The organism is Pseudomonas sp. I2, assembly GCF_040984075.1.
Taxonomy (GTDB): domain Bacteria; phylum Pseudomonadota; class Gammaproteobacteria; order Pseudomonadales; family Pseudomonadaceae; genus Aquipseudomonas; species Aquipseudomonas guariconensis_B.
Map to the genome: position 1 here is coordinate 1 of NZ_JBCGFQ010000043.1, position 47,983 is coordinate 47,983.

General features: G+C 66.0%; 41 protein-coding genes and 2 pseudogenes. 26 read left to right on the plus strand and 17 right to left on the minus strand.

The genetic code is table 11. The annotated features are described in order from the left end of the window. Nucleotides 1-8 precede the first annotated feature (8 nt). A complete protein-coding gene (locus WCE05_RS19905) occupies nt 9-614 on the plus strand; it encodes a DUF2589 domain-containing protein (RefSeq protein WP_225790051.1) in 606 nt (201 codons plus the stop codon). A 104-nt stretch (nt 615-718) separates the two neighbouring features. After that, nucleotides 719-1,252: a DUF2589 domain-containing protein gene (locus WCE05_RS19910; RefSeq protein ID WP_225790131.1), complete on the plus strand. Its 534-nt coding sequence runs from the start codon at nt 719-721 to the stop codon at nt 1,250-1,252. Here the strand turns inward: WCE05_RS19910 and WCE05_RS19915 are convergent. The 3 genes from WCE05_RS19915 to WCE05_RS19925 are packed head-to-tail and all read right to left on the minus strand — an operon-like array spanning nt 1,249 to nt 7,364. After that, nucleotides 1,249-4,923, minus strand: coding sequence for a translocation/assembly module TamB domain-containing protein (locus WCE05_RS19915; protein WP_368816426.1), 3,675 nt, complete (start codon nt 4,921-4,923; stop codon nt 1,249-1,251). The two genes, WCE05_RS19910 and WCE05_RS19915, sit on opposite strands and share 4 nt — an antisense overlap. Continuing rightward, nucleotides 4,920-6,662 carry an autotransporter assembly complex family protein gene (locus WCE05_RS19920; protein WP_225790049.1) on the minus strand — a complete coding sequence of 581 codons (1,743 nt, stop codon included), beginning with the start codon at nt 6,660-6,662 and terminating at the stop codon, nt 4,920-4,922. Before WCE05_RS19920 ends, WCE05_RS19915 begins: the two co-directional genes overlap by 4 nt. A gap of 51 nt (nt 6,663-6,713) precedes the next feature. Continuing rightward, complete coding sequence (locus WCE05_RS19925) at nt 6,714-7,364, minus strand: N-acetyltransferase (protein WP_225790048.1); 651 nt, start codon at nt 7,362-7,364, stop codon at nt 6,714-6,716. Between the two features lie 162 nt (nt 7,365-7,526). On the opposite strand from WCE05_RS19925, the gene xthA reads away from it, so the two are divergent. From xthA to WCE05_RS19940, 3 genes are all read left to right on the plus strand, one after another. After that, on the plus strand, nt 7,527-8,339 hold the full coding sequence (gene xthA, locus WCE05_RS19930; protein ID WP_225790047.1) for an exodeoxyribonuclease III: 813 nt from the start codon (nt 7,527-7,529) through the stop codon (nt 8,337-8,339). Nucleotides 8,340-8,446: 107 nt separating this feature from the next. Further along, nucleotides 8,447-9,652, plus strand: a complete 1,206-nt coding sequence (locus WCE05_RS19935; RefSeq protein ID WP_368816427.1) for an MFS transporter — start codon at nt 8,447-8,449, stop codon at nt 9,650-9,652. A gap of 79 nt (nt 9,653-9,731) precedes the next feature. After that, nucleotides 9,732-10,277, plus strand: a complete 546-nt coding sequence (locus WCE05_RS19940) for a cupin domain-containing protein (RefSeq protein ID WP_225790045.1) — start codon at nt 9,732-9,734, stop codon at nt 10,275-10,277. 12 nt (nt 10,278-10,289) lie between these two features. On the opposite strand, the gene WCE05_RS19945 is transcribed toward WCE05_RS19940, so the two are convergent. Both WCE05_RS19945 and WCE05_RS19950 read right to left on the minus strand, forming a co-directional pair. Next, entirely contained in the window at nt 10,290-10,886 is a 597-nt protein-coding gene (locus WCE05_RS19945) for a 2-hydroxychromene-2-carboxylate isomerase (protein WP_368816428.1), read from the minus strand. Between the two features lie 30 nt (nt 10,887-10,916). Beyond that, entirely contained in the window at nt 10,917-11,648 is a 732-nt protein-coding gene (locus tag WCE05_RS19950) for an SDR family oxidoreductase (RefSeq protein ID WP_368816429.1), read from the minus strand. Between the two features lie 90 nt (nt 11,649-11,738). On the opposite strand from WCE05_RS19950, the gene WCE05_RS19955 reads away from it, so the two are divergent. Both WCE05_RS19955 and WCE05_RS19960 read left to right on the plus strand, forming a co-directional pair. After that, nucleotides 11,739-12,302, plus strand: coding sequence for a TetR/AcrR family transcriptional regulator (locus tag WCE05_RS19955; protein WP_225790130.1), 564 nt, complete (start codon nt 11,739-11,741; stop codon nt 12,300-12,302). Then, nucleotides 12,289-12,882: a DUF4157 domain-containing protein gene (locus WCE05_RS19960; RefSeq protein WP_225790042.1), complete on the plus strand. Its 594-nt coding sequence runs from the start codon at nt 12,289-12,291 to the stop codon at nt 12,880-12,882. Before WCE05_RS19955 ends, WCE05_RS19960 begins: the two co-directional genes overlap by 14 nt. 35 nt (nt 12,883-12,917) lie before the next feature. On the opposite strand, the gene WCE05_RS19965 is transcribed toward WCE05_RS19960, so the two are convergent. Next, the gene (locus tag WCE05_RS19965) at nt 12,918-13,925 is read right to left on the minus strand and encodes a bile acid:sodium symporter family protein (protein ID WP_225790041.1); all 1,008 of its coding nucleotides are present in this window, start codon (nt 13,923-13,925) and stop codon (nt 12,918-12,920) included. A 135-nt stretch (nt 13,926-14,060) separates the two neighbouring features. Between WCE05_RS19965 and WCE05_RS19970 the strand changes: the two genes are divergently transcribed. The 3 genes from WCE05_RS19970 to WCE05_RS19980 all read left to right on the plus strand — a co-directional run bounded on the left by WCE05_RS19970 (nt 14,061) and on the right by WCE05_RS19980 (nt 15,821). Further along, a complete protein-coding gene (locus WCE05_RS19970; protein WP_368816430.1) occupies nt 14,061-14,684 on the plus strand; it encodes a glutathione S-transferase family protein in 624 nt (207 codons plus the stop codon). Nucleotides 14,685-14,977: 293 nt separating this feature from the next. After that, on the plus strand, nt 14,978-15,310 hold the full coding sequence (locus tag WCE05_RS19975) for a hypothetical protein (protein WP_225790039.1): 333 nt from the start codon (nt 14,978-14,980) through the stop codon (nt 15,308-15,310). 88 nt (nt 15,311-15,398) lie between these two features. Next, nucleotides 15,399-15,821: a group II truncated hemoglobin gene (locus WCE05_RS19980; RefSeq protein WP_368816431.1), complete on the plus strand. Its 423-nt coding sequence runs from the start codon at nt 15,399-15,401 to the stop codon at nt 15,819-15,821. On the opposite strand, the gene WCE05_RS19985 is transcribed toward WCE05_RS19980, so the two are convergent. The 3 genes from WCE05_RS19985 to WCE05_RS19995 all read right to left on the minus strand — a co-directional run bounded on the left by WCE05_RS19985 (nt 15,812) and on the right by WCE05_RS19995 (nt 17,604). After that, on the minus strand, nt 15,812-16,111 hold the full coding sequence (locus WCE05_RS19985) for a hypothetical protein (RefSeq protein WP_225790037.1): 300 nt from the start codon (nt 16,109-16,111) through the stop codon (nt 15,812-15,814). The two genes, WCE05_RS19980 and WCE05_RS19985, sit on opposite strands and share 10 nt — an antisense overlap. Nucleotides 16,112-16,318: 207 nt before the next feature. Continuing rightward, nucleotides 16,319-16,507 (minus strand): hypothetical protein, encoded by a 189-nt coding sequence (locus tag WCE05_RS19990; RefSeq protein ID WP_225790036.1) that lies wholly within the window; start codon nt 16,505-16,507, stop codon nt 16,319-16,321. A 209-nt stretch (nt 16,508-16,716) separates the two neighbouring features. Beyond that, nucleotides 16,717-17,604, minus strand: coding sequence for an EamA family transporter (locus WCE05_RS19995; protein ID WP_225790035.1), 888 nt, complete (start codon nt 17,602-17,604; stop codon nt 16,717-16,719). A 263-nt stretch (nt 17,605-17,867) separates the two neighbouring features. On the opposite strand from WCE05_RS19995, the gene WCE05_RS20000 reads away from it, so the two are divergent. Beyond that, nucleotides 17,868-19,265, plus strand: coding sequence for a cytosine permease (locus WCE05_RS20000; RefSeq protein WP_225790034.1), 1,398 nt, complete (start codon nt 17,868-17,870; stop codon nt 19,263-19,265). A gap of 117 nt (nt 19,266-19,382) precedes the next feature. Then, a complete protein-coding gene (locus tag WCE05_RS20005; RefSeq protein WP_368816432.1) occupies nt 19,383-20,087 on the plus strand; it encodes a GntR family transcriptional regulator in 705 nt (234 codons plus the stop codon). A gap of 49 nt (nt 20,088-20,136) precedes the next feature. Here the strand turns inward: WCE05_RS20005 and mqo are convergent, their stop codons facing one another. Further along, complete coding sequence (gene mqo, locus WCE05_RS20010; protein ID WP_253167982.1) at nt 20,137-21,711, minus strand: malate dehydrogenase (quinone); 1,575 nt, start codon at nt 21,709-21,711, stop codon at nt 20,137-20,139. Between the two features lie 358 nt (nt 21,712-22,069). Between mqo and WCE05_RS20015 the strand changes: the two genes are divergently transcribed. From WCE05_RS20015 to WCE05_RS20045, 7 genes are all read left to right on the plus strand, one after another. Next, nucleotides 22,070-24,241 carry a TonB-dependent siderophore receptor gene (locus WCE05_RS20015; protein WP_368816433.1) on the plus strand — a complete coding sequence of 724 codons (2,172 nt, stop codon included), beginning with the start codon at nt 22,070-22,072 and terminating at the stop codon, nt 24,239-24,241. Nucleotides 24,242-24,484: 243 nt separating this feature from the next. Further along, nucleotides 24,485-27,133, plus strand: a complete 2,649-nt coding sequence (locus tag WCE05_RS20020) for an MFS transporter (protein ID WP_225790794.1) — start codon at nt 24,485-24,487, stop codon at nt 27,131-27,133. A 27-nt stretch (nt 27,134-27,160) separates the two neighbouring features. Beyond that, complete coding sequence (locus WCE05_RS20025) at nt 27,161-30,925, plus strand: nitrate reductase subunit alpha (RefSeq protein ID WP_368816434.1); 3,765 nt, start codon at nt 27,161-27,163, stop codon at nt 30,923-30,925. Continuing rightward, nucleotides 30,922-32,478: a nitrate reductase subunit beta gene (narH, locus tag WCE05_RS20030; protein ID WP_253080050.1), complete on the plus strand. Its 1,557-nt coding sequence runs from the start codon at nt 30,922-30,924 to the stop codon at nt 32,476-32,478. The genes WCE05_RS20025 and narH overlap by 4 nt, the downstream gene beginning before the upstream one ends. After that, on the plus strand, nt 32,471-33,238 hold the full coding sequence (gene narJ / locus WCE05_RS20035; RefSeq protein WP_225790791.1) for a nitrate reductase molybdenum cofactor assembly chaperone: 768 nt from the start codon (nt 32,471-32,473) through the stop codon (nt 33,236-33,238). The genes narH and narJ overlap by 8 nt, the downstream gene beginning before the upstream one ends. A gap of 14 nt (nt 33,239-33,252) precedes the next feature. After that, entirely contained in the window at nt 33,253-33,936 is a 684-nt protein-coding gene (narI, locus tag WCE05_RS20040; protein WP_368816435.1) for a respiratory nitrate reductase subunit gamma, read from the plus strand. 12 nt (nt 33,937-33,948) lie between these two features. Continuing rightward, complete coding sequence (locus WCE05_RS20045; protein WP_368816436.1) at nt 33,949-34,728, plus strand: peptidylprolyl isomerase; 780 nt, start codon at nt 33,949-33,951, stop codon at nt 34,726-34,728. Between the two features lie 57 nt (nt 34,729-34,785). Here WCE05_RS20045 and WCE05_RS20050 read toward each other — a convergent pair whose 3' ends face one another. From WCE05_RS20050 to WCE05_RS20065, 4 genes and pseudogenes are all read right to left on the minus strand, one after another. Further along, on the minus strand, nt 34,786-35,355 hold the full coding sequence (locus WCE05_RS20050) for an SPOR domain-containing protein (RefSeq protein WP_225790788.1): 570 nt from the start codon (nt 35,353-35,355) through the stop codon (nt 34,786-34,788). An 89-nt stretch (nt 35,356-35,444) separates the two neighbouring features. Next, nucleotides 35,445-35,591, minus strand: a pseudogene (locus WCE05_RS20055) (helix-turn-helix domain-containing protein); the annotation flags it as partial. 100 nt (nt 35,592-35,691) lie between these two features. Then, a complete protein-coding gene (gene dddP, locus WCE05_RS20060) occupies nt 35,692-37,035 on the minus strand; it encodes a dimethylsulfonioproprionate lyase DddP (protein WP_225790787.1) in 1,344 nt (447 codons plus the stop codon). Between the two features lie 102 nt (nt 37,036-37,137). Continuing rightward, entirely contained in the window at nt 37,138-38,367 is a 1,230-nt protein-coding gene (locus WCE05_RS20065; RefSeq protein ID WP_225790786.1) for an aromatic ring-hydroxylating dioxygenase subunit alpha, read from the minus strand. Nucleotides 38,368-38,597: 230 nt separating this feature from the next. On the opposite strand from WCE05_RS20065, the pseudogene WCE05_RS20070 reads away from it, so the two are divergent. After that, nucleotides 38,598-38,864 (plus strand): annotated as a pseudogene (locus tag WCE05_RS20070) (LysR family transcriptional regulator); the annotation flags it as partial. A gap of 342 nt (nt 38,865-39,206) precedes the next feature. Continuing rightward, on the plus strand, nt 39,207-40,100 hold the full coding sequence (locus WCE05_RS20075) for a dihydrodipicolinate synthase family protein (RefSeq protein WP_368816437.1): 894 nt from the start codon (nt 39,207-39,209) through the stop codon (nt 40,098-40,100). 144 nt (nt 40,101-40,244) lie between these two features. Here the strand turns inward: WCE05_RS20075 and WCE05_RS20080 are convergent, their stop codons facing one another. Next, nucleotides 40,245-41,195 (minus strand): LysR family transcriptional regulator, encoded by a 951-nt coding sequence (locus WCE05_RS20080; RefSeq protein WP_368816438.1) that lies wholly within the window; start codon nt 41,193-41,195, stop codon nt 40,245-40,247. Between the two features lie 146 nt (nt 41,196-41,341). Between WCE05_RS20080 and WCE05_RS20085 the strand changes: the two genes are divergently transcribed. The 4 genes from WCE05_RS20085 to WCE05_RS20100 all read left to right on the plus strand — a co-directional run bounded on the left by WCE05_RS20085 (nt 41,342) and on the right by WCE05_RS20100 (nt 45,762). Next, on the plus strand, nt 41,342-42,517 hold the full coding sequence (locus WCE05_RS20085; RefSeq protein ID WP_225790783.1) for a M20 aminoacylase family protein: 1,176 nt from the start codon (nt 41,342-41,344) through the stop codon (nt 42,515-42,517). Between the two features lie 25 nt (nt 42,518-42,542). Then, the gene (locus tag WCE05_RS20090) at nt 42,543-43,859 is read left to right on the plus strand and encodes an MFS transporter (RefSeq protein ID WP_225790782.1); all 1,317 of its coding nucleotides are present in this window, start codon (nt 42,543-42,545) and stop codon (nt 43,857-43,859) included. Nucleotides 43,860-43,956: 97 nt separating this feature from the next. Beyond that, nucleotides 43,957-45,303: an OprD family porin gene (locus tag WCE05_RS20095; RefSeq protein WP_368816439.1), complete on the plus strand. Its 1,347-nt coding sequence runs from the start codon at nt 43,957-43,959 to the stop codon at nt 45,301-45,303. Between the two features lie 129 nt (nt 45,304-45,432). After that, on the plus strand, nt 45,433-45,762 hold the full coding sequence (locus tag WCE05_RS20100) for a YegP family protein (protein ID WP_368816440.1): 330 nt from the start codon (nt 45,433-45,435) through the stop codon (nt 45,760-45,762). Nucleotides 45,763-45,823: 61 nt separating this feature from the next. Here WCE05_RS20100 and WCE05_RS20105 read toward each other — a convergent pair whose 3' ends face one another. Together WCE05_RS20105 and WCE05_RS20110 are read right to left on the minus strand one after the other, a co-directional pair. Next, nucleotides 45,824-46,996, minus strand: coding sequence for a hypothetical protein (locus WCE05_RS20105; protein ID WP_368816441.1), 1,173 nt, complete (start codon nt 46,994-46,996; stop codon nt 45,824-45,826). Nucleotides 46,997-47,021: 25 nt separating this feature from the next. After that, nucleotides 47,022-47,339 (minus strand): hypothetical protein, encoded by a 318-nt coding sequence (locus WCE05_RS20110; RefSeq protein WP_225790778.1) that lies wholly within the window; start codon nt 47,337-47,339, stop codon nt 47,022-47,024. A 301-nt stretch (nt 47,340-47,640) separates the two neighbouring features. Here WCE05_RS20110 and WCE05_RS20115 point away from each other — a divergent pair. Further along, nucleotides 47,641-47,983 (plus strand): carbon starvation CstA family protein (locus WCE05_RS20115; protein WP_368816442.1); only part of this gene is annotated, 343 nt, incomplete at its 3' end.

The following is a 47,983-nucleotide window of genomic DNA, read 5'->3' on the forward strand; positions in this document are numbered from 1 at the left end:
TGCCACCCATGGCCACGATCGACAACAACCTCATCGGCTCCGTGCTCAATGCCCTGCCGATGGACAGCATGATTGCCGCCCCGCTGCAGGCGATGATCGATGCGCAAGTGACAGCCAGCAAGTCCTACGCCGAGTTCCTCATGCAGGTCTGCGTGGAAAACGGCAAGGCCCGCGCCGTCGAATTCAACTACGAAGAAACGGTGGTCGACGAGCAGGGCCAGGCCCAGGGCACCATTGCCCGGAAAATGCAGATCCCGCTGATGGCGGCCATCACCCACCCCAACATCTGCATCGAGCAAGGCACGGTCGAGTTCGAGCTGACCATCAGCCAGATGGCCGAGAGCAGCAAGTCCACCGAGGCCAATGCCGAACTCGAGGCCTCGCTTGGCTGGGGCCCGTTCAAGCTCAACGTCAAAGGCAGTGTCAGCCACAAGTCGGCGCAGACGCGCAAGACCGACACCCGCGCACGCTATGCCTTCAACACCACGGTGCGCCGCCAGGAACCACCCGAAGCACTGCAGCGCGTCATGGACTTCCTCACCGAAGCCGCCATCAAGCCCGTACCGGTGAGCAACGCGGACAAGGCGCCGAACCTGCCGCCGGCGCAGGCGTAGCAAGCCACCCTCCACCCATCCCCTGCCCCCGCTGCCCGCGGGGGTAGCCCCTTAGCGCTTGAGGAGCCTACCGCGTGGAATCCAGCATCCCCAGCCAAGCCCCGATGACTTCGAGCGACCTGAGCGACATCACCCGCGGCCTGCAAGAAGCCGCCGCGGCCACCAACACCTTGGTCGCCCAGCAGTACATCAGGCTGTTCGACCAGTTCTTCGACTACGACCCGAACGCATTGGGCAGCCCGATGAAGGCCAAGATGGTCGAAGTGGCCATGGACGGCCAACACAGTTTGCAGATCCCGCTGATCACCCTGGTATCTCCCCGTGGCCTGGCCCTGGAGCGCATGCAGGTCGACCTGTCGGTGCGGGTCAACGGCCTCGACGCCGGTGCCGCCGTCGAATCGGGCGCCGTTGGCGGCACTCGCTTCCAGGTGACGGTCGGCGCCGGTGGCAGGCGTACCGACCAGCGCGACCCGGACGAAGTGCAGATCCGCATGCAGTTCCAGGCCTGCGAGCCTCCCGAGGCGATCAATCGCCTGATCGAGGAATACACCAACCTCATCCTGCCCCGGCGCCAACCCGCCCCAGCCGCCACGGACGAGCAGCGCAACGAGTTCATCGACGCCGCCACGGTCCGTTAGAAATCCCGCTTGTAGAAAATGTCCAGCGAGCTGGCCAGCCCGCTGGCTGCCTCCAGGTACACCCTCTTGCTCAGCTTGTAGCGCAGGGCGATGGTATTGGCCGGCTCGAACACCCCGACGCCGTAACGCAGGCTCAGCCGCTCGGTCAGGTTGCCGCTGGCCACCACGCTGGTGCTGGTCCCCGAACCCTCGGTGTCGAGTTGGAAATCATCGATACCCAGGCTCGAGGCCAGGCTGCCGGTGAGCCCGGCGCTACCGGCCAGGCCCAGGCCGAGGGCCGCCTCGGCGAGCATGTTGCTGTCTTCGCCGGAGGCGCCCAGTGGCCGGCCGAGTACCAGGTACGACAGGGCCTGCTCCTGGCTCATGGCCGGCTCGGAGAACACCTGGCTGGTGGGTTGCTCGGCGCTGCCGCTCAGGCGGATGCCGGCGATCACATCGTCGACCCGGCGGATCGCTTCGATGTCCAGGTAGGGTTGGTCGATGGGGCCGGCGAACAGCAGGCGTGCGCGGCGAATGGTCAGGCGCTGGCCATAGGCCCGGTAGCGGCCGTCGGCCAGGCGCAGCTCGCCCCGGGTATCGAGGTTGTCGCCAATGTGCACGTGGCCCAGCAGGTTGGCTGTCAGGCCGAAGCCTGTGAACGACAGCTTGTCCTGGCCGACCTCGACATCGATATCCATGGCCACCGCCATGGGCGGCTTGCCCTCTTCGGTCTGGCGACCGACGATCACCGCGTCGTCGGACACCTTGACCGTCGACGGCGGTAACTCGCGCACAGTGATCTCGCCCTTGGGCACGTGCACCTTGCCAGTCACTGCCAGCCTTTCGTCGACCAGGCGGATGGTCAGGTCCGGCGCCACTTCCAGCGCCGCATAGGGCTCGACGTTGACCGGCAACTGCTGGCCTTGCAGGCGCAGGTCCACGCCCAGGGCCTGCCCCCAGGTCAGGTTGCCGTCGAGCTGGCCACGCCCGGCCTGGCCGCTGCGCCAGTTGCCTTTCAACTGCACCTGCTCGCCGGCGATCAACGCCTGTAGCGACAGGTCCTGCAGGCTGACCGGCAGCTGCGCGCCGCTCACCTCGCCCCCGGTCAAGGCCAGGCTGCCATTGACCTGGGGCGCCAGCAAGGTACCGGACAACCGACCACTGCCATTGAGCTGGCCGACCAGGCGCTCGACCATCGGCACGAACGGCCGGGCGATCGACAAGTCCAGCCCGGTGAGACGGAAGTCGCCGGACAGCGGCTTGTCCTTGCCCAGTGGATCGAGCCGGGTCGTCAGGTTCAGCTCGCCCAGGCGCTCGCCACGAAAATCCAGGCGGGTATCGATGCGCCGCGGATCGAGCGTGCTGTCCAGGCGCAGCACCTGGTACGGGAAATCGATCCAGCGCCCGTTGTCGCGTACCCGCAGGGTGCCGCCGCTGGCGTCGACGTGGACGCTGCCCTTGGGCCCGCTGGCGGGTATGTCCAGATTGATGTCGGCGCCGAGCAGGCCCTGCCAGGCGAAATCCTTCGGCAACCACTGGGCCAGGCTGTCCAGCGGGAACTGCTTGAGGTGAAAGCGCAGGCGCGGCTGCGGCGCCAGGCGCTGGTCTTCGCCGCACAGGCTGGCTTGGCCGGCGCGCCAGCAATGGGCACCCAGGTCCAACTGGCCGTTGGCCAGGCGCTGCACCCGCGCCGGGGCCTGCAAGCGCCAGTCCTGGCCGCCGGCCTGGATTCGCCCGCTGGCCAGGCGGCCGTGCCAGTCCCCTTTGGCCAACTGGCCGTCCGCGGCCAGGTCGAGCTTGAGTTGTGGCCCATCGAGGCCCACGGTGGCCGCCTGCTGACGGATGTCGCCCTTGCCTTCGACGTCCAGGTTGCCCAGCGCCGTGTCACCCAGGCGGATGTCGCCTGCCTCGAGCGTGACCAGCCCACGCTGGGCATTGTCCAGGCGGGCGTCCAGGGCCAGGCGCTGGATGCGGTTGTCGGCCTGGCCCAGCCGCTGACCCTGCAGGGTCAGGCTGCCTTGTGGCGCCGCCAGGGTACCGGCCAGGTCCAGCCGCCCCTTGACCTGGCCGTGCAACTGCGGCCACAGCTGGCCCAGGCGCGGCAGGTCGAGATCGATGCGCCCGGCCAGACGCTGCTGCAGGCTGCCGCTGCCATTGATGCGGTTATCGCCCAGTTGCACCGCCAGACTGCCCAGGGTCCAGTGCTCACCGGCGCCCTCGGCCTCGACCTTGAGCAGTGCCGGCTGGCCACGCAGGCGCCCCTTGAGGTCGAGTTGCGCCTGCAACTGCAAGCGCTCGTTCTTCATTTCCCCCTGGCTGCGCAATGGGCCGGCCAGGGTGCCCGGCAGCTCCGCGACCCAGTAGGCCGGGTCGAGGGCCGACAACTGCAAGTCGACATCCCAGGCCAGGGTATCGGCGAAGCGCAGCGCGAGCGTGCCGGTGGCCTTGCCCTGCCCGGCATTCAGGGCCAGCTGCGGCAGGCGCACTTGGGTCAAGTCACCCTCGAAGGGGCTGGCCAGGCTGAAGGCGCCCGCCGGACCATCGAGGTCGCCGGCGAAGGTGCCCTGGTAGTTGCCGTCGCGGTACTGCACCTGGGCGTTGAAGCGCTTGAGGGTGACCTGCGGCGCCTCCTCCAGGGGGTAGAGGCGCAACCAGGGGAAGTCCAGCCAGTCGACCTTCGCATCGGCCGCCAGCCCCTGCTGCCAATCGGCACTGGCCTGCAGCTTGACCCGCTGCTGGTCGTCGGCATTGAGGTCGAGGGCATCGAGCCTGGCGCCCTTGGCATCCACCCGCCCCGCCAGGAGCAGGCCGATCGGCCCCTGCTCGGCCGGCAAGCTGGCCGAGCCGGACAGCTGGTAGCCCTCGAGCAAGTCGCCCTTGGCATCGAGGCGAAGCTGGTTCAACTGCAAGGTGTCCGGCAGCGACGCGGAGGGTTTGAAGGCATCGGCACGAATGCTCAACATCGCGGGCAAGTGCTCGGCCAGTGGCTGCAGCGCGCCGCTCAGGTGCGCGTCGAGATAACCGCTGCTGGTGGCCTCGAGGTCGAGGGTCTTCTGCAGGTCGCCCTTGGCGTTCAGCCCCAGTTGCCAGGGCTGGCCATCCACGGCAGGCAACTGCAGCGTGCCGCCCAGTTGCAGCGGCCAGTCGCCTTGCGGTTGGAGGTTACCTTGCAGGCTCAGGTGCAACTCGTCGCGCTGCAGTTGCAGGGTGTCGATGCGCAGGCCTTCGGCCGTCCAGTGCGCGGCCAGTTGCAGGTCGCCCAGCAGATCGCTGCCATCGAGGCGCAGTTGGCCGACCTTGACTTCGCCCAGCTCGATGGCCAGCGGCAGACGCAGCGCTGGCAACTGCAACGGGCCGCTGTCCGGCGCTGGCTCAGCGGGGGCGAAGCCCATGTCGACCCGCTCGGCTTGCAGCCGCTCGATGCACAGCCTGGCCCCCAACAGGCACCCCGGCGACCAGGCCATGTGCGGCGCCAGCACCTCGACCCGATTGCCAGCGTCGGCCCAGAGCAGCCGCTCGGCCTGCCAGCCACCGCCCAGGCGCCCCTGGAAGCCCGTGACCTCCAGCCCCGGCACCTGCTTCAGGGCCCAGCCGCTGCCGGCCTGGGTACCGAGCACCAGGCCAAGCGCCAGCGCGACCAGGGCCAGCAGGCCCAGCACGGTCAGCAGGAGGTATTTGAAAACACGCGTCACAGCTCAGGCCCCATGGAAAAGTGCAGACGCAAACCTCCGTCGTCGTCCAGCGCCCGGGCCAGGTCCAGGCGCAACGGCCCGACCGGAGAGACCCAGCGCACGCCGATACCGACGCCGGTCTTGAGGCTGGGCAGCTCCAGCGTATTGAACGAGTTGCCCTGGTCGATGAACGTCGCCACGCGCCATTTTTCGGTCAGCGAATACTGGTACTCGGCGCTGCCGGCCACCAGGTAGCGGCCGCCGATACGGTCGCCATCGCTGTTCTTCGGCGACAGGCTCTGGTAGTCGTAACCCCGTACGCTCTGGTCGCCGCCGGCGAAGAAGCGCAGCGATGGCGGGATGTTGTGCTTGTAGCCGTTGGTGGCACTGCCGCCGAACTGCACACGACCCAGCAGGCGGTGGCGCTGGCCGAGCGTGGTCAGGCCCTTGAGCAGGACGTTGCCATGCAGCAGGTTGGTGTCCGAGACCAGCCCTTCCTTGGCGGCCTGCAGGTCGAACTGCAGGCGGTAGCCATTGTGCGGGTCGATACGGTTGTCGCTGCGCAGGTAGGCGAAGCTCACCCCAGGCATCAGCAGGTTGCTCAAGCCCGAGTCGTCGCCCAGGCGGTATTCCTCGCGCTGGTACTTGAGCGAGATCACCCGTTGCCAGCCGCTGGGCAGCTTGCTGTGCCACTCCGGGCCGACCGTCAGCAGCTTGCTCAGGGTATCGGTGCCGGCGATCTCTTCGTTCTGGTAGCCGCCGGCGAAACGCAGCTTGTCGGTCAGGGGTGGGTCGAGGGGGATGTCGTACCACAGGCCGACGTTCTGCCGTGGCGCCGACAGTTCGGTTTCCCAGCCGTAGCTATGGCCCTGGGGGTTGACCCAGTGCCGGGTCCAGTTGGCCTTGCCGCGCGGGCCGACGTCGGTCGAGAAACCCAGGCCCAGCCCCATGGTGCGGGGCTTGCGGGTCTCAAGCAGGACATCCACCGGCACCACCTCGTCGACCGCGGCGGTCGGCGCCGCGTCGACACGCACGCCCTCGAAGTAGCCACTGGACTGCAGGTCATTGTTGAGTTCGGCGATCAGCTCCGAGTCGTAGGGCGTGCCAGGCTTGAAGGCAACCATGCGCTGCAGCAGGTCGTCGTCCAGCGGGGTGTCGCCGCCGAAGGTGACCGCGCCCAGGCGGTAGCGAGGACCGCTCTGGTAGACCAGTTCGATGTCGGCGACCCCGGCCCGTGGGTCGACGGCCAGGCGTTGCCGGCTGAAGCGGCCCTCGAAGAAGCCATAGCGCGAAGCCTGGTTCTGGATCAGCCGCTTGGCGTCCTCGTAGACACCATGGTTGAGCTGTTCGCCCGGGCGCAGGGCCTTGGCGTCGGGAATGCGGAACGCTTTCATCTCGCTGGCCGGCCCTTCGATGCGCACGGTCACGTTGCGCAGGCGCACCGGCTCACCCAGCTCGATGTGGATGATCAATTGCGCTGGGTGGTCCTTTTCGCTCGGCGGCTTGACCTCGCTGGCGATCCGCACCTGGTAGTAACCCAGGGCCTGGGCGGCTTTGCGCGCCTGCTCCTGGGCGCCGCGGCTAAAGCGCAGCAAGGCCTCTTCGTCGCGGTCCCCGAGGCTGCCGATATAGCCTTCCACATTGGCCTTCAGGGCCTTGTTGGCCGGTTTCACCCGCACCAGCAATTCGCTCTGGGCCCACACTACGCTGCTGGCGGCCCAAAGGATCAGGCCCCAGGTAAGTCTTCCTGAATACGTCATGCGGCGCATGCTACCAGAGGCGCGCCACGAGTGCGCCGCTTGTCGGCTTCGTCACGCCGTCGCCGGCCTCGACGACGACGGATTGGGGTGGAAGAACACCCGCTCGCGGATCGGCCCCACGGCGATCTCACCGATCTCCTGGTAGCCCTGGCGCTGGTAGAACGCCAGGTAGTGGGCGTTGCCGGTATCCAGGATCACGCCTTGGGTGTCAGGGTCTTCGGCGCACCAGTCGTGCACCGCCTGGAGCAACTGCTCACCATAGTGCTGCCCCTGGAACTGCGGGTGCACGCCGAGCAAGGGCAGCACATGCACCTGGTCCGTGGGCAGGCAGGCGGCCAGCGCGGCCTGGTAGTCGAGGTAGCGCCGGGTGCAGCGCAGGCCCGTACCGAGGATCATGCGCAGGCGCCAGCTCCAGCTGTCGGCCACGCCCAGGCGGCGGTACGGCGGCACGATCAGCGCCAGGCCCACCAGGCGATCGTCCAGCAACAGGCCGATGGCCGGCAGTTGCATGTAGAAATGCTGGCGCACCCACTCGCGCACCATCGCCCGTAGGCGCCGCTCGTAGCCCGGGCGCTGGGCCTCGAACACATAGGCGAAGGTGGGCTCGTGGCGATAGGCATGGAACAGCAGCGAGCGCGCCTCGCTGCTGTAGCCATCGTCGAGCATGCAGATCCGGGCCGGGGCGGCAGTGGCGTCGGGCATCGTCGGCAGTCCTCCTGGAATGGTCATGCAGTGTCTTGGAGGTGATCCTCCACGCATCGTTCAGCCCCCCAGCACGTTAGCAGTGCCAGCGCTTGGGTGCCATGCTGGTGGTGACGGCCGATGTCGGCTAGCATCCGAGGCTTTTACCAGGATTGTCTTTCCATGAAGATCGTCTCGTTCAACATCAATGGCCTGCGCGCCCGCCCTCACCAGTTGGCGGCGGTGATCGAGAAACACCAGCCGGACGTGATCGGCCTGCAGGAAACCAAGGTCAGCGACGATCAGTTCCCGCTGGCCGACATCCAGGCGCTCGGCTACCACGTGCATTTCCATGGCCAGAAGGGCCACTACGGGGTCGCCCTGCTCTCGCGCCGGGAGCCGCTTTCGCTGTTCAAGGGCTTCGCGGACGATGAAGAAGATGCCCAGCGGCGTTTCATCTGGGGCACCTTCGTCGACGCCAACGGCACGCCCATCACCGTCATGAATGGCTACTTCCCCCAGGGCGAAAGCCGCGACCACCCCACCAAGTTCCCGGCCAAGCAGCGCTTCTACCGCGACCTGCAGAGCCTGCTGGAAGGTCAGTTCCGCAGTGACCAACCGTTGCTGGTGATGGGCGACATGAACATCTCGCCCCAGGACTGCGACATCGGCATCGGCCCGGACAATGCCAAGCGCTGGCTCAGGACCGGCAAGTGCAGCTTCTTGCCCGAGGAGCGGGAGTGGATGGAGCGCCTCAAGAACTGGGGCCTGGTCGACAGTTTCCGCCACCTGCACCCGGAGGTGGACGACCGCTTCAGCTGGTTCGACTACCGCAGCCGCGGCTTCGAGGACGAGCCCAAGCGCGGCCTGCGCATCGACCTGATCATGGCCTCCCATGGCCTGGTGCCGCGACTCAAGGCAGCGGGCGTGGACTACGACCTGCGGGGCATGGAAAAGCCCTCCGACCATGCGCCTATCTGGCTGGAATTGCACTGACTCAAGCGGCAAGCTGCAAGCTACAAGCGGCAAGAGAACGTGAGCACCGCACCGCTTTACTTGCGGCTTGGCGCTTGCCGCTCCCCCCATCGCACCGGACTCCCCCCATGAATGCTGCAAAGGACACTGCACCCCCGCCCGCCACCTCGACCCTGGACATGCGGCCGTTGTTGCTGGTCAACATGGCTTGCACCATGTCGATGATGGCGTTCGTCTCGCTGATCGGCCCGATCGCCCGGCTGCTGGGCATGGCCACCTGGCAGGCCGGTGCGGCGGTGACCGTGGCCGGCGTGGTCTGGGTCGTGCTGGCACAGCCGTGGGGGCGCGCCGCCGACCGTCATGGGCGGCGACGGGTGTTGCTGCTGGGCAGCGCAGGCTTCGCCCTGGCCTACTGGGGGCTGTGCCTGTTCATCGATGGCGCGCTGCGCTGGTTGCCGGGTGCCACCCTGGCCTTTCTCGGCCTGATGCTGGCACGCGGGCTGATCGGCGCGTTCTACGCGGCCCTGCCGGTGGGCTGCAACGCACTGATCGCCGATCATGTCGAGCCGCAACGGCGTGCCGGGGCCCTGGCGTCGCTGGGCGCGGCCAACGCCGTCGGCCTGGTGATGGGGCCGGCCCTGGCGGCGCTGCTGGCACGCCATAGCCTGAGCCTGCCGTTCTATATCATGTCGCTGCTGCCGGCGACCGCCTTCCTCGTGCTGCTGTTCAAGCTCAAGCCGCAACCCCTGCCCCAGCGCCATGCACCCAGCCCGGTACGCCTGGCCGACCCGCGCCTGCGCCGCCCACTGCTGGTGGCCTTCAGCGCCATGCTCAGCGTGACGGTGGTGCAGATCACCGTGGGGTTCTTCGCTCTCGACCGCCTGCAACTGGGCTCGGCCGAGGCGGCCCAGGTCGCCGGCATCGCCCTGACCACGGTCGGCGTGGCGCTGATCCTGGCGCAGGTGCTGCTGCGTCGATTGCAGTGGCCACCGCTGAAGATGATCCGGGTTGGCGCCAGCGTGTCGGCCCTGGGCTTCGCCTGCGCCGCCCTGGCCCTCAGCGCCCCCTGGCTGTGGGCCTCGTTCTTCGTCGCCGCGGCCGGCATGGGCTTCGTCTTCCCGGCCTTCTCGGCGTTGGCGGCCAATGCCATGCAGGCCTCGGAACAGGGCGCTACCGCAGGTTCGGTCGGCGCCGCCCAGGGCATGGGCGCGGTAGTCGGGCCCCTGGCCGGTACCCTGGTCTATGCGCTCGACCCGCGCCTGCCGTTCCTGGCGGTGGCGGCCCTGTTGCTGCTGGTCGGCCTGTGGCCGATGCCCGGCGCGCAACGCCGCTGACAAGCACAGCGCGTTGCCGCCCAGAGTGTGTTTTAATGCGTCGCCCATTATTTTTGACACCTCTTACTACAAGGCGGCTATGGACACGGGGACACGACTCAAACTGGTGCGTGAACGCAACAACCTCTCCCAACGGGAACTGGCCCGCCGCAGCGGCCTGACCAACTCGACGATCTCGCAGATCGAGCAGAACCGCGTCAGCCCCTCGGTCAGTTCCCTGAAGAAACTGCTCGAAGGGATCCCCATGACCCTGGCCGAGTTCTTCGCCTTCGACGAGCCGGTGCGGGAAGAGCGCTACGTGTTCCGTGCGGGCGAGCAGCCCGACCTGGGCCGCAACGGCCTGCGCATGCTGCTGGTCGGCGCCAGCGTCGAAGGCCGGCAGATGCGCATGCTGCGCGAGCTCTATGCGCCCGGCGCCGACTCCGGCGAGCCGATCGTGCATTCCGAAGGCGAAGAATGCGGCCTGGTCACCCGGGGCACCATCGAACTGTGGGTCGATGGCCAGGTGAGCGTCCTCAACTCCGGCGATGGTTACTACATCCCCACCACGCTGCCGCACAGCTTCAAGAACATCGGCCCGGACGAAGCGGAAATCATCAGCGCCAACACCCCGGCCAACTTCTGACCGGCGCCCAGGTCAGGCGCGCGCCAGGGCCTCCTCGACGAAATCCAGGCGGTCCTGGCCGAAGAACATCCGCTCGCCGACGAAGCAGGTCGGCGCGCCGAACACACCCCGTGCCACCGCCTCCTCCGTCGCCCGCTTGAGCGCCTCCTTGACCTCGGCCTGGGCAACCAGTGCATGGAACACCGCGGGGTCGAAGCCACCCTGCTCCAGGGTTTCGTCCAGCACCGCCGCCTCGCCAAGATTGCGCCGGTGTACCCAGAGCCCGTTGAACAATACCTCGAGCAGCGCCTCGAAGCGCTCCGGTGCCCGCAACTGGATGCCGATGGCGCCGCGCATCAGGGTCAACGTGTTCACCGGAAAGCCCGGCGGCAAGCCGAATGGCACGCCGTAGCGGTCGGCGAAACGCTTGAGGTCATCGAACATGTAGCGGCCCTTGGCCGGGACCATCACCGGCGACGCATTGCCCGTGGCCTTGAACACCCCGCCCAGCAACATCGGCCGGTAGCGCAACGTAGCGCCGTGGCGGGTACAGAGGGTGGGCAGTTGGGTCCAGGCCAGGTAGCTGGCCGGGCTGCCCAAGTCAAAGAAGAATTCGACGTGCTTGCTCATGACGTGGTCCTTTTTTCTCGGCAACAGTGGCTACCAGCGCTCCATCCACGGGCGCAGGTCCAGTTCGAAGGTCCAGGCATCCCGTGGCTGGGCATGCAGGAACCAGTAGCTGTCGGCGATGTGCGCCGGATCGAGGATACCGTCCTGGTCCTTGAGTGCGTAGCACTCGGGGAAGCTGTCACGGATGAACGCCGTATCGATGGCGCCATCCACCACCACGTGGGCCACATGGATGTTCCGTGGCCCCAGCTCGCGCGCCATGCTCTGGGCCAACGCACGCAGGCCATGCTTGGCCCCAGCGAAGGCAGCGAACCCGGCGGCGCCCCGGGTACCGGCCGTGGCGCCGGTGAACAGTAGCGTGCCGCGCGCGCGGGTGACCATGCGCCGGGCCACCGCCTGGGCGGTGAGAAAGCCGGCGAAGCAAGCCATTTCCCAGATCTTGAAGTACTTGCGCGGCGTCTCGTCGAGGATGCTGCAAGGCACGTTGGCGCCGATATTGAAGACGAAGACCTCGATCGGGCCGATGTCACGCTCGATGGTCTCGACCAGCGCCGCCACTTCATCCTCCTTGCGTGCGTCGGAGCCGAAGCCATGGGCCTGGCCACCGGCGGCACGGATCTCGTCCAGCAGCGGTTGCAGCTTGTCGACCTGGCGCCGGGTGACGCAGGCGATGTAGCCCTCGCGGGCGAAGCGCTTGGCGATCGCCCCACCAGTGGCATCGCCCGCCCCGATCACCAGGGCCACTTTGGGTTGTGCGGACATCGGCGCCTCCTTTTGATAAATGATCGTTTAGTAAACGAACGCTATGTTATGATCGCGACCATCGTCAAGCCCGCGCCCAGAGGTTCCTCGATGCGCTACTCCACCGAGCACAAGCAACAGACCCGCGAGAAACTGCTGGCCAGCAGCGGCGCGCTGGCCAAGCGCGGCGGTTTCGCCACCACCGGCGTGGCCGGGCTGATGAAGGCCATCGGCCTGACCGGCGGTGCGTTCTACAACCACTTTCCGTCCAAGGACGACCTGTTCACCGAGGTGGTGCGGCGCGAGCTGTCCAACAGCCCACTGGCTCGCCTGGCCGAACAAGGCGCCAGCCGCGAGCGCCTGCAACGCTGCCTGGAGCAGTACCTGAGCCTGGCGCACCTGCACAATGCCGAGGGCGGCTGCCCGTTGCCGCCGCTGGGCGTGGAGATCGCCCGCGCCGGGCGCGAGGTCCGTGAGGAGGCCGAGCACTGGCTGGTGGCCTTGCACACGGCCTGGAGCGCGACCCTGGAGGATGGTGAACTGGCCTGGGCGTTGATCAGCCAATGCGTCGGTGCCCTGGTGGTCGCCCGCATGCTCGCCAGCGAAGCGGTGCAGGCCCGGGTACTGGAGGCCAGCCGGCAGGTCGTCGCGAGGGCACTGGATGAAACTCGCTAGCGCCTTTCTCGGCCTGGTCCTGGCGCTCCCGGCGGCGGCCGAGAACGCGTGCCCGCCAGGGCAATACCAGGTGTGCCTGATGGGCTGCTTCTGCGCCCCGATCGATCCCGGGCAGGCCGGCAAGGTACTGGAGGACGTCGAGCGCATGGCCTCCTCGAGCCTCGCCTTCGCCCTGCGCCAGGCCCGCGACGAGGCCACGGCCAGCGGTACCCAGCCGATCCCTCTGCATATCCGCGCCCAGCTCGAGCCCTGGTACGACTTCGCCGTGCTCGACGCGGTGCGCTACCGGGTCGGCGACGAACAGCAGGTCAGCGCGGCCAATGCGCTGTTGCACAATCCGGATGTGAATGCGGTGACACTGATCGATACCATCATCTTCCGCCATGCCCGGGATGCCGAGGACAACGTCGCGCTCTGGGCCCATGAACTCATGCATGTGCAGCAGTACCAGACGCTAGGGGTGGAGGGATTCGCCCAGCGCTACACCCGCGACTACCAGGCGCTCGAGGGGCCGGCCTACGCGATCGAGGCCGAGGTGGCCAAGGTGCTGCGCGAGCGTGCGGCGGGGCGGCGGCGCTGAGTTGCAAGCAGGCTGCGAGAGGGGGCGCTGGCCCGTCAGGAACAGCGCTGCGCCTCTGCCGCCCCCGCCTCCTCTCGGCTGGCGTACCGCTGCGCCAGTACCGCACAGACCATCAGCTGGATCTGGTGGAACAGCATCAGCGGCAAAATCATCGCCCCGATACCGCCGCCAACGAACAACACCTGGGCCATGGGCACACCGGTGGCCAGGCTCTTCTTCGACCCGGCGAAGAGGATGGTGATGCGATCCTCCAGGTCGAACCCAAGCAGGCGCCCGAGCAGCCGCGTGCCGAACAGCACCACGGCCAGGAGAATGCCGCACACCGCGAACAACCCGGCCAGGTGCTCTGGCGAGACGGTGTGCCACAGCCCGGTGACCACCGCTTCGCTGAACGCCGTGAAGACCACCAACAGGATCGAACCCTGGTCCACCAGCTTCAGCCAGCGTGCATTGCGCTTGACCCACGCCCCGATCCAGCGCCGGGCGACTTGCCCGGCCACGAAAGGCACCAGCAGTTGCAGGGTGATCTTGAGCACCGCATCCAGCCCCGAGCCGGTGTCGCCGCTGGCACCGAGCAGCAACATCACCAGCAAAGGCGTCAGGAAGATGCCCAGCAGGCTGGACGCCGCGGCACTGCAGATCGCCGCTGGCACGTTGCCGCGCGCCAGCGAAGTGAAGGCGATCGCCGACTGCACAGTGGCCGGCAGCGCGCACAAGTAGAGCACGCCCAGGTACAGCTCGTTGCCCACCAGCGGCACGAACAGCGGCTTGAATGCCAGGCCCAGCAGCGGGAAGAGCACGAAGGTGCAGGCGAACACCAGCAAGTGCAGACGCCAGTGGCTGGCCCCGGCGATGACCGCCTCGCGCGACAGCTTGGCGCCATGCAGGAAGAACAGCAGGCCGATGGCCAGGTTGGTCAGCCAGCCGAAGAACACCGCGCCGTCGCCCGAGCAGGGCAGCACGGTGGCGACGAGGACCACCCCGAGCAGGGCCAGGGTGAAATTGTCGAAAAGCATGCGCAGGTACTTCATGGCAGGGTCCATCTTGTCATTGTCCAAGGCCAGACGATAAGGTCTGCCGTCTCCCGCCGCTAACGCCGGAACCCCCAGCCGTATCGCCGAACGGACACCTCGAGGCCCGCCTCGCCCCATCAGCCCCTTCCAACCTGGAGCCATGACATGCTGAAAATCCTCGGCAAGGCCTCATCGATCAACGTGCGCAAGGTCCTGTGGACCTGCGACGAACTGGGCCTGCCCTACCAACGGGAGGACTGGGGCAGTGGCTTCCAGCCCACCGACGCCCCGCAGTTCCTGGCGCTCAACCCCAACGCCACGGTGCCGGTGATCGTCGATGGCGACTTCGTGCTGTGGGAGTCCAACAGCATCCTGCGCTACCTGGCCAACCAGCACGCTGGCGAACACCTCTACCCTGCCACGCCCCGTGCCCGCGCCAGCGTCGACCAGTGGCTGGACTGGCAGGCCACCGACCTCAACGACGCCTGGCGCTATGCCTTCATGGCCTTGGTACGCCAGTCCCCGGCCCATCGCGACCCGTCTCTGCTGGAAGCGTCGTGCGCGCAGTGGATGGCGAAGATGCAGTTGCTCGAGCGGCGCTTGCAGGACACCGCGGCCTATGTCGCCGGCGGCGACTTCAGCCTGGCCGACGTGGTGATCGGCCTGTCGCTGAACCGCTGGCGGCGCACCCCGCTGGCGCACCCGCCCCTGCCCGCGCTGGATGCCTACCACGCCCGCCTGTGCCAACGTGCAGGCTTTCTCCGGCACGGCGACAACGGCGTCGCCTGAGCCGTGCACGCAGGATTGTCCGACAAGATGTAGTGCGGAAAAATTTTCACTACAAAACGGTTGACGCCGTTCATCGCCCTTGGGCATGATGAAGCCGTCTCCCCGATCGGGAGCGGTGGCAAGGGTGTTCCAGACGGCCTGCGCGGTAACGCAGGCCGTCCGTGGAGAGGGAAACTGTCCAAAAGGCAGCGTGAGAAAGCCCCTGTTGCGATGCTGCTGTAGCAGCCTTGGTAGTGCGCTACACGTTGTGGCGCCGAGTGCGAAATCACTAACTGACGGGTAATGGGGGCTTTATGATGAACTTGAACAACAATCCCACGATCGACCAATTGGCCCAGCTGTTCGCCGCGCGCAAGGACAGCCTCGACGACCATCTGCTGTGGGTCAGCCAGACCGGCGAGGTACGCCTCGACCGCCTGCCGCCCAACACGGTCGAAGATGAATTCGAATCGCACATGCCCAGCATGCGCGCCCGCTTCAAGGTCTACCGCCGTGGCCAGGGCTACGTCGGCAAGAAGGCCGCCGCCGACACCGAGTTCGTCGGTCGCGTCCTGCAGACCCTGCAACAAGAATGGCCCGCCGCCCGTGAGCGGCAGGCAGTCAAGGTGATCGACCCACTGAACTGAGTCGTACCGCCATCTCTTGAGCCCGGCCCACAACGCCGGGCTTTTTCATGCCTGCTACAATGCCCGCCCCTGTTTCCCGGAGCCCCCGATGAACACTCCCGCCTACGGCACCGGCGATGCCTCCTACCAGGCCGCCGGTGGTATCGACGGCCTGCGCCGGCTGGTCGACGACTTCTATCGGCTGATGGATGAAAACCCCGAGGCTGCGAGCGTACGGCGTATGCACCCGGACGACCTGGCAAGCTCGCGGGACAAGCTGGCCTGCTTTCTCAGCGGCTGGCTCGGCGGGCCTCGCCTGTACAGCGAACGCTATGGCTCGATCGCCATCCCGTCGTTCCATGCCCAGTGGCCGATCGATCAGGCGCAGGCCGACATCTGGCTGACCTGCATGGCCCAGGCCATCGCCCTGCAACCTTGGCCTGCGGATTTCGCCGAGTATCTGTTGCGCCAGCTGCGGGTGCCGGCCCAGCGCATCGTCCAGGCCAGCCGCAACCGGCATCCTCAAGCCTGACGCCGCCGACGCTCCGGCAATGCCACGGCACCGATCGCCAGAGCCCGCGCCCGCTCCACGCCCCACACCAGCGCACGGGTCATGGTCTCGCCGGGGCGCGATGGGTAGTACTCCTCCACCAGGGCCTTGCCACCCCGGGCGTACAGGCCGAGGAACAGTTGCGTCGCCCCCAGCCGCGACAGCCGCACCTGTACATCGAGGGTGGTGCCGTCGCTCAATACCTCATCGTGGCAACGGCTATGCAGGTGGGCATCGGCCCACTCCCAATACGTCTCTTCCCTGACTCGCATGGCAACCATCCTCCCTTTCTGACAATGCCGCGCAAGAAAAGCACAGCCGTGGCCATCCGGCGAGGGCAACCCGCCGATGCCATGAGCAGGATCAAGGAATGCGAAAAAAACCCGCCGTCGGGCGGGGTAACCGTCGAGACTGCAGGTGGCCTCCCGATGGATCGGCAACGAACAACCCAGCGCCCCTGAACGGGGCGCTGGCGGGATTCACTTCTTCTGTGGCACCCGCGGCGTGAAGCGGCCTTTCTTGCTGCGCTGCAGATGTGCAGGCTGCAGTTGCTCCGATTCGTCCAGCGTCATGTTGGCAAAGCCCAGGCGAAACGCCGACTGGCCGCAGCGCACCTGGCTGTTGATGGGAAATGCATCGTTCATGTCTTCGAAAAAGGATTCGCTCATGCCCTGTCTCCCTCCAATGACGACCGCGCCGACAAGCAGCGTGCTTGTCTAGATAAACGACGGTCCGTTGAAGTGAGACTAGCCGGTCATTTGCGGACCGCCTGGGCAGCCCTCCCGTACCCGACCGGCGGCATCCCAAGCTCCAATGCCAGGACCGTGCCCGGCTCGCATAGGCGCCGCCTGCTTCTTCTTGCCGCTTGCAGCGTGTTTCAGTGCGCGCTGGCCGCCCGCAGGCGCTGGCCCAGACGCGGGCCGAAGACATTGATCAGCAGCCCCAACATCACCAACAACGCGCCCCAGCCTTGTACCGCAGTCAGGCGCTCGCCCAACAGCCAGGCCGAGGAACTCAGCCCGATCACCGGCACCAGCAGCGAGAATGGCGCCACCTTGCCCGCCGGATGGCGCGACAGCAACGTGCTCCACAGGCTGTAGCCGAGCATGGTAGCGACGAAGGCCAGGTAGGCCAGGGCCAGCACCGAACTCCAGCCGATATGGGCCAGCGCATGGCCGATGCGCTCAGGCCCTTCCAGCCACCAGGACAAGGCGAAAAATGGCAGCGGCGGAATCAACCCACCCCAGATCACCAGCGCCACCAGGTCCACCGAACCGAAACGGCGAGTGATGATGTTGCCCATGCCCCACATGGCACCGGCACAGAGGGTCAGCAACAGCGCCAGCAACGGCACGTGCCCACTGTCTTCGCTACCGATCAGAGCCAGCCCGCCAGCGGCCACCAGCAACCCCAGCAGGCTGGCCAGACGCAGGCGCTCGCCCAGAAACAGCGCGGCGAAACCGAGGGTGAAGAAGGCCTGGGATTGCAGCACCAGCGACGCCAGCCCCGGTGGCATGCCGCTGTACATGGCCTGGAAGAGGAACGCGAACTGGCCCAGGGAGATGGTCGCGCCATAGGCGCACAGCCAGCGCCAGGGCAGCTTCGGCCGCTTGACCAGAAGGATCGCCGGGAAGGCCACCAGGGCGAAGCGCAAGGCGCCGAGCAGCATGGGCGGCAGGCCATCGAGGCCGATCTTGATGACCACGAAGTTGACTCCCCATGCAATGATCACGACCAGGGCGATCAGCAAGTCCTTGAGCGGCATTGGCCTTTCCTTCTTCGGCGTTCTAGACATATTTCGTTACAGCATAAGGCTATTCCTTCCACGCGGACCAGCACAGTTGGGGGCCAGCCTTGCGCAACAGTCCCCTGTAAAGCCCTCTATCCACGGGGGCTCCGTTCGCACGGAATACCCCTGCCGGTAGTTGACCAATCTTGTATATACATGCTCATATAAGCCAAGGTCATCCACCCCGCGTCCTGACGATGGCCGTCGCCCCCACAACAACAACGAAGCGGAGCCACCCGATGTCCAGCAACCCCGTGATCGAACGGCGTTCGATCGACTACATCCCCGAAGCTGAACGCCATGGACGCGTCTACAGCCAGTTCACCCTGTGGCTGGGAGCCAACCTGCAGATCACCGCCATCGTCACCGGCGCCCTGGCCGTGGTGCTCGGCGGCGATGTGTTCTGGTCGTTGATCGGGCTGCTGCTCGGCCAACTGGTCGGCGGCACGGTGATGGCGCTGCACGCCGCCCAGGGGCCGCGCCTGGGCCTGCCGCAGATGATCTCCAGCCGGGTGCAGTTCGGCGTGTACGGCGCCGCCATCCCCATGGTCCTGGTGTGCCTGATGTACCTGGGCTTCACCGCCACCGGCACGGTGCTGTCCGGGCAGGCCATCGGCCAGTTGCTCGACGTCAGCGACAGCACCGGCATCCTGGTCTTCGCCGGGGTCATCGTACTGGCCACCCTGGCCGGCTACCGGGTGATCCACTGGATCGGCCGGCTGGCCAGCGTGCTGGGGATCATCGCCTTCGTCTACCTGTTCAGTCGTATCCTGATGCTGGCCGACATCGGCCAGTTGCTTGATAACCGCCACTTCAGCTGGGCGACCTTCCTGCTCGCGGTGTCGCTGGCCGCGTCCTGGCAGATCGCCTTCGGGCCCTACGTCGCCGACTATTCGCGCTACCTGCCCAGCGGCACTTCGCCGCTGAAGACCTTCCTCGCCGCCGGCCTCGGCTCGGTGATCGGCGCCCAGGCGTCGATGATCCTCGGGGTCTTCGCCGCCGCCATCGCCGGGGGCCAGTTCTCCGGGCGCGAAGTGGCCTACATCGTCGGCCTGGGTGGCGCTGGCACCACCGCGGCGCTGCTGTACTTCAGCATCGCCTTCGGCAAGGTGACCATCTCGACGCTGAACTCCTATGGCAGCTTCATGTGCATCGCCACCATCATCAGCGGTTTTCGCGGCCACCTGCAGATCAGCCGCCTCCAGCGCCTGCTCTTCGTCCTGGCCATCGTCGGCGCGGCGACCCTGGTGGCCCTGCTCGGGCAGCATTCGTTCCTCACGGCGTTCAAGTCGTTCATCCTGTTCCTGCTGACCTTCTTCGTGCCCTGGAGCGCGGTCAACCTGGTGGACTACTACTTCATCACCCGCGAGCGCTACGACATCCCCGCCCTGGCCGACCCCAATGGCCGCTACGGGCGCTGGAACTGGCCGGGCATCATCGTCTACACCGTTGGCGTGCTGGTGCAGATGCCGTTCATCGACACCAAGCTGTACACCGGCCCCATGGTCGCCCACCTAGGGGGTGTCGACGTGTCATGGCTGATCGGCCTGGTAGTGCCCAGCGTGCTGTACTACTGGGTGGCCCGGCGCCGGGCCGCCGAGGCGCCGGCGCAGCTCATCGTCCCCGACGCACGCTGATGCCTGTCCCTGCCATAGGCGCCCAAGCTCGTTGAAGGCTGCTGCTCGGCGGGCCGGTTGGTGATAACCAGCGCGGCCCGCCTGTATGATACGGTCCAGCCCAACCGAGACCTGACGATGGCCAAAGACAACGAAACCGAAGGCGGCGCACGCCGCCACAGCGGTCGCTACATCTACGAGGAACTGCGCAAGCAGATCCTCACCCTCAAGCTCAAGCCCGGCGTGCAATTGGACGAAGTGTCCCTGGCCGCCCAGTTCGGCCTGTCCCGCTCGCCGGTGCGCGATGCCCTGGCGCGGCTGATCACCGAGGGGCTGGTGACCATCCTGCCCAACCGCACCACCCTGGTGACGCCGTTCGAGATCGCGGAATTCCCCAACTACATCAGCGCCCTGGACCTGATCCAGCGCGCGGTCACCCGGCTGGCGGCGACCCAGCATCGCGACGAGGACCTGGCGCATATCCGCCAGGCCGATGCCGCCTACCTCGAGGCCGTGACCACAAGCGACTTCCAGGCCATGTCCGAGCTGAACAAGGCCTTCCACATGGCCGTCGCCCAGGCCGGGCGCAACCCCTACTTCATCACCTACTACGAGCGCCTGCTCGGCGAGGGCCAGCGGCTGTTGCACCTGCACTTCGACCATATCGTCAGCTCGGCCGGTACGCAGCAACTGGGGCGTGACCATGAAGACATGATCGAGGCCATCGCCGCCCGCGACGCCGACGCGGCGGAAAGGGCCGCGCATGAACACACGATGCTGTTCCAGCGGCGCTTTCTCGACTACATGCGGCAGAACCTGACGGCGCGCATGCCGGTGTCCTGAGCGATAGGCCGCAGGATCCTGGGGCCGCTACGCGCCCCCAAGGGCTCACCTAAGGCGCGGCGACCTGCGTCTCGCCTGTCGGTGGCGGCGCCAGTTGCAACGCCTCGTTGGTATAGGTCCACACCTGCTGGACCTTGTCCGGGTGATCGTTCAGGCGGATCCCGTAGGACGGGATGATCTGGTGCAGCTTTTCCTGCCAAGGGGCGGAGGCCATCTTGTCCTTGAACACCTTCTGCATCAGGTCGAGCATGATCGGCGGCGCGGTCGAGGCACCTGGCGAAGCGCCCAGCAGTCCGGCGATGCTGCCGTCCTTGGAGGCGACCACTTCGGTACCGAGCTTGAGTACCCCACCCAGCTCCTCGTCCTTCTTGATGATCTGCACCCGCTGGCCGGCCTGCCACAAGCGCCAGTCCTGCTGCTTCGCTTCGGGGAAGTAGGTGCGCAGCGCCTCGAAACGGTCGTCGTCCGACTGCAGGAGCTGGCCGATCAGGTACTGCACCAAGTCGAACTCACGTACGCCGACACGCACCATCGGCCAGGTGTTGTGCACCGACATGCTGGCGAACAGGTCGAGCAGCGAACCCTCCTTGAGGAAACGGGTGGAGAAGGTGGCGAACGGCCCGAACAGGATCATGCGCTTGCCATCGAGCACTCGGGTGTCCAGGTGCGGTACCGACATCGGTGGCGCACCCGTCGCCGCGATGCCATAGGCCTTGGCCATGTGCCGCTGGGCGATGGCCGGGTTGTCGGTCACCAGGAACGACCCACCCACCGGGAAGCCCGCGTAGTCCTTGGCCTCGTCGATGCCGGATTTCTGCAGCAACGGCAACGCGGCGCCTCCGGCGCCGATGAACAGGAACTTGGCATCGGTGGCGGCCTTGCTGCCGTCCTTGAGGTTCTTGTACTCGACGTGCCAGGAGCCATCGTCGTTGCGGGTGATGTCCTGGACCTCGGTCGACAGCTTCAGGTCGAAGTTCGGCTGGCCTTGCAGGTAGGACACGTACTGCCGGGTGATCTCGCCGAAGTTGACGTCGGTGCCGATGGGCGTCCAGGTGACAGCCAGCTTTTGGTTCGGATCACGCCCTTCCATCATCAACGGCACCCATTTGCGGATCTGCTCCGGGTCCTCGGAATACTGCATGGGCTTGAACAGCGGGCTGGCCTGCAGCGCCTCGTAGCGCTTCTTCAGGAAGCGGATGTTGTCGTCCCCCCAGACGAAGCTCATGTGCGGCGTGGTGTTGATGAACGAGCGCGGGTTCTTCAGCACCCCTTGCTTGACCTGCCAGGCAAGGAACTGCCGGGTAACCTGGAACGATTCGTTGATCTCGATGGCCTTGCTGATGTCGATCTTGCCGTCCTTCTCCGGCGTGTAGTTCAGCTCCGCCAGGGCGGAGTGGCCGGTCCCGGCGTTGTTCCAGCCGTTGGAGCTTTCCTCGGCCACCTTGTCCAAGCGTTCGACCATCTCCATGGACCAGCCCGGCTCCAGCTCGTTGAGCCAGATGGCCAGGGTCGAACTCATGATGCCGCCACCCACCAGCATGACGTCGACCTGCCGGGTCTCGGCCGCCTGGGCATTGAGCATCCCGCACGTCAGGCCCACCAGGACCCACCTCAACTTGATCATGTTTTCCTCCTGCAAGGCGCTGTGCCTCGATATGGTCTCCATGGCTCTTCCTGCCGGGTCTTGCCGACCAGCTCACGCGCCGCCCCCTGTGTCTGGCATCAGCCTCACAAGCGAAGTCAACCCACTAGATTGTTAGCGCATTTTTCTGAATGCCTCCACTCTGGCGCCAGGGGGGCATCGAGGCCGATGCCCCCCTGGCGCATACCTGCCCCCTCCCCGCGCCCCAGGCAAATGTGAAAATTTCATTGAATTTCTACCGCACCTGACTTTTTCGCCGCGACAAAACCTGACACACTTATTGCTAATAGTTCTCATAAATACCTTTATTAACAATAAGCGCCACCAGGAACCCTTCGCCATGTCGCGTCTCACCCCACGACCTTGCTTCACCCCCACCCGCAACCTGCTGGCCATGGCCATCTGCATGGCGACCCTCGCCCCTGCACTGGCCGACGAGCGCAGCGAGCCCCAGGACCAGGCCCCGCCAGTGACCCTGGAGCTGGGTGCCACCGAGATCAACTCCCAACAACTGGGCAGCATCACCGAGGGTTCGGGCTCCTACACCAGCGGCGCCATGTCCACCGCCACCAAGCTGCCGCTGAGCATGCGCGAGACCCCACAAGCGGTGACCGTGATCACCCGCCAGCGCATGGACGACCAGGCCATGACCAGCATCAACGACGTGGTCCAGGCCACGCCTGGGTTGTTCCTCGACTTCTCCAACGGCCCGGGCCGCCAGACGTACTCGGCCCGCGGCTTCGACATCGACAACCTCATGTATGACGGCATCCCGAGTGGCTACCAGGGTTGGATCGTCGGTGCCCAGCCGAACCTGGCGATGTTCGACCGGGTCGAGATCGTCCGTGGCGCCACCGGCCTGGTCACCGGTGCCGGCAACCCGTCGGCGGCGGTCAACCTGGTGCGCAAGCGCCCATTGGCCGAACAGAAGGTCACCCTGACCGGCGCAGCCGGCAGTTGGGACAACTACCGTGGCGAGATCGACGCCTCCAGCCCGCTCAACGACAGCGGCACCCTGCGTGGCCGGGTGGTGGCCTCGTACCAGGACGCCAACAGCTTCCGCGACGGGGTGGAGGAAGATCACGGCCTGTTCTACGCGATCACCGAGGCCGACCTGGGCGAGGACACCACCCTGACCCTCGGTTTCTCCCACCAGAAGGACAAGACCAATTTCTTCTGGGGCGCCATCCCCGTCGGCCTGGACGGGCATCACCTGGACCTGCCGCGCTCGTACAACCCAGGCACCGACTGGGAAAACAAGGACCAGGAGATCAACACGGTCTTCGCCGAAGTGCAGCAGCGCCTGGCCAACGACTGGAAGCTGCAGGTCAATGCCAACTACTCCGAGCAGGACGCCCTGTTCTCCGGCTCCTACCAGTCGCGCTGGCTCGGCCCACTGACCCGGACCGTCTACCAGGCCGGCCACCAGGAGAACCAGGCGGGCCTGGACGCCTTCGCCAGCGGCCCCTTCCAAGCGCTGGGCCGCACCCATGAACTGGTGGTGGGCGCCAGCAAGCGCATCTACGACATGACCACCCGCAACTACAGCCCTTATGACATGAACTGGCCGCTCAACGGCGCCAAGCCGAACTTCGTCCATACCGACAACCGCCGGGAAGTCACCAACCAGGAAGGCGTGTACCTGACCACCCGCCTGAGCCTGGCCGACCCGCTCAAGCTGATCCTCGGCGGGCGCCTGGACTGGTACGACTACGACGACCGCGAGAGCGACAACGACTACAAGGTCACCCGTAACGTCACCCGCTACGCCGGCCTGATCTACGACCTCGACGATCACCACTCGGTCTACGTGAGCTACAGCGACATCTTCACCCCGCAGAGCTCCAAGGGCATCTCCGGCAGCCCGGTCAAGCCGATCGAGGGCAAGAACTACGAGATCGGCATCAAGGGCGAGTACTTCGACGGTGCGCTGAACGCGAGCCTGGCCCTGTTCCGGGTCGACCAGGAAAACCGTGCCGTGCGGATCTTCGTACCCAACTGCCCGCAAGCGTCCTGCTACGAAGCCTCGGGCAAGGTGCGCAGCCAGGGTATCGACATGGAGCTGCAAGGTGCGCTCACCGAAAACTGGCAGGTCGGCGCCGGCTACACCTACGCCCGCGTCCACACCATCAAGGATGACGCCAACCCCCAGACCGAGAACCAGCGCTTCGACACCGACACCCCGGAACACCTGTTCAAGCTGTCGAGCACCTACCGCTTCCAAGGCCCGCTGGAGAAACTGCGCGTCGGTGGCAACGTCTACTGGCAGAGCCGCATGTACAACGACATCGCCCTGGGCGATGGCGGTAGCTACCGACTGGAGCAAGGCGGCTACGCCATCACCGACCTGATGGCCGGCTACCAGGTCAACCAGCACCTGGACCTGCAGCTCAACGCCAACAACATTTTCGACCGCAAGTACTACTCCTCCATCTCCAACTCCGTGGACTATGGCGGCGACACCTACGGCAACCCACGCAACCTGATGTTGACGGCCAAGTACAGTTTCTAAGGTCGCCCACGCTATGCGAGCGCGCGCAAGGACGCGCCCCTTCGTGGTGCTCGGGAAATTGGCGCTCCAAACGATTGCCATCTAGCCTGTAGCCCCATAAGCAGCACCTATAACGAGAACGTGCAGTACACACCGTGATTCGGCTGGCGGGTGGCGTTTGCAGGCGACTGGTTCGGCCAGCCCCGTGTACGCCCCTGGCTGACGCACATCCGTCGCTTTCGCACTCCAGGAGGAAGTGCTTGCATGGCCACGAATGTCCCAGCCAAAGATCAGTACCGCGCCCTTGTCCTGTCTACCCTGGCCTTCACCCTGTGCTTCGCCGTCTGGACGTTGTTTTCCATCCTGGGCCTGCAGATCAAGGATGAATTCACCCTCAGCGACACCCAGCTCGGCCTGCTGATGGCCACGCCGGTGCTGACCGGCTCGATCTCGCGGATCTTCCTCGGCCTGTGGACCGACCGCTACGGCGGCCGTTGGGTCTTCGGCCTGCTCATGCTCGCGTCGGCGCTGTGCGTCTACCTGCTGACCTTCGCCACCAGCTTCGCCTTGCTGTTGCTGGCGGCCCTGGGCGTGGGCCTGGCCGGCGGCGCCTTCATCGTCGGCACCGCCTACACCGCCACCTGGTTCGAACCCGAGCGCCAGGGCACCGCCTTGGGGATCTTCGGCGCTGGCAACGTCGGCGCCGGCCTGACCAACTTCGCCGCCCCCTTCCTGCTGCTGGCCCTGGGCTGGCGCGGGGCGGCGCTGGTGTACGCCAGCGTACTGGCGATCATGGGCGTGCTGTTCATCCTGCTGGCCAAGAGCGATCCGCAGAGCGCTTCGCGCCGGGCCCATCCGCTGCCCCTGGCCGAGCAACTGGCGCCGCTGGCCGAGCTGCGCGTCTGGCGTTTCTCGCTGTACTACTTCTTCGTCTTCGGGGCCTTCGTCGCCCTGGCCCTGTGGCTGCCGCACTACCTGATGGAGGTCTACGGCCTGAGCCTGGCCGCCGCCGGCATGGTCGCCGCGCTGTACACGGTGCCGGCCTCGCTGTTCCGCATCCTCGGCGGCTGGCTGTCGGACCGCCATGGCGCGCGCAAGGTCATGTACTGGACCCTGGGCATGTCGACGCTGTGCACCTTCCTGCTCAGCTACCCGCCGACGCGCTACAGCATCACCGGCGTGCAGGGCCAGATCGACTTCGCCATGCACCTGGGCCTGGCTGGTTTTGCCGTGATCATCATCGTGCTGGGCTTCTTCATGTCGCTGGGCAAGGCGGCGGTGTTCAAGCACATCCCCACCTACTACCCCGGGCACGTCGGCGTGGTCGGCGGCCTGGTGGGCATGATGGGCGGCCTGGGCGGTTTCCTGCTGCCATTGACCTTCGGCATGCTCAACGACGTGATCGGCATCTGGCAGAGCTGCTTCATGCTGCTGTTCGTGATCGCCGCTGCCGCACTGGCCTGGATGCACTACGCGATCCGCATGGCCGAACGGGTGGAATGGGCCGAACGCAGCGAAAGCCGCGACCTGCCGGAGCTGTCCACGCCCAGCGGCTTCGTGCTGCGCGAATGGCACCCGGAGGACCCGACCTTCTGGGCCGATACCGGTAAACGCATCGCCACGCGCAACCTGTGGATCTCCATCCCCAACCTGCTGCTGGGCTTCGCCATCTGGATGGTCTGGTCGGTGGTGGTGGCCAAGCTGCCGCTGGCCGGCTTCGACTACAGCGCCAACCAGCTGTTCTGGCTCGCCGCCCTGCCCGGCTTGTCCGGCGCCACCCTGCGCATCTTCTACAGCTTCATGGTGCCGATTTTCGGCGGGCGACGCTGGACGGCGCTGTCCACCGCCTCGCTGCTGCTGCCAGCACTGTGGATCGGCTTCGCGGTACAGAACCCGCAGACACCCTACCTGGTGATGCTCATCCTGGCCTTGCTGTGTGGCCTGGGCGGTGGCAACTTTTCCTCGAGCATGGCCAACATCTCGTTCTTCTTCCCCCGCCAGGCCAAGGGTGGTGCCATGGGCCTGAACGCAGGGCTGGGCAACCTGGGCGTGAGCGTCATGCAGTTCCTGGTGCCGCTGGCGATCACCGCCGCGGTGTTCGGCAGCCTGGGCGGCGAGCCGCAGGTCACTGCGCAAGGCACGCCCTTGTGGTTGCAGAACGCCGGCTTCATCTGGGTGCCGTTCATCATCGCCGCGGCCCTGGCCGCCTGGTTCGGCATGAACGACATCGCCAGCGCCAAGTCGTCGTTCAGGGACCAGATGGCGATCTTCAAGCGCAAGCACACCTGGCTGATGAGCGTGCTCTACACCGGCACCTTCGGCAGCTTCATCGGCTTCTCGGCCGGCTTCCCGCTGCTGGCCGGGCACCTGTTCCCGGCGGTGGACGTGCTCAAGTTCGCCTTTCTAGGCCCGCTGATCGGCGCCCTGTCACGCGCCTTCTCCGGCGGGCTGGCCGACCGCTTCGGCGGCGCGCGCATCAGCCTGTGGGTCTACGTGGCGATGGCCGCGTGCGTGGCCGGCGTGCTGTTCTTCATCGCCGGCAAGGACCAGCCGGGAGCCTTCTGGGGCTTTCTGGCGATGTTCCTGCTGCTGTTCTTCTTCTCTGGCGTGGGCAATGCCAGCACCACGCAGATGATCCCGGCGATCTTCCGCATCCAGACGCCCCGCCTGTTCCCCGACCTGCCCACCGCCGAGCAGGCCCTGCTCGGCGAGAAGGAGTCCGCCGCCGCGGTGGGCTTCATCTCGGCGGTGGCGGCCTACGGCGGTTTCTTCATTCCCAAGTCGTTCGGCAGCTCGTTCGACCTCAGTGGCGGGCCGGAATGGGCGCTCTACGGTTTCATCCTGTTCTACCTGCTGTGCATCGTCCTGACCTGGTTCTACTACACCCGTCGCAACGCCGAGGTTCGCTGCTAGCCGATCCCATCGCCAAGGAGGAAGACCATGAGTTTCTTCATCGACCGCCTGCGCTACCTGGTCAAGCGGCCGCCGCAGTTCGCCGCAGGCCACGGCGAGACCCGCGACGAGAGCCGCGCCTGGGAGGACGGCTATCGCCAGCGCTGGCAGTTCGACAAGATCGCCCGCTCCACCCACGGGGTGAACTGCACCGGCTCCTGCAGCTGGAAGGTGTACGTGAAGAACGGCCTGGTCACCTGGGAGACCCAGCAGACCGACTATCCGCGCACCCGCCCGGACCTGCCCAACCACGAACCCCGCGGCTGCCCGCGCGGCGCCAGCTATTCCTGGTACCTGTACAGCGCCAACCGGCTCAAGTACCCCATGGTGCGCAAGGCGCTGATCCAGCTCTGGCGCGAAGCGCTGGCCGCCCAGCCCGACCCGGTGCTGGCCTGGGCCAGCATCGTCGAAGACCCCGACAAGGCCCGGCGCTACAAGTCGATCCGTGGCCGTGGCGGCTTCGTGCGCAGCGACTGGGACGAGCTGCAGACGCTGATCGCCGCCGCCAACGTCCATACCGTCAAGCGATACGGCCCCGACCGGGTCGCCGGCTTCTCGCCGATCCCGGCCATGTCGATGGTCAGCTATGCCGCCGGCACCCGCTACCTGTCGCTGATCGGCGGGGTGTGCCTGTCGTTCTACGACTGGTACTGCGACCTGCCACCGGCCTCGCCGCAGGTGTGGGGCGAGCAGACCGACGTGCCGGAGTCGGCCGACTGGTACAACGCCGGCTACCTCATCGCCTGGGGCTCCAACGTCCCGCAGACCCGCACCCCCGACGCGCACTTCTTCACCGAGGTGCGCTACAAGGGCACCAAGACCGTGGCCATCACCCCCGACTACGCCGAGATCGCCAAGCTCTGCGACGAGTGGATGAGCGCCAAGCAAGGCACCGATGCCGCCCTGGCGATCGCCATGGGCCATGTGATCTTCAAGGAATTCCACCTGGAGAAACCCAGTGCCTATTTCACCGACTACATCCGCCGCTACACCGACATGCCGATCCTGGTCGAACTGGAGCCGCGCGAGGACGGCAGCCTGGTGCCGGGCAAACAACTGCGCGCCAGCGACTTCGCCGGCAACCTGGAACAGGCCAACAACCCCGAGTGGAAGACCCTGGCCTGGGACGAGGCCCATGAGCGCCTGGTGGTGCCGCGCGGCTCCATCGGTTTTCGCTGGGGCGAGAGCGGGCGCTGGAACCTGGAGACGGTCGAGGCCCAAGGCAGCGAGGTGAAGCTGTGCCTGTCGCTGCTCGGCCGCCACGACGAGGTGGCGCGGGTGGCCTTCCCCTACTTCGGCGGTATCGAGCGCCAGCACTTCGCCCATGTCCCGCTGCGCGAGGTGATCCACCACCATGTGCCGGCCAAGCGCCTGCGCCTGGCCGATGGCCGCGAGGTACTGGCCGTCACGGTGTTCGACCTGAGCGCCGCCAACTACGGCATCGACCGCGGCCTGGTCGCCACGGTCGGCGGCAGCGGCGAGGACGACGGCGCCACCGCGTACGACCAGCTCAAGCCCTATACCCCGGCCTGGCAGGAAGCGATCACCGGCGTGCCGGCGGCGCAGATGATCCGCATCGCACGCGAGTTCGCCGAAAACGCCGACAAGACCCATGGCCGCTCGATGATCATCGTCGGTGCCGGGATGAACCACTGGTACCACATGGACATGAACTACCGTGGGCTGATCAACATGCTCATCCTCTGCGGTTGCGTGGGCAAGAGCGGCGGCGGTTGGTCGCACTACGTCGGCCAGGAGAAGCTGCGCCCGCAGACCGGCTGGACACCGCTGGCCTTCGCCCTGGACTGGCACCGTCCGCCTCGGCACATGAACAGCACCTCGTTCTTCTACAACCACTCCAGCCAGTGGCGCTATGAAAAGCTGCAGGTCAGCGAGCTGCTTTCACCCCTGGCCCGCCCGCAGGACTTCAGCGGCAGCCTGGTGGACTTCAACGTGCGCGCCGAGCGCATGGGCTGGCTGCCTTCGGCGCCGCAACTGGCGACCAACCCGCTGCGCCTGGCCGCCGCGGCGAAGGCCAACGGGCAGAGCACGGTCGACTACACCGTCGCCCAGCTCAAGAGCGGCCAGCTGCGCTTTGCCAGCGAAGACCCGGACAACCCGCAGAACCACCCGCGCAACCTGTTCGTCTGGCGCTCCAACCTGCTCGGCTCCTCGGGCAAGGGCCACGAGTACATGCTCAAGTACCTGCTCGGTACCCGCAACGGCGTGCTCGGCAAGGACCTGGGCGAGGCCGGCGGGCAGAAGCCCGAAGAGGTGCTGTGGAGCGACACCCCCATCGAGGGCAAGCTCGACCTGGTGGTGACCCTGGACTTTCGCATGTCCACCACCTGCCTGTACTCGGATGTGGTGCTGCCCACCGCCACCTGGTACGAAAAGGACGACCTCAACACCTCCGACATGCACCCGTTCATCCACCCGCTCACCGCCGCCACCGACCCTGCCTGGGAAGCGCGCAGCGACTGGCAGATCTACGACGGCATCGCCCAGGCCTTCGCCCGCGTGTGCGTCGGCCACCTGGGCGAGGAGACCGACCTGGTCACCCTGCCCCTGCAGCACGACAGCCCCGGCGAGCTGGCCCAGCCCGAGGTGCGCGACTGGAAGAAAGGCGAATGCGAGCCGATCCCCGGCAAGACCATGCCATCGCTGATCGAGGTCCACCGTAACTACCCCGAGACCTATGAGCGCTTCAGCTCGATCGGCCCGCTGCTGGACGACATCGGCAACGGCGGCAAGGGCATCGCCTGGCAGACGCGCGAGGAAGTCGAGCTGCTCGGCCAGCTCAACTACCGCAAGCAGACCGGCGCCGCGGCCGGCCGGCCCTGCCTGGCCTCGGCGCTGGACGCCGCCGAGATGATCCTCACCCTGGCGCCGGAGACCAACGGCCAGGTGGCGGTCAAGGCCTGGGAAGCGCTGTCGAAGGTCACCGGTCGCGACCACAGCCACCTGGCCAGGCGCAAGGAGGAAGAGAAGATCCGCTTCCGCGACCTGGTGGCGCAACCGCGCAAGATCATCTCCAGCCCCACCTGGTCGGGCCTGGAGGACGAACACGTGAGCTACAACGCCTGCTACACCAACGTCCACGAACTGATCCCCTGGCGCACCCTCACCGGCCGCCAGCAGTTCTACCAGGATCACCCGTGGATGCGCGCCTTCGGCGAGAGCCTGATGGTCTATCGCCCACCGATCGACACCAAGGCCGCCGCCAGCGTGGCCGCGCCGCGCAGCAACGGCAACCCGGAAATCGCCCTGAACTGGCTCACCCCGCACCAGAAGTGGGGCATCCACTCCACCTACAGCGACAACCTGTTGATGCAGACCCTGTCCCGGGGCGGGCCGATCGTCTGGATCAGCGAGGATGACGCGCGCGCCATCGGCGTCGCCGACAACGACTGGATCGAGCTGTACAACGCCAACGGCGCCATCGCCGCCCGTGCCGTGGTCAGCCAGCGGGTACGCCCGGGCATGGCGATGATGTACCACGCCCAGGAACGCATCCTCAACATGCCCGGCTCCGAACTCACCGGCACCCGCGGCGGCATCCACAACTCGGTGACCCGGGTATGCCCCAAGCCGACCCACATGATCGGTGGCTACGCCCAGCTGTCCTACGGTTTCAACTACTACGGCACGGTGGGTTCGAACCGCGACGAGTTCGTCATCGCCCGCAAGATGCGCAACATCGACTGGCTCGACGACGAAGGCAACGACTACCAGCAGGAGGCCGTGAAATGAAGATCCGTTCCCAGGTCGGCATGGTCCTGAACCTCGACAAGTGCATCGGTTGCCACACCTGCTCGGTGACCTGCAAGAACGTCTGGACCAGCCGCGAAGGCATCGAGTACGCCTGGTACAACAACGTCGAGACCAAGCCCGGCATCGGCTACCCCAAGGAGTGGGAGAACCAGAAGAAGTGGAACGGCGGCTGGGTGCGCAACGCCGACGGCTCGATCAACCCACGCATCGGCGGCAAGTGGCGGGTGCTGGCGAACATCTTCGCCAACCCCGACCTGCCGGAGATCGACGACTACTACGAGCCGTTCACCTTCGACTACCAGCACCTGCACAGCGCCAAGGAGGGCGATCACCAACCCACCGCGCGGCCGCGCTCGCTGATTTCCGGCCAGCGCATGAAGAAGATCGAATGGGGCCCGAACTGGGAGGAACTGCTGGGCAGCGAGTTCGCCAAGCGGCGCAAGGACGTGAACTTCGACCAGGTCCAGGCCGACATCTACGGCCAGTTCGAAAACACCTTCATGATGTACCTGCCGCGCCTGTGCGAGCACTGCCTGAACCCAGCCTGCGTGGCCGCCTGCCCCAGCGGGGCGATCTACAAGCGCGAGGAGGACGGCATCGTCCTGATCGACCAGGACAAGTGCCGTGGCTGGCGCATGTGCGTCAGCGGCTGTCCGTACAAGAAGATCTACTACAACTGGAAGAGCGGCAAGTCCGAGAAGTGCATCTTCTGCTACCCACGCATCGAGACCGGCCAGCCCACCGTCTGCTCCGAGACCTGCGTGGGGCGCATCCGCTACCTTGGGGTATTGCTGTACGACGCCGACCGCATCGAGGAAGTGGCCGCCTCGCCCGATGACCGCGACCTGTACCATCGCCAGTGCGAGATCTTCCTCGACCCGCACGACCCCGAGGTGATCGCCCAGGCACGTCGCGACGGCGTGCCCGACAGCGTGATCGCCGCAGCCCAGGCCTCGCCGGTGTACAAGCTGGCCATCGACTGGCGCCTGGCCCTGCCGCTGCACCCGGAATACCGCACCCTGCCGATGGTCTGGTACGTGCCGCCGCTGTCGCCGATCCAGTCCGCCGCCGAGGCCGGCCATGTGGCATTCGACGGCATCCTGCCGAAGATCGAGTCGCTGCGTATTCCCGTGCGCTACCTGGCCAACATGCTCACCGCCGGCGAGGAAGCGCCGGTGGTGCTGGCGCTCAAGCGGCTGATGGCCATGCGCGTGTACATGCGCGCCCGGCATGTGGACGGCCGCGACGACGATGCCGTGCTCGCCGAAGTCGGCCTGACCCAGGCCCAGTGCGAGGACATGTACCGCTACCTGGCGATCGCCAACTACGAGGACCGCTTCGTCATCCCCACCGGCCACCGCGAACAGATCCCCGACGTGTTCGCCGAACGCAGCGGTTGCGGCTTCTCCTTCGGCGACGGCTGCAACGGTGGGCGCAACGAGGTGAGCCTGTTCGGCGGGCGCAAGCAGACCACCACGCTGGTCAAGCCGGTGCAGACGTTCGACCCGGTGGAGGACAGCCGCCATGGGTGACTATCACGCCAGCCAGGCGCCACAGGTGGGCCTGCTCAGCCTGCGCGTGCTGGCACGGCTGCTCGACTACCCCAGCCGCGAACTGCAGGCCGCCAGTGCCGAGGCGATCGCCATCCTCGATGCCGAGCAGCGCCTGCCCGCACCGCTGCGCGCCCAGCTGGCGCAGTGGTGCCAGGCACTGGCCCAGGGCGACTTGCTGGACCTGGAGGAAGCCTACGTCGAGCTGTTCGACCGTGGTCGCGCCACCTCGCTGCTGCTGTTCGAGCACGTGCACGGCGAGTCCCGCGATCGAGGCCAGGCCATGGTCGACCTGCTGGCCGAGTACGAGGCCGCAGGGTTCGCCCTCGACGCCCGGGAGCTGCCAGACCACCTGCCGTTGTTCCTCGAGTACCTCTCCACCCGGCCCCACGACGAAATCGGCCAGTGGCTGGGCGAGATCCAACCGATCCTCGCCATGCTCGGCGCACGCCTGGAAGAGCGCGGCAGCCGCTACGCCCTGGTGCCTCGCGCCCTGCTCGCGTTGATCGGCGCCAGCGACAGCATCGATGCCCAACGCCCGGCTGCCAGCGTCGAGCCACCGGACAACACGCCCCAGGCGCTGGACGCGGTGTGGGAAGAAGAAGCGGTGCGCTTCGAGGCTCAGTCCGACCAGGACTGCAGCCTGCAGTCCGCCACAGGCCGGCGCCTGGCCGAGCGCAAGCACGAGGCGATCCCCCAGGTCATCCAGGTCATGCCGTCCGCCGCTGCGGACCGGCGCTGAAAAGGAGGTGCATCATGCATGAGGGCTACCTGCTCCACCTGATCTACGGCTTCTACCCCTACCTGGCCGGCACCGTGTTCTTGCTCGGCAGTCTGCTGCGCTACGACCATGGCCAGTACACGTGGAAGACCGGCTCCAGCCAGATGCTTTCGAGCAAGCACATGCGCCTGGCCAGCAACCTGTTCCACATCGGCATCCTGGCGATCTTCTTCGGCCACCTGGTCGGCCTGCTGACGCCGCACTGGGTCTACGCGCCCTTCCTCTCCGCTGGGCACAAGCAACTGATGGCCATCGTCTTCGGCGGCATCGCCGGGGTGCTGTGCGTCATCGGCGGCGCCATGCTGCTCTGGCGTCGGTTGTTCAACCCGCGGGTACGCGCCACCTCCAGCCTGATGGACAACCTGATCATCGCCCTGCTCCTGCTGCAGGCGATCCTGGGCCTGGTGACCATCGTCTTCTCCCTGCACCACCTGGATGGCGGCATGATGGTGGCGTTGGCCAACTGGGCCCAGGCGATCGTCTTCCTGCGCGGCGACGCGGCAAGCTTCCTGGTCGGCACGCCGCTGATCTTCAAGCTGCACATCTTCCTCGGCCTGACCATCATCCTGCTATTCCCCTTCACCCGCCTGGTGCACGTGTGGAGCATTCCGCTGGGCTATTTCGGGCGCAGCTACCAGATCGTCCGCCGACGCGGCTGAGGAGCAACAAGCATGGAGATGATCGCCGTCGAGAACCTGCCGGACAACCCGACGCCGGTGATCCGGGTGGGCGACACACGGCTCAGCGAGGCCGATATCGCCCGGGAAACCCCCTTCCACCCCGCGCCATCGCTGGCCGAGGCGCAGCGCTGCGCGGCACGGGCGCTGGTGGTGCGCGAGCTGCTGGCCCAGCGCGCGGCCATGCTTGGCCTGGCGCCGGGCGACGAGGCCGTGGCCAGCTTGCTGGAGCGTGAGCTGCAGGTGCCGCAGGCCGACGAGGACGCTTGCCGGCGCTACTTCGACAGCCACCGCGAGCGCTTCTGCGCACCGGCGCGGCTGCGGGTGCGGCACATCCTGTTGCCCGCGGCGCCGGAGGATGCACGGGCGCGCGATGGGCAGTACCGGCTCGCCGAACGGGTGCTGGGGGAGCTGGTGCAACATCCCGAGCGCTTCACGGAACTGGCGCTGCGGCATTCCGCCTGCCCGTCCAGGGACCAGGGTGGCGAGCTTGGCTGGCTGACCGCCGGGCAGACCGTCGCCGAGCTGGACCAGGCGCTGCTGCGCCTGCCGCCGGGCCTGCACGACCGGCCGCTGGCCTCGCGCTATGGCTGGCACCTGGTGTGCATCGACGAGCGTGTCGAGCGCCGCCCCCTGCCCTATGCCCAGGTCGCCGAGCGGGTGCGCCACAGCCTGCGCGAAGCGTCCACCCGGCATGCCCTGCGCCAGTACCTCCTGGCACTGGAGAGTGAGTTCGGGGTCGAGGGGTTCAGCCTGGAGGAGGACGGTGGGTAGCTGTCCATTCGGCCCCAGGATTACCAGGCAGCGCTTATCGACCGGCCAGCCGCCGTCTCAGCGCTCGGCCCCATGCTGGATGACGATCGAATCGGTCCCCAGGCGCCCCATGACATCGGCCTTGCGGGCCTCGGCCTCGGCCTTGGTGGGGAACGGCCCCATCAGCACCACCGGCTTGCCGTCGCGGTACTCCACCGAGGACGGGATCCCCTTCTCGATCAGGCGCGCCGTCATGTCGCTCAGGGCCCCCATGTTCGGGCCCTGGATCACTTCCACATCCCAGCCTTGGGGCGCCGGCTGGTCGGCCAGGGCATCGGCGCGACGCTGCAGGTCGGCGCCACCGCAGATTTCACGGATGCGCAGGTTGTTGCCGGTTTCATCGACGAGCACCTCGTACTGGCCATCGTGCTTGATCGCCACGTAGCTGCGGTACGGCTCGTACTGGCCGGCATCGTCCTTGCCACGGACCTGGCCGCAGATGGAGCCCTGGGTGTCGATCCGCACGTTGGCGAACTTGGCCGTCTTGGGGTTGTGCAGGTGTTCGGCCACCTGCTTGTGCACGCCCTCGACCTCGTTCTCACAGCCGGCCAGGGCCAGCACTGCCATTACCACTGCCAGTTTGCGCACGCGTCTACCTCCTGATTCGAAGGGGCGGATTCTAGCATGATGCAAGCAGCAGATCGCTGGGACGTAGCCACCCGCCAGCGTTGCCGGGATCAGATCTCACAGCGAACCTCCCGCGAAGGCGGGTGGCCGAAGAAGGCGCTGTAGCATCGGCTGAAATGGCTGCTCGACACGAAACCGCAAGCGAGCGCGACATCCACCACCGACAGGCCGGAGTTCTGCAGCAGGCGACGGGCCTCGGCCGGTACCGGCCCGGGGCGCGCGCAGGCAGCCACATTCGCTACACCGCGTCTACTTGCAGCTTGAAGCTTGCTGCTCGCCGCTGAAAAAAACCGCCCCCTAGTCCCGCAGAAAGCGCTCCTCGAACGGATAGTGGGTCAACAGCTCATACCCGTTCTCCGTCACCAGCAGCTGGTTCTCCAGTTTGATCCCGTCACGCCCCCCGACCTCCCCCACATAGGCCTCCACGCAAAGCGCCATGCCAGCCTGCAGCTCGCCTTCATAGCCATGGGACTGCAAATCCTCCGGGTAGCGGATGCTGGGGTATTCGTCGCACAGCCCCACCCCGTGGAACATCACGCCGTAGCGCTGGGCGCGGCAGCTCTCGGGCAGGCGGTGGCCCTTGGCGGTCAGCTCGGTGAAGCGCACACCGGGCCTGACCAGCTCGATGTTGGTAGTGATGTGCTCATGGGCAATGCGGTACAGGCGCTTCTGCTCCGCGGTCGGCTCCCCGCCACCACAGATCCAGCTGCGCGACATGTCCACGCAGAAGCCGTAGACCCCGATCAAGTCGGTGTCGAACGACAACAGGTCGCCATCGCTCAAGACCCTCGGGCCGGACTCCTGGTACCACGGGTTGGTGCGAGGACCGGAACTGAGGATGCGCGTCTCGATCCACTCGCCGCCACGGCGGATGTTGCCAGCGTGCAGTACCGCCCAGACGTCGTTCTCGGTCATTCCGGCACGCATGGCCTGGTGCATCTCGGCCACCGCCGCTTCGCAGGAGGCGACGGCGCAGCGCATGGCGAGGATCTCGTCCGGCCCCTTGACCATGCGGGCGAACTCGGTCACCTCCTGGCCGTTGTGCACCTCCACGCCCAGGGCATCGAGGGCGCGCAACCCGGCCACCTCGATGCGGTCGACCGCCAGGCGGCGGTTGTTGCCTGCATGGGTGCGTAACAGCTCATCCACCTGCGCGCAGAAATGGCGCGCATGCTCGTCGGTACGGTCACCCGACTCGAAGTAGAAGAACGACGCCCCGCTACGCAGCTCGCTGATCAGCGGCAAGTGCGCAGACAGGTGGTCGCAACCGTGAAAGTCCCACAGCACCACATGGCCACTGGCGGCGACGAAACAGGCACGAGCCGGGTTGTGGGTGGTCCACAGCTGCATGTTGGTGGTGTCGGTGGCGTAGCGGATGTTCAGCGGGTCGAACAGCAAGATACCGCCCAGGTCACGGGCTACCAGCTGTTCGCAGATGCGCCGCAAGCGGTACTCGCGCATGCTCGGCAGGTGCGGCGCCTGCAGCCCGAGGCGCTGCCACTCGGCAAAGGCCAGGGGCGTCGGGCCGATCTCGACGCGGTCGTTGTCGTCGACCGAGCCGTCTGCCTTGAGCGCAGCGGCGCGTTGCCGGGAGGGGTCGATACGTCGGGCATGGCTGGGGATCGAGAATGGCGATGTCATCACGGTGCTCCTGTGTTGTTGTTCTTGAATACCGATCGCGGCAGAGGGCCGGTGAAGGCCCCTGCCCCACCGGCCACCCCGCCCAAATGCCTCTTGCGTGACTCAGGCGATCCGCGCCGAGGCCTCGCCCAGACGGCGGATCATCAGCTCGCAATACCAGTCGACGAACTGGCACACGCCATTTTCCACCAGGCCCGAATACGGCCCTGGCGCGTAGGCCGGCGAGGTCACGCCGACCTGGGTGCCCTCCACCAGGCGGCGGTCCTGGTCGTTGGTCGCCATCCACACCTTGGTCAGGCGCTCGAGGTCGTAGTCCACGCCTTCCTGGGCATCCTTGGGAACCAGCCACTTGGTGGTCACCACGGTCTCCCCCGGCCCCATCGGCAGCACACGGAAACTCAAGGCGTGGTCGCCAAGGAAGTGGTTCCAGGTCGAGGGGTAGTTGAAATAGAGCAAGGCACCGATATTGCCCACGCCGCTGCGGTCCAGGCGACGGGACACCGCTGGCTTGCCGTCCATGGTGTAGCTGCTGGCGCCATTGTTGAGTGGGATGCGGGTCATGCGGTACTGGCCGCCTGGGTCCATGACCAGCCGGCTGGCCAGGCCACCGGCCTCGCAGGTGTTCCAGTGGGTGGCCAGCTCCGGGTCTTCCTCGCCGCCGATCCCCTGCACCGAGACGTTCTCGACGAAGGAGTTGAGCAGCTCCGGGTGCGTGCCGTCGCAGTGGTAGCACTCGCGGTTGTTCTCGAAGACCAGCTTCCAGTTGCCCTGCTCGACCAGGTTGGACTCGAAGGCGACCTTGCAGTCTTCCAGGTAATGGGGGCCGATGAACGGCGAGACCGCGCTGCGGAACTTCTCGAAGTCCGGCGCCACCTTGGCCACGCAAACGTAGATGTAGCTGTGGACCACCTCGCAGTGGGCGGGCAGCAGGCCGTGGTCGGCGGTATTGAAGTCCGGGCCCATGTTACCGGCGAACAGCAAGCGACCATCCAGTTCGAAGGTCCACTTGTGATAAGGGCAGACCAGCTTGGCCACCTTGCCCTTGGCCTCGGTGCAGACCTTGGAGCCGCGATGACGGCAGGCATTGTGGAAGGCACGGACCTGGCCATCGCCACCGCGCACCACGGCTACCGGATAGTCGCCAATCTGCAACGTTATATATTGGCCGGGCTTTTCGATCTCGAACGTATGCCCGGCGAAAATCCATTCACGGTGCCAGATCTGTTCGAGGTCCTGGCGATAGACTTCCGGGTCCCTGTACGCGATACCCGGCAGCCCATGCTGCGGCTTGCGTTGTTTTATCAGGTCCAATACATCGGTACTTTTGTACATTATTATGGATGCTCCCAAGTAAGTGCAGGGGCCCGCGGCATGCCGTATGCGTCAGGGCTCATCAGCCCGATACAACCTGTACGATTAAGGCTTCAATGTTTCAATCGACTCGGATAGCCTGCCGATTGAAATAATCGAGCAGTCATCGCTGCTGCTTGACAAACAGTCTAGGGCGAGGCTCTCAGTCTCAAGAATCGACTTTTTATACGGTCTATTGATTACCTGATGTTATGGTCAAGCACACCGAACCCGATCACACATTGATGAAGATGCCGTCCCTGCGCGCCGTCAAGGCCTTCGTCGCGGCGGCCCGCTCGATCTTCTTCGATGCCGTGCAGCTTTCGTTCACCAATATCGCCCAGACGGCGCAACGCATCCGCAACACCGACAAACCCAAGCAACGGGTGACGCTATGCTGCTCGCCGGCCTTCGCCAACTTCTGGCTCAGCACCAGGTTGCCCGCCTTTTTCGACACCTATCCAGAAATAGACCTGAACCATCGCGTTCGAGTGGTCATCCTCCCAAGACCTGGATGGATAACCTCAGCTCATCAGATGACCCGTGTAAATGTCGCTGTATTCCACTTTCCCGCAACACTAACCTTCACCTTGATGCTGTGCAGCGCTTCGAGGTGAAGGTTAGTGTTGCGGGAGGTCTGGATAAATGAATAATTCATTCGTCCATCCGGATATCAATCGCCCTGCAAAAGTTCTCTTTCAGCGGACCCCGTGAAAACATTCATGTTGCGTGAAGAACAACGCCATACCGACTGATTTTTTCACTCACAAAAGAAGCGCGCCCAAAAAATATACAGCCAAAACAAGAAGAGGTTATTCCATATGTCCGCATTCCCGTTTTCCGGTATCAACCTGGCTATCACTACGCCCTTCGATACCCAAGGCAATATCGACTATGCCCGCTTCGAAACCCTGATCGAGGGTTATATCGCCGCTGGCGTGCATGGCTTCGTGCTCAGTTCCGGCACTGGCATGCACGTCTACCTGAGCAAGGAAGAATCCAAGGAGTTGGTCGCCTTCGGCGCCAAGGTCATCGCTGGCCGTGCCCGGGTGATCGCCCAGACCTCCGCGCTGCTGGTCGAGGACGTGCTGGAACGCACCCGGCATGCCGCCGATTGCGGGGCCGACGGGGTCATGGTGCTGCCGCCGTTCTTCGAAGGCCCGACCGACGACCAGGGCATCGTCGACTTCTACACCACGGTCTGCCAGGCGGGCCTGCCGGTCATCGGCTACAACGTGCCCCAGGCCGTAGGCGTGGAAGTGACTCCGGCATTGTTTGGCAAGCTCAGCGAAATCCCCAACTTCGTGTCGGTCAAGGACAGCAGCGGCGACCTCGCTGCCCAGGCCTCGCTGATCCGCACGGGCCTGCCCACCATGAACGGCGCCGATCCGCTGGCGCCCTATGCCCTGTATGCTGGCGCCGCGGGCCTGATCTGGGGCGGCGCCAACATGGCGCCACGCACCTGCGTCGCCTTCGTCAATGCGGCCATGGAGCGCCAGTGGGAGCGTGCCCGCGAGATCTGGCGCGAACTGGAGCCGGTCATGTCGTTGATCTGGCAAGGCGACTACGTGCAGTCGGTCTACGCAGGCGCGCAACTGAGCGGCTATGGCGCCGGCAACCCACGCCGCCCGCTGGCTCGTCTGTCGGCGGAAAAGCTCGAGGTGCTCAAGGCCGCCCTGGGCCCGCTGGCCTCGCGCGAAGCCGGCCTGGCCTGACACCTCGACATGTACGTGGCCAAGAAGTTTCCCAAGCACGCCAGCCTGTCCGGCTGGGTGGGCCTACTGCCACCGCGCACGCCCAGGCCGTCCCTCGACAGCGCCGTCACGGCCGACGTCGCCATCAATGACGCCCGGGCGTGCTCAGAAGCACAACCTGAGCATGTCCGCCAAGCGTCGGTCATCCGCGCTGCGTGACCGGCAGCAGGCCTTCAGCACTTGCTGCAGGCAGCGCACGAAACAGCGCGCGGCCGGGTCCAGCACCTGGTCGCGCAGCTGAATCACGCTGATATCCCCCTCCTCCAACGGCTCGTCCAGCGCCAGGGCGCGTGCCTTGTCGCGCAGTGGCTCGCACAGCAGCATCGGCGCGGGCGAATAGCCGAGCATGCCGGCATCGATGATCAGGCTGCTGAGCATGGCGCTGGACTGGGCGCAGACGATGCGCCCCGGCTCGAGGTCCAGGCCATGGCGGCCGAACAACTGCTGCATCAGCGAGTGCTGGCCTGTCTGGGTGAAGTTCATGACCCAGTCGTGCTCCAGCAACTGGCCGAGCGAGCGCGCCTCCTGCAACGGGTGGCCGATGCGTGCCAGCACCTGCATGGGGTAGTGCGCCAACACCTGGTGGCTGAACTCCTGGGCCGGCAGCCCCCCGGCCGGGCCCAGGGCGAACTGCATCTGGCCGCTGCGCAACAGCGACAGGCTGACCGCCTGCAGGCCTTCGTAGAGCTCCAGTTGCACCGCCGGCATCGCCTGGCGAAAGGCTTGCAGCGCCGCGCCCAGCAGGGTCTGCCCGAACCAGGGCGTGATCCCCACGCACAAGCGGCTCGGCGTTTCCCCCCGCAGACTGGCCAGGTCGCGCTGGGCCTTTTCCAACTGGCTGGCGATCTGCCGGGCATGCGGCAGCAGGGTCAGGCCCGCCGTGGTCAGGCGCGCGCCGCCGGCATGCCGGGCCAGCAACGCCAGCCCCTGCTCTTGCTCCAATTCACGCAAGGCACGGGTGATCGCCGCCTGGGACAACGCCAGCGCCCGGGCGGCGGAACGGATGCCACCGTGGTCGGCCACGGCGATCAGGGCCTGTAGCTGGTGCAGCTTCACGAAGAGTCTCCTGCCTGAACACCAAGGGTCGTCATGACAACATTTTTGCGGCTTATGCCCAGCCAGCGGGGGCGCTAGGTTAAAGCACGAGGCCAGGGCCGCCAACGGGCCCTGCAGTGTCGCCTCGCTGACCAGGAAAGAACAATATGCATAACACCTGCATCGCCCCCGGCATCGCCGCCATCACCCCGGCCATGGTCGAGCTGCGCCGGGCCATCCACCGCCAGCCCGAACTGGGCTTCGAAGAGTTCGCCACCCGTGCGCGGGTGATCGACCACCTGCAGCAGTGGGGCTACGAGGTCCACCAGGGCCTGGCCGGCACCGCCGTGGTCGGCACCCTGCGCAATGGCGCAGGCCCCACGCTGGGCCTGCGCGCCGAGCTCGATGCCCTGCCGATCGCCGAACAGAGCGGCCGCCCCTGGGCCAGCACGGTACCGGGCAAGATGCACGCCTGCGGCCATGACGGGCACACCGCCATGCTCCTGGCGGCAGCTTGCGAACTGGCCCGCGAGCGCCACTGGCGCGGCACCCTGCACCTGTTCTTCCAGCCCGCCGAGGAAGGCCACGGCGGCTCCGGCGCCAAGCGCATGCTCGACGAAGGCGTGTTCGAACGCTTCCCCTGCGACGCCCTGTTCGCCCTGCACAACTCCCCCGGCATGCCGGTCGGCCAGTTCGGCGTGCTCGCCGGGCCGCGCATGGCCTCTACCGACAGCGTGACCATCGTCATCCACGGCCAGGGCGGCCACGGCGCGATGCCCGACAAGACAGTCGACCCGGTGGTGGTCGGCGCTTCGCTGGTCCTGGCGTTGCAGACCATCGTGTCGCGCAACGTGCCGCCGAGCGAGACCGCGATCATCACCGTGGGCGCCTTGCTCGCCGGCGATGCCGCCAACGTCATTCCCGACCGGGCCGAACTGCGCCTGAGCGTGCGCACGCTCGACCCCGAGGTCCGCCACCTGCTGCGCCAGCGGATCGCCACCCTCGCCGAGCTGCACGCCCAGGGCTATGGCGCCACGGCCGACGTGAGCTTCGGCGAAGGCTACCCGGTGCTGGTCAACGACCCAGAGGCCAGCCAACTGGCCGAACAGGTGATACGCGACTGGCTCGGCGACGAGGGCCTGGCGCCACGGCAGCAGCCGATCTGCGCCAGCGACGACTTCGCCTTCTGGCTGGAGCAGGTCCCCGGTTGCTACCTGCTGATCGGCAATGGCCACGGCAGCGGCACCTGCGAGGTCCACAACCCTGGCTACGACTTCAACGACCTGGCACTGCCCCTGGGCGCCACCTTCTGGGTGCGGCTGGCGCAACGTTTCCTGGCCTGACGGCCATCGCAAGAGAGCACAGACGATGACAACAAAAACAACAGACTTCGCCATCGACACCCACAGCCGGCCACCCAGCAAGCGCCGGGCGATCGCCGCGATCTGCGTGGGCAATGCCCTGGAGTTCTACGATTTTCTGGTCTACAGCCTGCTGGCCACGCTCATGGCACGGCTGTTCTTTCCCTTCAGCGACCATCCGTTGATTCCGCTGATGCTGTCGCTGGCGGTGTTCGGCACCGGCTTCGTCATGCGCCCCCTGGGCGGCTTGGTGATCGGCCTGTACGCCGACCGTGCCGGGCGCAAGGCGGCCATGCGCCTGACCCTGTGGCTGATGGCGATCGGCTCGCTGCTGTTCACCGTCGCGCCCACCTATGCCCAGGCCGGCCTGCTCGGCCCAGCGGTGGTGATCGTCGCGCGGCTCTTGCAGGGCTTCGCAGTGGGCGGGCAGATCGGCACCTCGACCACCATGCTCATGGAGTATGCCGACAAGCATTCGCGCGGCTACTACTGCAGCTGGCAGACCTTCAGTCAGAGCCTGGGCATCTGCCTGGGCGGGCTGATGGTCACCCTGTTGAGCACCCTGCTCAGCCCCGAGGCCATGGACAGCTGGGGCTGGCGCCTGATCTTCGCCCTGGGCATCCTGGCCATCCCGGTCAGCGAGTACATCCGCCATCGCCTGGAAGAAACCCAGGCCCACCGCCAGATCGTGCGCAGCGGCGCGGCGGTGTCCCAGGGCAGGCAACTGGCCGTGCTGCTGCAGCACCCACGGCAGATGCTGGCGGGCGTGCTGCTGGTGATCGGCGCCACCGTGCCGATCTACACCATCCAGTTCTACCTGGCCAACCATGCCATCGGCGTACTCGGCATGCCCCTGGCCAGCGGCACCTGGGCGGCGATCGTCGCCTGCCTGCCGCCCCTGCTGCTCTCGGCCCATGCCGGTCGACTGAGCGACCGCATCGGCCGGCGCAAGGCGATCTTCTGGCCCTTGCCGATCCTGCTGCTGGCGATCTACCCGGCCTTCCTGCTGCTCAACCAGCACCCCAACCTGGGCGTGCTGCTCGGCGTGGTGACCCTGCTGAGCATCCCGCTGACCTACACCATCGTGCCCAACCTGGCGATCCTGCCGGAGCTGTTTCCCACCCACATCCGTGCCAGCGGCATGTCTTTGGCCTATTGCATCGGCGTGGCCCTGTTCGGCGGTTTCGCCCAGTTCTTCGCCGCTGGCCTGGTCAGCCTCACCGGCAACAGCAATGCACCGGCGTTCTACATCATCGCGGCGATCCTGCTGTCGCTGGTGGGCCTGAAGCTGGTGCCGGAAACCGCTGGCAAGGACCTCGACTGACCCCTCGGCTCACGGACGAGCCCTCCCCTTCACTGCCCTGGGCCTCCCGCCTACGGCACCCGGATGCGCCGAAAACAAGAACAACAGGTGAAACCTCATGCTCCATCGCCCTGCCACGCTGCTCTGCAGTGCCCTGCTGGCCTCCGATGTGCTGGCCGCTCCCCACGGCCTTGTCGAAGACAGCCAACTGGAGTTGCGCAACCGCAACTTCTACTTCAACCGCGACCTGCGCAACGGCGCCAGCAACGGCCAGGGCGACAATGCCGCCCGGCCTGCGGACGAACGCAAGGGTTACCGCGAGGAATGGGCCCATGGCCTGATGCTTGGCCTCGACTCCGGGTTCACCCAGGGCACCCTGGGCCTGGGGCTCGATGCCCATGCCCACCTCGGCCTCAAGCTCGACAGCGGCGCGGGGCGCACCGGCACCCTGCTGTTGCCGGTGCGCCATGACCGCCAGCGCGACGCCGAAGTGGCGGACGACTACAGCCATGCCGGCGCCGCGCTCAAGGCACGCTGGCGCGGCAACGAACTGAAATGGGGCGAGATGCGCACCTCGACGCCGGTGTTCACCACCGCCGACAGCCGCCTGCTACCCGAACTGGCCACCGGCCTGTACCTGCGCAACGACACCCTGCCCGGCCTGCTGGTCGAGGCAGGCCACTTCACCGCCTACCACGGCTTCGCCTCCAGCAATGACGACGATAGCCTGCGCACCCGCTATTCCGACGTGGCGGTACGCAGCCTGGATTTTCTCGGGGCCAGCTATTCGTTCAGCGATACCCTGCGCGCGAAACTGTTCCATGCCCGCGCCGAGGACAACTGGCTGCAGTACTACCTGAACCTCAACCAGGACCTGCCGTTCACGCGGTCCAGCGGCCTGAACCTCGATCTGCAGCTGTACCGCAGCGACGCCACCGGGCGGGAACTGTCCGGCCCCGTCGCCAACACCAGCTGGAGCCTGGCCGGAGCCTGGCGCCACGGTCCGCACCGCATCACCCTGGCCTACCAGCAGATCGACGGCGATACACCGTTCGACTATGTCGGTGGCCTGTCCATCGACCTGGCCAACTCGGTGCAGCTATCGGACTTCAACGCCCCCGGCATGAAATCCCGCCAGGCACGCTACGACCTCAACCTGGCCGGCTATGGCGTCCCTGGCCTGAGCTTCATGACCCGCTACGTCACCGGCTCCGGCGCCAGCGACCGGCACTGGCGCCCCGGCCAGCGCTATGCGGGCGGGGCATTGTCCACCTATGGCCAGTATGACGGCGCGAAATGGCACGAACTGGACATGGAGGTGCGCTACGTGGTGCAGGCAGGACCGGCCCGCGACCTCTCCCTGCGCACCCGCGTGGCCAGCTACCGAGGCAACCGACAGGCCCAGGCCGACCTGCCGGACATCAATGAAGTGCGGCTGATCGTCGAATATCCGCTGAGCCTGTAGAACGGGCGGTGCCAACCCTTTGGAGAAAAACGAAAACACCCAGGATATGCACTACGCTAAAGCAGCGCGGATACTTGCGCAGCGCAGGTGTCGGCCAGTTCTCAGACGACGTCAATACCGGAGATTTTCATGGGCGGTTACTACGAATTGAAACGCAGCGGCGATCAGTACATGTTCAACCTGAAAGCCGGGAACAACGAAATCATTCTCACCAGCGAACGCTATACCACCAAAGCCAGCGCACAGGACGGCATCGCTTCGGTCCGCCAGAATGCGTCGAGCGATGCCAGGTATCAACGCAAGACGGCAGCCGACGGTTCGCCCTATTTCACCTTGACCGCGGCAAACGGCCAGGTCATCGGGCGCAGTGAAATGTACTCCAGCACGTCGGCCCGGGATAACGGCATCGCCTCCGTCAAAACCAACGGGGCCACGACCACGGTGAAGGACAACACCTGACCCCTCCGCCGGGCAGCCCTACAGCGCTGCCCGGCAATCGGCACTGTTGCTGCAGAAAACATCATTGCCTCCAGGCAGGCGCAAGCACGACACCCTTGCGGTGAGCATCGAGGAGTACAGGTTCACAGAAGCGCCACAGTTGCTCGAGAACGGAGCTCACCCGGCCGGCGAGTTGCAGGGGGCCAATGACACTGTCCTCGGGCACGGAGCGTTCGAGGACAAGATGCAACATCTGCCGCCGCATTTCGGTGGGCGGATGGGTGGTAGACAGCGGTATGTCGGCCTCGCCCGTCCTGATGACACTGACTGCCCGCTCGACGATTTCGATGCAACCGAAGAAAAACTCAGCGCCCCAGAAACTCAATGAAAGATCGAACCCTCTTTTCCCCATGACGGCGAGCATGAATTCGAGCCCACGGACATCCGCCTCGAACTCTTCGTTCCAGTTCGTGGTTATTTCGTCGATATCTTCACCGGCGATGACGGCCCGCTTCGTCTCATCGCCATTCAGGTGCCCGCTGACCAGATGCCCGTACTCATGCCCCAGGACGAACAACTCGAGGGCATCGCGCAATGCGCTGGCAATCCCATCGTAATTGGGCTCTGGCAAGTAAGACGTGGCCAGGTGCGGGTGCCCGCCCACGATGTACGCCAGCAGCACCTCCAGGAACTTCTCGGGAAGTTCCGGCCTGGCTGCCAGTTCCTGTTGCCAGTCTGCCGGGTCGACAGAAAACATCAGGCGCCCCTCGCTGTCGCCTTTGAACGGGAATGTTCTGGAAACCGCCTTGGCCGCGAGGTTGGCGAAACCAAAGAGCCCGTCTTCGATGAGGATGATGACGTGGTCGAGCCCGGGTGCCTTGAGCGCCATGCCATTGACTCGCCCTGTGGGGAGCGTTCCGAACAGGGGCGCAGGATCCAGCTTCATGTTCTGCCCGCTCAGCACCTCCTCTATTTCCTTGGTCATCCTGACCAAGAGCGAATACCACGCGGGGTCCTGATAGGTGCTGATCACGGTGTCGGGGCCACCGCGCAGTTCTTGCAGCGCCATTTCCCGGAACACCTCGAACGGCGTTCCTCGATGGCGAACCTGAGACTCGTAGTACCTGCGGATGAATGCTTCCTGGAATTCGAGGTAGTCGGCTGTCGCCCAGTCTGGCTCGATGCCCAGGTGTTCATACGTATGCCGCTGGAGTTGTTCGAGATAAGCAAGTGCCTCTTGCGTGTCGGTCGTCATGTCTGCACCTGCGATCGAATGGCATTCATTTCTTCCTTATCGTGAACTCCAGCCCCGTGCTGCCCTTGAGCGAGCCCTTTGCCAGGGAGACGACTGAAACTTCGCCTGACGCATCGAAGGCCAGGCTGAATGAAATCTCGGTAACCACATGCGTTGCGCTTTCGTCCGTGACCTCGGACAGCAGTTCGAAAATACCCTGCAGCGTCCCGTCGATGCTTTTCTTGAGCACGTCACTGCCAAGTTCCACGACCCGCTGACCCAGCGCATCGAACCCGGGCACAGGTAAGGCGCTCTTCGTTCTGGGCGGCTCTTCATTAACCAATAATCGAATTTTCCTGGCCATGCGAAGCACTCTTGTTGGGTGAGAACTGCTCTGGCATTCCTGGCGAACGATGCTCGGTTCAGTGTAGCTGTCTCGATGGGCTTGTGTGCTGTGAGGGCCTAGGGCCGCTGCGCGCCCCAGTATGGGCGACACATCCAACTGTGCAGACAGCACCGCACTACGTAGTACTACGTAGTCCTCCCGCGTATTACTGCGAATTTTCTCCCAAGCCCAGTGCGCGGACAGTGTGCAGCGCCCTACCCGGGCCCAAACAACAACAAAGACCGCCGCAGGTAACCCACCCGTGGCAGGAGAAAACTCGATGACCAATCTGGCTACCCGAATTGCCTGGTTCGCCGTTGCCCTGCTTGGCGCATTCGCGCTCGGCACCCTGGCCTTGCGCAGGGGCGAAGCCATCAATGCCTTGTGGATCGTAACCGCCGCCGTGGCCATCTACCTGGTCGCCTACCGCTACTACAGCCTGTTCATCGCCACCAAGGTGATGCAGCTCGACCCTACACGTGCAACCCCCGCCGTACTCAACAACGATGGCCTGGACTACGTCCCGACCAACAAGCACATCCTCTTCGGCCACCACTTCGCCGCCATCGCCGGCGCCGGCCCCCTGGTCGGCCCGGTGCTCGCCGCGCAGATGGGCTACCTGC

Bases quoted from the DNA above. Each gene is read 5' to 3' on its own strand.
- WCE05_RS19905 (WP_225790051.1), top strand. From the start codon at position 9: ATGGCCACGATCGACAACAACCTCATCGGCTCCGTGCTCAATGCCCTG.
- WCE05_RS19910 (WP_225790131.1), top strand. From the start codon at position 719: ATGACTTCGAGCGACCTGAGCGACATCACCCGCGGCCTGCAAGAAGCC.
- WCE05_RS19920 (WP_225790049.1), bottom strand. From the start codon at position 6,662: ATGACGTATTCAGGAAGACTTACCTGGGGCCTGATCCTTTGGGCCGCC.
- WCE05_RS19925 (WP_225790048.1), bottom strand. From the start codon at position 7,364: ATGCCCGACGCCACTGCCGCCCCGGCCCGGATCTGCATGCTCGACGAT.
- xthA (WP_225790047.1), top strand. From the start codon at position 7,527: ATGAAGATCGTCTCGTTCAACATCAATGGCCTGCGCGCCCGCCCTCAC.
- WCE05_RS19935 (WP_368816427.1), top strand. From the start codon at position 8,447: ATGAATGCTGCAAAGGACACTGCACCCCCGCCCGCCACCTCGACCCTG.
- WCE05_RS19940 (WP_225790045.1), top strand. From the start codon at position 9,732: ATGGACACGGGGACACGACTCAAACTGGTGCGTGAACGCAACAACCTC.
- WCE05_RS19945 (WP_368816428.1), bottom strand. From the start codon at position 10,886: ATGAGCAAGCACGTCGAATTCTTCTTTGACTTGGGCAGCCCGGCCAGC.
- WCE05_RS19950 (WP_368816429.1), bottom strand. From the start codon at position 11,648: ATGTCCGCACAACCCAAAGTGGCCCTGGTGATCGGGGCGGGCGATGCC.
- WCE05_RS19955 (WP_225790130.1), top strand. From the start codon at position 11,739: ATGCGCTACTCCACCGAGCACAAGCAACAGACCCGCGAGAAACTGCTG.
- WCE05_RS19960 (WP_225790042.1), top strand. From the start codon at position 12,289: ATGAAACTCGCTAGCGCCTTTCTCGGCCTGGTCCTGGCGCTCCCGGCG.
- WCE05_RS19965 (WP_225790041.1), bottom strand. From the start codon at position 13,925: ATGGACCCTGCCATGAAGTACCTGCGCATGCTTTTCGACAATTTCACC.
- WCE05_RS19970 (WP_368816430.1), top strand. From the start codon at position 14,061: ATGCTGAAAATCCTCGGCAAGGCCTCATCGATCAACGTGCGCAAGGTC.
- WCE05_RS19975 (WP_225790039.1), top strand. From the start codon at position 14,978: ATGATGAACTTGAACAACAATCCCACGATCGACCAATTGGCCCAGCTG.
- WCE05_RS19980 (WP_368816431.1), top strand. From the start codon at position 15,399: ATGAACACTCCCGCCTACGGCACCGGCGATGCCTCCTACCAGGCCGCC.
- WCE05_RS19985 (WP_225790037.1), bottom strand. From the start codon at position 16,111: ATGCGAGTCAGGGAAGAGACGTATTGGGAGTGGGCCGATGCCCACCTG.
- WCE05_RS19990 (WP_225790036.1), bottom strand. From the start codon at position 16,507: ATGAGCGAATCCTTTTTCGAAGACATGAACGATGCATTTCCCATCAAC.
- WCE05_RS19995 (WP_225790035.1), bottom strand. From the start codon at position 17,604: ATGCCGCTCAAGGACTTGCTGATCGCCCTGGTCGTGATCATTGCATGG.
- WCE05_RS20000 (WP_225790034.1), top strand. From the start codon at position 17,868: ATGTCCAGCAACCCCGTGATCGAACGGCGTTCGATCGACTACATCCCC.
- WCE05_RS20005 (WP_368816432.1), top strand. From the start codon at position 19,383: ATGGCCAAAGACAACGAAACCGAAGGCGGCGCACGCCGCCACAGCGGT.
- mqo (WP_253167982.1), bottom strand. From the start codon at position 21,711: ATGATCAAGTTGAGGTGGGTCCTGGTGGGCCTGACGTGCGGGATGCTC.
- WCE05_RS20015 (WP_368816433.1), top strand. From the start codon at position 22,070: ATGTCGCGTCTCACCCCACGACCTTGCTTCACCCCCACCCGCAACCTG.
- WCE05_RS20020 (WP_225790794.1), top strand. From the start codon at position 24,485: ATGGCCACGAATGTCCCAGCCAAAGATCAGTACCGCGCCCTTGTCCTG.
- WCE05_RS20025 (WP_368816434.1), top strand. From the start codon at position 27,161: ATGAGTTTCTTCATCGACCGCCTGCGCTACCTGGTCAAGCGGCCGCCG.
- narH (WP_253080050.1), top strand. From the start codon at position 30,922: ATGAAGATCCGTTCCCAGGTCGGCATGGTCCTGAACCTCGACAAGTGC.
- narJ (WP_225790791.1), top strand. From the start codon at position 32,471: ATGGGTGACTATCACGCCAGCCAGGCGCCACAGGTGGGCCTGCTCAGC.
- narI (WP_368816435.1), top strand. From the start codon at position 33,253: ATGCATGAGGGCTACCTGCTCCACCTGATCTACGGCTTCTACCCCTAC.
- WCE05_RS20045 (WP_368816436.1), top strand. From the start codon at position 33,949: ATGGAGATGATCGCCGTCGAGAACCTGCCGGACAACCCGACGCCGGTG.
- dddP (WP_225790787.1), bottom strand. From the start codon at position 37,035: ATGACATCGCCATTCTCGATCCCCAGCCATGCCCGACGTATCGACCCC.
- WCE05_RS20065 (WP_225790786.1), bottom strand. From the start codon at position 38,367: ATGTACAAAAGTACCGATGTATTGGACCTGATAAAACAACGCAAGCCG.
- WCE05_RS20075 (WP_368816437.1), top strand. From the start codon at position 39,207: ATGTCCGCATTCCCGTTTTCCGGTATCAACCTGGCTATCACTACGCCC.
- WCE05_RS20085 (WP_225790783.1), top strand. From the start codon at position 41,342: ATGCATAACACCTGCATCGCCCCCGGCATCGCCGCCATCACCCCGGCC.
- WCE05_RS20090 (WP_225790782.1), top strand. From the start codon at position 42,543: ATGACAACAAAAACAACAGACTTCGCCATCGACACCCACAGCCGGCCA.
- WCE05_RS20095 (WP_368816439.1), top strand. From the start codon at position 43,957: ATGCTCCATCGCCCTGCCACGCTGCTCTGCAGTGCCCTGCTGGCCTCC.
- WCE05_RS20100 (WP_368816440.1), top strand. From the start codon at position 45,433: ATGGGCGGTTACTACGAATTGAAACGCAGCGGCGATCAGTACATGTTC.
- WCE05_RS20105 (WP_368816441.1), bottom strand. From the start codon at position 46,996: ATGACGACCGACACGCAAGAGGCACTTGCTTATCTCGAACAACTCCAG.
- WCE05_RS20110 (WP_225790778.1), bottom strand. From the start codon at position 47,339: ATGGCCAGGAAAATTCGATTATTGGTTAATGAAGAGCCGCCCAGAACG.